39 protein-coding genes and 3 pseudogenes (1 of these 42 cut by a window edge) are annotated in these 57,671 nt (G+C 71.8%); 16 read left to right on the top strand and 26 right to left on the bottom strand.

Annotation, left to right across the window (positions count from 1 at the left end; translation table 11 throughout):
• Positions 1 to 1,150, top strand: the 3' portion of a protein-coding gene (locus ACF09C_RS02665; protein WP_392087830.1) for a hypothetical protein. Its footprint begins 662 nt before the window's first position; 1,150 of the gene's 1,812 nt are visible here — the last part of the coding sequence; the start codon falls outside the window, past its left edge; it ends in the stop codon at positions 1,148 to 1,150.
• A 49-nt stretch (positions 1,151 to 1,199) separates the two neighbouring features.
• Here the strand turns inward: ACF09C_RS02665 and ACF09C_RS02660 are convergent, their stop codons facing one another.
• From ACF09C_RS02660 to ACF09C_RS02650, 3 genes are all read right to left on the bottom strand, one after another.
• Positions 1,200 to 2,108 (bottom strand): sulfite exporter TauE/SafE family protein, encoded by a 909-nt coding sequence (locus tag ACF09C_RS02660; RefSeq protein WP_392087828.1) that lies wholly within the window; start codon positions 2,106 to 2,108, stop codon positions 1,200 to 1,202.
• Positions 2,108 to 2,692 (bottom strand): rhodanese-like domain-containing protein, encoded by a 585-nt coding sequence (locus ACF09C_RS02655; protein ID WP_392087826.1) that lies wholly within the window; start codon positions 2,690 to 2,692, stop codon positions 2,108 to 2,110. The genes ACF09C_RS02660 and ACF09C_RS02655 overlap by 1 nt, the downstream gene beginning before the upstream one ends.
• A gap of 119 nt (positions 2,693 to 2,811) precedes the next feature.
• A complete protein-coding gene (locus ACF09C_RS02650; protein WP_392087824.1) occupies positions 2,812 to 4,194 on the bottom strand; it encodes a rhodanese-like domain-containing protein in 1,383 nt (460 codons plus the stop codon).
• A gap of 363 nt (positions 4,195 to 4,557) precedes the next feature.
• Here ACF09C_RS02650 and ACF09C_RS02645 point away from each other — a divergent pair, with 363 nt between their 5' ends.
• The 5 genes from ACF09C_RS02645 (at position 4,558) to ACF09C_RS02625 (ending at position 7,197) form a co-directional block, all read left to right on the top strand.
• Positions 4,558 to 4,824 carry a metal-sensitive transcriptional regulator gene (locus ACF09C_RS02645; protein ID WP_392087822.1) on the top strand — a complete coding sequence of 89 codons (267 nt, stop codon included), beginning with the start codon at positions 4,558 to 4,560 and terminating at the stop codon, positions 4,822 to 4,824.
• Positions 4,825 to 5,103: 279 nt separating this feature from the next.
• Positions 5,104 to 5,427: a hypothetical protein gene (locus ACF09C_RS02640; protein WP_392087820.1), complete on the top strand. Its 324-nt coding sequence runs from the start codon at positions 5,104 to 5,106 to the stop codon at positions 5,425 to 5,427.
• The gene (locus ACF09C_RS02635; RefSeq protein ID WP_392087818.1) at positions 5,424 to 5,708 is read left to right on the top strand and encodes a hypothetical protein; all 285 of its coding nucleotides are present in this window, start codon (positions 5,424 to 5,426) and stop codon (positions 5,706 to 5,708) included. Before ACF09C_RS02640 ends, ACF09C_RS02635 begins: the two co-directional genes overlap by 4 nt.
• 247 nt (positions 5,709 to 5,955) lie before the next feature.
• Positions 5,956 to 6,603: an NAD(P)/FAD-dependent oxidoreductase gene (locus ACF09C_RS02630; protein WP_392087815.1), complete on the top strand. Its 648-nt coding sequence runs from the start codon at positions 5,956 to 5,958 to the stop codon at positions 6,601 to 6,603.
• Between the two features lie 57 nt (positions 6,604 to 6,660).
• Positions 6,661 to 7,197, top strand: a complete 537-nt coding sequence (locus ACF09C_RS02625) for an NAD(P)/FAD-dependent oxidoreductase (RefSeq protein ID WP_392087813.1) — start codon at positions 6,661 to 6,663, stop codon at positions 7,195 to 7,197.
• A 17-nt stretch (positions 7,198 to 7,214) separates the two neighbouring features.
• Here ACF09C_RS02625 and ACF09C_RS02620 read toward each other — a convergent pair.
• A pseudogene (locus ACF09C_RS02620) lies at positions 7,215 to 12,071 on the bottom strand (DNA repair ATPase).
• Between the two features lie 90 nt (positions 12,072 to 12,161).
• Positions 12,162 to 14,168: an SPFH domain-containing protein gene (locus ACF09C_RS02615; protein WP_392087810.1), complete on the bottom strand. Its 2,007-nt coding sequence runs from the start codon at positions 14,166 to 14,168 to the stop codon at positions 12,162 to 12,164.
• A gap of 530 nt (positions 14,169 to 14,698) precedes the next feature.
• Between ACF09C_RS02615 and ACF09C_RS02610 the strand changes: the two genes are divergently transcribed.
• Entirely contained in the window at positions 14,699 to 15,760 is a 1,062-nt protein-coding gene (locus ACF09C_RS02610) for a PucR family transcriptional regulator (protein ID WP_392087808.1), read from the top strand.
• Positions 15,761 to 15,957: 197 nt separating this feature from the next.
• On the opposite strand, the pseudogene ACF09C_RS02605 reads toward ACF09C_RS02610, so the two are convergent.
• From ACF09C_RS02605 to ACF09C_RS02570, 8 genes and pseudogenes are all read right to left on the bottom strand, one after another.
• Positions 15,958 to 16,119, bottom strand: a pseudogene (locus tag ACF09C_RS02605) (IS5/IS1182 family transposase); the annotation flags it as partial.
• Between the two features lie 346 nt (positions 16,120 to 16,465).
• The gene (locus ACF09C_RS02600; RefSeq protein WP_392087805.1) at positions 16,466 to 17,758 is read right to left on the bottom strand and encodes a cytochrome P450; all 1,293 of its coding nucleotides are present in this window, start codon (positions 17,756 to 17,758) and stop codon (positions 16,466 to 16,468) included.
• A gap of 125 nt (positions 17,759 to 17,883) precedes the next feature.
• Positions 17,884 to 18,768 carry a geranyl diphosphate 2-C-methyltransferase gene (locus ACF09C_RS02595; RefSeq protein ID WP_392087803.1) on the bottom strand — a complete coding sequence of 295 codons (885 nt, stop codon included), beginning with the start codon at positions 18,766 to 18,768 and terminating at the stop codon, positions 17,884 to 17,886.
• 14 nt (positions 18,769 to 18,782) lie between these two features.
• Positions 18,783 to 19,898: pseudogene (locus ACF09C_RS02590) on the bottom strand (family 2 encapsulin nanocompartment cargo protein terpene cyclase); the annotation flags it as partial.
• A gap of 90 nt (positions 19,899 to 19,988) precedes the next feature.
• On the bottom strand, positions 19,989 to 21,398 hold the full coding sequence (locus tag ACF09C_RS02585) for a family 2B encapsulin nanocompartment shell protein (RefSeq protein WP_392087801.1): 1,410 nt from the start codon (positions 21,396 to 21,398) through the stop codon (positions 19,989 to 19,991).
• Between the two features lie 221 nt (positions 21,399 to 21,619).
• Positions 21,620 to 23,458 (bottom strand): metallophosphoesterase family protein, encoded by a 1,839-nt coding sequence (locus ACF09C_RS02580; RefSeq protein WP_392087798.1) that lies wholly within the window; start codon positions 23,456 to 23,458, stop codon positions 21,620 to 21,622.
• A gap of 16 nt (positions 23,459 to 23,474) precedes the next feature.
• Positions 23,475 to 24,986: a patatin-like phospholipase family protein gene (locus ACF09C_RS02575; protein ID WP_392087796.1), complete on the bottom strand. Its 1,512-nt coding sequence runs from the start codon at positions 24,984 to 24,986 to the stop codon at positions 23,475 to 23,477.
• Positions 24,987 to 25,002: 16 nt separating this feature from the next.
• Complete coding sequence (locus ACF09C_RS02570; RefSeq protein ID WP_392087794.1) at positions 25,003 to 26,664, bottom strand: GMC oxidoreductase; 1,662 nt, start codon at positions 26,662 to 26,664, stop codon at positions 25,003 to 25,005.
• Between the two features lie 343 nt (positions 26,665 to 27,007).
• Between ACF09C_RS02570 and ACF09C_RS02565 the strand changes: the two genes are divergently transcribed.
• Together ACF09C_RS02565 and ACF09C_RS02560 are read left to right on the top strand one after the other, a co-directional pair.
• Positions 27,008 to 27,811 (top strand): YhjD/YihY/BrkB family envelope integrity protein, encoded by an 804-nt coding sequence (locus tag ACF09C_RS02565; RefSeq protein ID WP_392087792.1) that lies wholly within the window; start codon positions 27,008 to 27,010, stop codon positions 27,809 to 27,811.
• Between the two features lie 120 nt (positions 27,812 to 27,931).
• Positions 27,932 to 29,833, top strand: a complete 1,902-nt coding sequence (locus tag ACF09C_RS02560; protein WP_392087789.1) for an alkyl/aryl-sulfatase — start codon at positions 27,932 to 27,934, stop codon at positions 29,831 to 29,833.
• A gap of 18 nt (positions 29,834 to 29,851) precedes the next feature.
• Here ACF09C_RS02560 and ACF09C_RS02555 read toward each other — a convergent pair whose 3' ends face one another.
• Genes ACF09C_RS02555 through ACF09C_RS02545 form a run of 3 tightly spaced genes read right to left on the bottom strand, consistent with a single transcriptional unit; the run spans position 29,852 to position 32,900 of the window.
• Positions 29,852 to 30,721 carry a hypothetical protein gene (locus ACF09C_RS02555; RefSeq protein ID WP_392087787.1) on the bottom strand — a complete coding sequence of 290 codons (870 nt, stop codon included), beginning with the start codon at positions 30,719 to 30,721 and terminating at the stop codon, positions 29,852 to 29,854.
• Positions 30,718 to 32,505, bottom strand: a complete 1,788-nt coding sequence (locus tag ACF09C_RS02550) for a GMC oxidoreductase (RefSeq protein ID WP_392087785.1) — start codon at positions 32,503 to 32,505, stop codon at positions 30,718 to 30,720. Before ACF09C_RS02550 ends, ACF09C_RS02555 begins: the two co-directional genes overlap by 4 nt.
• Entirely contained in the window at positions 32,502 to 32,900 is a 399-nt protein-coding gene (locus ACF09C_RS02545) for a hypothetical protein (protein ID WP_392087782.1), read from the bottom strand. The genes ACF09C_RS02550 and ACF09C_RS02545 overlap by 4 nt, the downstream gene beginning before the upstream one ends.
• A 239-nt stretch (positions 32,901 to 33,139) precedes the next feature.
• Between ACF09C_RS02545 and ACF09C_RS02540 the strand changes: the two genes are divergently transcribed.
• The gene (locus ACF09C_RS02540; RefSeq protein ID WP_392087780.1) at positions 33,140 to 34,537 is read left to right on the top strand and encodes a lamin tail domain-containing protein; all 1,398 of its coding nucleotides are present in this window, start codon (positions 33,140 to 33,142) and stop codon (positions 34,535 to 34,537) included.
• Between the two features lie 127 nt (positions 34,538 to 34,664).
• Here the strand turns inward: ACF09C_RS02540 and ACF09C_RS02535 are convergent, their stop codons facing one another.
• From ACF09C_RS02535 to ACF09C_RS02510, 6 genes are all read right to left on the bottom strand, one after another.
• Positions 34,665 to 34,859: a DUF4236 domain-containing protein gene (locus tag ACF09C_RS02535; protein WP_392087779.1), complete on the bottom strand. Its 195-nt coding sequence runs from the start codon at positions 34,857 to 34,859 to the stop codon at positions 34,665 to 34,667.
• 75 nt (positions 34,860 to 34,934) lie between these two features.
• Positions 34,935 to 36,347: a serine/threonine-protein kinase gene (locus ACF09C_RS02530; protein ID WP_392087776.1), complete on the bottom strand. Its 1,413-nt coding sequence runs from the start codon at positions 36,345 to 36,347 to the stop codon at positions 34,935 to 34,937.
• Positions 36,344 to 37,150 carry an FHA domain-containing protein gene (locus ACF09C_RS02525; protein WP_392087774.1) on the bottom strand — a complete coding sequence of 269 codons (807 nt, stop codon included), beginning with the start codon at positions 37,148 to 37,150 and terminating at the stop codon, positions 36,344 to 36,346. The genes ACF09C_RS02530 and ACF09C_RS02525 overlap by 4 nt, the downstream gene beginning before the upstream one ends.
• A 275-nt stretch (positions 37,151 to 37,425) precedes the next feature.
• Complete coding sequence (locus tag ACF09C_RS02520) at positions 37,426 to 39,462, bottom strand: family 43 glycosylhydrolase (protein ID WP_392087771.1); 2,037 nt, start codon at positions 39,460 to 39,462, stop codon at positions 37,426 to 37,428.
• Positions 39,463 to 39,575: 113 nt separating this feature from the next.
• Positions 39,576 to 41,105, bottom strand: coding sequence for a peptidoglycan DD-metalloendopeptidase family protein (locus tag ACF09C_RS02515; RefSeq protein ID WP_392087769.1), 1,530 nt, complete (start codon positions 41,103 to 41,105; stop codon positions 39,576 to 39,578).
• A 64-nt stretch (positions 41,106 to 41,169) separates the two neighbouring features.
• Complete coding sequence (locus ACF09C_RS02510; RefSeq protein WP_392087767.1) at positions 41,170 to 42,159, bottom strand: alpha/beta hydrolase; 990 nt, start codon at positions 42,157 to 42,159, stop codon at positions 41,170 to 41,172.
• A gap of 351 nt (positions 42,160 to 42,510) precedes the next feature.
• On the opposite strand from ACF09C_RS02510, the gene ACF09C_RS02505 reads away from it, so the two are divergent.
• The 4 genes from ACF09C_RS02505 (at position 42,511) to ACF09C_RS02490 (ending at position 47,261) form a co-directional block, all read left to right on the top strand.
• Entirely contained in the window at positions 42,511 to 45,018 is a 2,508-nt protein-coding gene (locus ACF09C_RS02505; protein WP_392087765.1) for a penicillin acylase family protein, read from the top strand.
• A gap of 67 nt (positions 45,019 to 45,085) precedes the next feature.
• A complete protein-coding gene (locus tag ACF09C_RS02500) occupies positions 45,086 to 46,132 on the top strand; it encodes an alpha/beta hydrolase (RefSeq protein WP_392087763.1) in 1,047 nt (348 codons plus the stop codon).
• A gap of 99 nt (positions 46,133 to 46,231) precedes the next feature.
• Entirely contained in the window at positions 46,232 to 46,612 is a 381-nt protein-coding gene (locus ACF09C_RS02495; protein ID WP_392087762.1) for a hypothetical protein, read from the top strand.
• A 31-nt stretch (positions 46,613 to 46,643) separates the two neighbouring features.
• Positions 46,644 to 47,261, top strand: a complete 618-nt coding sequence (locus ACF09C_RS02490) for a hypothetical protein (protein WP_392087760.1) — start codon at positions 46,644 to 46,646, stop codon at positions 47,259 to 47,261.
• A gap of 96 nt (positions 47,262 to 47,357) precedes the next feature.
• Here the strand turns inward: ACF09C_RS02490 and ACF09C_RS02485 are convergent, their stop codons facing one another.
• The 4 genes from ACF09C_RS02485 to ACF09C_RS02470 all read right to left on the bottom strand — a co-directional run bounded on the left by ACF09C_RS02485 (position 47,358) and on the right by ACF09C_RS02470 (position 52,570).
• On the bottom strand, positions 47,358 to 49,031 hold the full coding sequence (locus ACF09C_RS02485; RefSeq protein ID WP_392087757.1) for a peptidase M23: 1,674 nt from the start codon (positions 49,029 to 49,031) through the stop codon (positions 47,358 to 47,360).
• A gap of 97 nt (positions 49,032 to 49,128) precedes the next feature.
• Entirely contained in the window at positions 49,129 to 50,208 is a 1,080-nt protein-coding gene (locus ACF09C_RS02480; protein ID WP_392087754.1) for a BTAD domain-containing putative transcriptional regulator, read from the bottom strand.
• 119 nt (positions 50,209 to 50,327) lie between these two features.
• A complete protein-coding gene (locus ACF09C_RS02475; protein ID WP_392088672.1) occupies positions 50,328 to 51,257 on the bottom strand; it encodes an ADP-ribosylglycohydrolase family protein in 930 nt (309 codons plus the stop codon).
• A 122-nt stretch (positions 51,258 to 51,379) separates the two neighbouring features.
• The gene (locus tag ACF09C_RS02470) at positions 51,380 to 52,570 is read right to left on the bottom strand and encodes a cytochrome P450 (RefSeq protein WP_392087752.1); all 1,191 of its coding nucleotides are present in this window, start codon (positions 52,568 to 52,570) and stop codon (positions 51,380 to 51,382) included.
• A gap of 311 nt (positions 52,571 to 52,881) precedes the next feature.
• On the opposite strand from ACF09C_RS02470, the gene ACF09C_RS02465 reads away from it, so the two are divergent.
• Entirely contained in the window at positions 52,882 to 53,892 is a 1,011-nt protein-coding gene (locus tag ACF09C_RS02465) for a LacI family DNA-binding transcriptional regulator (protein WP_392087750.1), read from the top strand.
• Positions 53,893 to 54,151: 259 nt separating this feature from the next.
• Positions 54,152 to 57,526: a CARDB domain-containing protein gene (locus tag ACF09C_RS02460; protein WP_392087747.1), complete on the top strand. Its 3,375-nt coding sequence runs from the start codon at positions 54,152 to 54,154 to the stop codon at positions 57,524 to 57,526.
• The last annotated feature ends 145 nt before the right edge of the window (positions 57,527 to 57,671 follow it).

Below are 57,671 nucleotides of genomic sequence, written 5' to 3'. Positions count from 1 at the left end.
GATGGATCAGATCGCGGACGTGCTGCGCGAGGCTGCGGAGCAGCTGGCGGAACAGGACCAGGACCTGGACGAGCTGCGTGAGGTCATGGGCCTGGACCGGCTCGGCCCGTCGGCCGACGAGGTCGTCGTTGTCCGTGGACAAGTCGTGGACCGCGGTGATGTCCCCGTTGAGCGTGAGGCTGTCCACGAACAACGGGCAGACAACGCGGACAACTCTGTGACCAGGGACGACGCGAGCGCCAGATCGAGCCGCGGTAGAGCCGAGTCCTCCATCGCCCGGGAGGTCGAGATGGCCGCCAACCCTGTGGAACTGGGTGCACAACTTCAGGCGCTGCGCGCGTTAGCGGGAGCCGAAAAGTGGTCACACGTCGTGGACATGGCGAAAACGAGGCTGGGCTTCCTCGGGCAGGGGCCGACGGAAGTGGCCCGCGTCGAGGAATGGCTGGCCGGCCGTCGTCTCCCCGAACGGTGGAAAGACCTGGCCTGGCTTCTCGTCGGGCTCGACGCCACCCCACAGGAAGTCACGGCCTTCCGTAGGGCATTCCACCGCCTGAGAACCATCCACGTAAGCACGTCAGCCGACATCAGCTCCGCAGTTCTCGCCCGCCGTGCCGCTGCTGCTGCCCGTCCCCAGCCTGCAGCCCAGCGGGCAATCCGGCCGGACCCCGAACGGGGCTCGGACGCAACCGACAGCGTCGGCGCACGCGACAGGGCCCTCGGGCAGCCGCGCTCGGAGCGGATGGAGCTGCCCGGAGCGCTTCCGCTGAAGGCCCCCACGAGGCCGTCCATTCCATCGGCGCCGACGCGGAAGCCGATCGTGCGATGGCGCGACGAAGCCCTCGCCATCACCTCGCTCACCCTGATCGTCACCATCGGAGTTGGCTACACGGCCGCGTTGGGTGCGGATCCAGGGCCGGCGATGTGGAAGATGGCCGTCTTCGCGGTGCTTGCGCTGGCCGCTGCAGCGCTGATCGGCATGGCAGCCATCGTCCTCACCTTTCCTCCCTTGAAATCGGGGATCTCGGACCGGCCAGCCGTGCACGTACTGATCGGAGGAGCCCCTGCCCTGCTCGTGGGGCTAGCACTTCCGCCGCTCCTCGGCCGCGACCTTGGCGGCCGGTGGCTCGCCGACGTCGTAGGACTCCTTTAGGCCCTGTTCTGGGCCACCCGGCGCACGGCGGTCGGTCGGCGGGGGGGCTCTACGTGTGTTCGGCACCGCGGGTGGCGGCCGGCTCGCGGGAGTTCTGGGGTGTCGCGCGGACGCCGGGTGGGCTGCGGCGTGCCTGCCTCGCGGCCCGCGCGATGGCGATGGCCCCGAGGATGCCGAGGGCTGCCCAGGTCGGGGGGCCGGCCCAGAGGGTGTGCGGGAGTTGCCGGCCGAGGACGAAGACCCCCATGACGACCACGAACCAGCCGAACGTCTTGCGCAGGGTGTCCTGGGGGATGCGGCCGGCGAAGTGGCCCCCGATCAGGCTGCCGACGACCGCGGCCGCGGTCACCACCAGTGCGAGGCCCCAGTCGATCTGGACGCCGGACAGGTGGCCGGCGAGTCCGGAGAAGGACTTCATGGTGATGACCAGCAGGGAGGTGCCGACGGCGACGCTCATGGGGAGACCGCCGAGCAGGGCGAGCGCGGGGACGACGAGGAATCCGCCGCCGGAGCCGACCAGGCCGGTGACCGCGCCGACGACGAGTCCCTCGGCGATCACGCGCGTGACGGGCCGCTCGGCGCGGGCGGGCCTGGCCGCCTTCGGTTTGCCGGGCTTGCGGAGCATGGCGGCGGCGGTGGCCAGCATCATCAGCGCGAACGCCACGAGCAGGACGGTGCCGGGTACGTACTCGGCCAGGCGGCCGCCGCCGTAGGCGCCGACCATGCTGACCGCGCCGAAGAGCAGTCCGGTGCGCCAGCGGACCCGGCCCGCGCGGGCGTGCGGGACGAGCCCGACAGCGCTGGTGACGCCGACGACGAACAGCGAGGTGGCGATGGCCTCCTTGGGGTCCATTCCGGCGAGGTAGACCAGGATCGGCACGGTCATGATGGACCCGCCGCCGCCGAGGACGCCCAGGCTGATGCCGATCAGGACCGAGGCCGTCAGGACGAGGGGCATCACGCGTGTTCCCGCAGGGAGGCGAGGACGGTGCGGATGTCGGTGCGCGGGCCGCGGTTGTAGGGCAGCTTGGACAGCAGCATGCCCATCGCACACGTGTTGCTGAGCGCGGCGAAGGTCAGCCCGGCGCCGATGGCGGTGCCGATCAGGTGCGCCCCTGGCACGAACACCCCGACGACGCCGGTGACCAGCACGATGGAACCGGCGGTCAGGCGGACCTGGCGCTCCAGGTCCCAGCGGGCGTCACTGCGGTCGACCGGGGCTCCGGCGGCCTCCCAGGCCATCATGCCGCCGTCCAGGACCGGCAGGTTGGGCAGGCCGGCCTCGGCGAGGGCCTGCTCGGCCTGCGCGGCGCGGGCGCCTGAGCGGCAGACGAGCACCACGTCCTCGTCGAGGTGGGTCAGCAACTCGGCGCGGTGCTCGCGCAGCGTGTCGAGGGGCACGTTGTGGGAGCCGGGGATGCGGGAGGTACGGAACTCGCCCGGGGTACGCACGTCCACTATGCGTGGTCCGGTGCCCTGTGCCAGCAGGCCCGCGAGGGCGGCGGGGGTGAGGGCGGTGCGGGTGGGGTCGTCATGGGCCATGAGAGGGGTGCTCCATCAGCGGGAAGGGCGGGCGGGCGCCCGCGCGTTCGGGGTGTGGCCGGCGGCGCCGGCGCCCGGTCAGGGCCCCGGGACGGCCGGGAGTTCGGGGGGCTCGGACGTCAGCCGGGCGTGTTCAGCAGCTTCCAGGCCGCGTATCCGCCGAGGAGGTCGGACACGTCGGTGAAGCCGCGGTGGCGCAGGAGGCTGGCGGCGATGGAGGAGCGGTGGCCGCCCGCGCAGTGCAGGACCAGCGGCCGGTCGGCCGGGATCTCGTCCAAGCGGCGAGGCAGTTCGCCCAGGGAGATGTGCAGCGCACCGTCGATGAAGCCGTTCTCGCCGCGTTCACCGCAGTTGCGGACGTCGATGACCAGGGGCGGCCGGTCGCCCGCGAGTGCGGTGAGCAGCTGGGCAGCGGTCAGCCGGCCGGCCGGGGTGACCTCCTCGGCCATCGAGGTCAGGGCGTCGTCGGGGCCGCGCAGGTAGCCGGCGACGTGGTCGAAACCGATGCGCGCCAGACGGGTGACGACCTCCTCCTCGCGGTTCTGCGGGGCGAGGACCAGCAGTTCCGTCGCGGGGTCCAGCACGGTGCCCGCCTGCTCGGCGAACCGGCCGTCGGCGGGCACGTTCACCGAGCCACGGAGATGCCCGGCCGCGAACTCCTGCGAGTCGCGGGCGTCGACGACGACCGCGCCGGCCTCACGGCGCTCGGCGAACTCGGCCGCGGTCAGCGGGCGGGGCGCCGCCGCCGGGTCGTAGAGGACGTGTTCGCGCCGGTTGAGGGCGGCGTCGTAGGCGAAGTAGCCGGGAGCTGTGGACTGCCCGGCGGTGACCAGGGCGACGAACTCGGCCTCGTTCATCGGCGCACAGGCGTAGTTCGTGGCCCGCTGTTCGCCGATCGTGGACTGCCTCTTGCTGGAGAGGTTCTTGCCGCAGGCCGACCCCGCACCGTGCGCGGGGAAGACCCGTACCTCGTCCGGCAGGCCCATCAGCTTGCGCTGCACGCTGTCGTGGAGCATCGCGCCGAGTTCGTCGGCCGTCACACCGACCGAGGCGAGCAGGTCGGGCCGGCCCACGTCGCCGATGAACAGCGCGTCCCCGGTCAGCACCCCGTACGGAACCTGGTCCCCGCCGTTCTCGTACACCAGCACGCTGATCGACTCCGGAGTGTGCCCCGGCGTCTCCATGATCTCCAGGGTCGTGCCGCCCAGGCTGATCGTCTCGCCATCGGCGAGCTTGCGGATCGCGTACTCCGTCTCGGCCCGCCGGCCGTAGCCGATCCACGCACCGGTACGTGCAGCCATCTCCAGGTGACCCGCGACGAAGTCGGCGTGGAAGTGGGTGTTGATGACGCCGACCACCCGCAGCCCGCGGGCCTCGGCATCAGTGAGGTACTCCGAGATGTCCCGGCGTGGGTCCACGACCACGGCCTGGCCCGTCGACTCGTCCGCGATCATGTAGGACGCCTGGGAAAGACAGTCGAGGTAGTACTGGGCGAAGAACACGAGAGACCTCCAGCAGGAGCGGGAACATACCCACCCGGGTATGCAGGACGACGCGCGGCGGCACGTGCCACCACCGGACAGGCGGAGAAGTCCGGGACCCCGGAGGGTGGAGGGGTGAGCGGGAGAGGGTGACCCCGGAGGGCAGCCGACACCTCGGACGGAAATACCCCCCGGGGTATTACCTTCTCGACGGTAGGGACGCACTCGCGCCCTGTCAAATACCCCCGTGGGTATTTTCCCGACGAGGTGTGGCGGGGGCGCGGTCGCCGACGCGCCCGTCGTCCAGGGCCACAGCCCACCATCGGCCAGATACCCCCTGGGGTACCATCGAGAAGCGGCACACACGTACTCAGGGAGGTACCGGTGAAGGTCGACGACGACGCGGTCAGTGCAGTCCTCAACCGTCTGCGTCGCGCCCAGGGCCAGCTCGCGGGCGTCATCGCCATGATCGAGGCCGGACGCGACTGCAAGGACGTCGTCACCCAGCTCGCAGCCGTCTCCAGGGCTCTGGACCGCGCGGGCTTCAAGATCGTGGCCAGCGGCATGCGCCAGTGCATGGCCAACGCCGACGAGGATCAGCCCGCCATGACCGAGGAAGAACTCGAGAAGCTGTTCCTCGCCCTCGCCTGACGACCCCCAGGCGGCCCCTTTCGGGGCCGGGCCGCAGTCGTAAGCTCCATTGAGGGGGCGATATGCGTGCCGTGGGGCACCACGGGCACCGCCGCCACGCTCGCGCCGGCCGTGGAGCCGCCGGCGATCGGGGAGCCGTCGCCATGGGCCTCAGCGGACAGCGACGGCGCGCCCCTAACGCCTCATCCGCGTGGGGGAGCACCGTCCCACGGAGTCCCCGTACGCCCCTCCCCGTACAGGGAGGGAGCCCGTACCGTAGAAGCGGAACAAGGAGGCTTCATGGGAGCGTTGCCACACGAGACACCCACCCCGGCGTACGCGAGCCCGTACCGGATCGAGGCACACGAAGGCCCGCAGACCCTGGCCGAACTCCGCGCTGCCCTCGCGGTGATCAACCCCGCCGAACTCGTCGCGTTCAACGCCAGACTCGACGCGGCCACCTTCGGGTTCGAGCAGGCCACCGTCATCACCGAGGCGCGCCATCTGGTCGCCCTGCGGACCCGGCCCGAAGTGCAGGACGCCATCCGGGCCTCGCTCGCCGGAGAGACCGACCTCATGAGCGCCGACGACCTGTGGGCCGAGCTCGACAAGGGCGCCGCGTGACGCGCTGGATCGTCCAGGTGCCCCGACGGCTCTACCCCGAGTTCGCTCACCTGTCTCCCGGCGGCCGCCGGGCCGTCCACGACGCACTGGCCCTCCTCGCAGCAGACCCGCAGTCACCCGCCTCGACGACGGAACCCCTCCAGGCCCTCGAGCTGCGCCGGATCACCACGCAGCCCACCACGGACACCGGCGTCACGATCACGATCCTGTACCGCGTCCACGAGCCCCAGGGCCAGAGCCCCGGACGTGTGGAGATCATCTTCATCCTCGTCGGCCCGTAGACCGTTCAGCACCCCGGCGCCCGCGGCCTCGCACTCCGAGGGCGCCGCCGTGCGTTCGCCGCCTCGCTGACGCTGTGCCTGGTCGGCGCCCCGACGAGGGGTGGTCGCAGGCGGTCGTCCACGGCCCGGCGGGAACAGTCCGCGAGCCTGGTCTAGCGTGGAAGTGAGGCACCGCCCTGCGACAGACACTCCGTCTGGCCGCAGACGGATCCGTCGGGTGGTGTGCCCGATCGGCAGGTGTAGGGCCATGACCAGCACAGTCGGCGTGTCCGGTGCCGGGACCCAGGATTACGACGTGATCGTCGTCGGCGCCCGGTGTGCGGGTGCCCCGGCCGCCCTGCTTCTGGCCCGCCTCGGTCACCGGGTCCTCCTGGTCGACCGGGCGACGTTCCCCAGCGACACCATCTCCACCCACCTGATCCATCCGCCCGGCCTGGCCGCGCTCGAACGCTGGGGACTGCTGGACCGTGTGGTCGGTACGGGCTGCCCCGCCATCGACATCTACGCGTTCGACCTGGGCCCCTTCGTCCTTGCCGGGTCCCCTGCCGGGGAGGGCTTCGACGTCTCCTACGCCCCGCGCCGTACGGTCCTGGACAAGATCCTCGTCGACGCGGCAGCAGAATCGGGCGCCGAGGTCCGTGAGGGATTCACCGTCGAGGAGATCCTCGTCGACGGCGGGACCGTCACCGGCATCCGGGGCCACGACAAGGACGGCGGGACCACCATCGACCGGGCCCGGATCGTCGTGGGTGCCGACGGACTCCACTCGACCGTCGCGAAGGCCACGGCCGCCACCAGCTACGCGGAGAAGCCGAAGATCAACGCGTACTACTACACCTACTGGGCCGGCCTGCCGATGTACGGGCAGTTCGAGGCGTTCGACCGCGAGGACTGAGCCTTCGCCGCATGGCCCACCAACGACGACCTCACGATGGTCATCTCCGCTTGGCCCATGCGCGACTTCGAGGCCAACCGCGGCGACATCGAAGGCAATTACCACGCCACACTGGCCCGCGCTCCTGCCTTCGCCGAGCGCGTCTCGAAGGCCACGCGGGCCGAGCGGTTCGTCGGCATGGCCATCCCGAACTACTTCCGCAAGCCGTTCGGGCCCGGCTGGATCCTCGTCGGAGACGCCGGCTACCTGAAGGACCCCATCACCGCCCAGGGCATCCAGGACGCCTTCCGGGACGCGGAGCGGTGCACCGCAGCGCTCGACGACGTACTCGCCGGCCGCCGCCCCTTCGACGAAGCCATGCGGTCCTGCCAGGAGGCGAGGGACGCCGAAGTCAGGAGCATCTACGAGTTCACGGCGGATTTCGCGACGATGGAACCTCCGCCCCCCGAGATGCAGGAAATGCTCCTCGCGGCGTCCCGCAGCCGCTCGGCACAGGACGAGTTCGCCCGAGTGACAGCCGGCGTGACGCGGCCGGAGGAGTTCTTCGGACATATGCAGGAACGCATGGAGCACCAGGCACCTCACGCTGTCTGACGGGAGGCTTCCGCCGGTCATACCGCGTGTCTTCCTCCGGGGTGGGCGGGCGCGTGTCGCAGGTCCGCCGTCGCACGGCTGATCGCCGTTTCGACGGCTGTGATGCGGTCGGCGAGCAGGCCGAGGGCGGCGACCGCCCGGCCGAGCGCAGCGAGATGGGGGTCCCCCTGGCCGAAGGTTGGGGGAGGGTCCTCTCCGGCGCCGCCGAGTGCTCGCGTGCGCACGTGGGCGGAGGTGACCTCCGCCCAGCGAGCGGCCTGCGAGGGGGTGAGGGTTCCCCGCAGCGCGGCGAGCTTGAGAAGGTTCGCTTCGGCCTCGGTCGTGAGGGTCTGTGCCTCTGCGGTGTAGTGGTCGTCGATGACGGCGGCGAGTTCGGCGTCGTTCATGGCCGGTGAGATACGGGCGACGATCTTGTTCATGTTGCGGTACGAGCCCTGGAGACGGAAGGGCGGTTCGGTTCGGGCGTCGTCGGACTGGGCCGCGGACGCCATGTAGGCCGCGTTGACCGCGAGGACCGTCGCGCGGGCGGTCAGCAGGTGGCGCAGGACGGCGAGGACGCGGTCGAGTTCGGCGGGGGCGTAGGGGTGGGTGAGCCGGTCGCGCCGCGCGGTCGGGTCGCCCGCGGCCAGCCGGGTCAGGAGCTCCAGGTCGGTGCGGTCCCGCCCGGCGAGCGGGGCGAGGTCCGGGTGGGAGGTGAGGGCGTTCTCGACGAAGCTCAGCGCGAAGGCGTCCCCCCTGCCGGTCAGCACGTCGCCGAGGTTCCACACGTCGGCACGGTTGGCGAGCATGTCGGGCAGGCGGAAGCGCTGCCCGGTCTCGGTGTAGGGGTTGCCGGCCATGCAGACGGCGAATCGCTTGCCGCGCAGGTCGTGGCCGCCCAGGGTCCGGGTGGCGTCGCAGAGCGGGATGAACTTCTGCAGGAACTCCGGCGCGGTGTGCTGGATGTCGTCCAGGTACAGCAGGACGTTGTTGCCGCCGCGAGCGCGAAGGCGATCTTCTCCAGCTCCCGGCGGGCGGCGGCGTCGGGCGCTTCGGCGGGGTCCAGGGAGTGCGTGTTCTGGCCGAGGGCGGGACCGTCGACCTTGACGAGCAGCAGGCCGAGGCGGTCGGCGACGTACTCGATCAGTGTGGTCTTGCCGTAGCCGGGCGGGGAGAGGAGCAGCAGCAGGCCGTGGGTGTCGGTCCGCGTCGCGTCGCCGGCCGCACCGAGCTGCTTGGCGAGGTTGTCGCCGATGAGGGGGAGGTAGACCTCGTCGACGAGGCGATTGCGGACGAAGGACGACACGACCCGAGGACGGTACTCGTCCACGCGCAGCCGCGCGCTCGGCCGCGACGAGCTTCGCCCGCTGCCGCTGGTAGTCGCGGAACGCGGGCAGGTCCGCATCGGCGAAGGCCCGCGTCCTGGCCAGGTACTCGTCGAGGCGCAGCTGCATCACGCCTCCTGCTACGCGGGGATGGGCGCCGAGGAGTCCGGTGGCCGTGGCTGTGGTCGGGGCACCCACCTCGTACCGGTCGAGATCCGGGCTGAGTTCGACGGCGACGGCCTCGGTCAGGACGTCCTCGTCGATCTGCTCGGCGGAGGCCGACGCGTACGAGGTGATCCATGCCTCGACGAGCTGGCGTCGCGCGTCCCGCGTAGTGAGACCGGCGAGGGTCTCGTCGTACGCGGAGTCGACGACGGCGCCGCGGAACTCGTGCAGCAGTGCGCGCGCCTGGGCGGAGACGGCGAAGCCCGGCGGACCGGAGGCCAGCTCCGCGACGAGATACTCGGCTGCGGTCGCGTCGCCGAGTATCCCGGCCAGCTCCCGCTCGAGTCCGTCCAGCGCTGAGGCCGAACCGAAGAGGTCACGGGCCTGCGCGAGTGAGACCGCGCGTCGGGTCCACTCCTCCCGTGCTTCGGCGGTGGCCGAGCGGTCCCAGAAGGTCTGGGCGGCCGCGCGGGCCTTCGCCGGGTACCTGAGGAGTCCGGCCCCCTCGCGCAGCTTGAGCACCGTCTCCAGGATCGCCGCCGCGTCGTGGTCGTGGACGCCGCGCTCGTAGCCCTCGTCGTAGGCGGCCTCGGCCGCCCGTCGCGCGAGCTCGACGAGGTCCGCGCCGGCCAGGCCGTCCGGGCCGTGTGCGGCGAGCAGGCGGGCGGCCAGGTGCTCCGCACGGTAGACCTCGTGCGACTCGGAGGGCAGCGCCCGGTTCCAGTACGGCCGGGTCGCGGCGAACTCCGGGTCGATGACCGGGGCACGGTAGTCCGTTCCCGTCAGGGCGAAGGCGAGGGTGTCCTCGTACGGTACGAGCGTGAGTTCAGAGGCCTGCCTGTTGACGGCGAAGCGGTGCCTGCCGAGCCGGATGGTGTCACCGTCGTCGGAGAACAGATCGGTACGGTCCCGCAGCGCACGGTCGGCTTCCTGGCGGGCGGCTCCGAGCCTGCCGTCCAGCTCCTCCGCCCGTACGTGGTCCCCGAGTTCGCGGAGTCGCGCCGCGAGGTGCCGGACCTTGGCGACCATGGGGTCGGAGGCGAAGTAGGTGTGGACCGCGTCGCGGTCGCCCAGGGTGGACGCGCGTCGGGCGATCACCGCCAGGACCCGGCCCGCGGAGTCGGAGAGCCGCTCCGCGCGGCGGGCGCGCGCGTCCTGCAGGGACTGTTTGCGCGCCGTGAAGGCGTCGTGGATCTCGGTCCGCCTGTCGCCGATGTCGGCGACGAATCCGTCGTGTTCGGCGAAGCGGGAATCCAGGTTCTCCAACTGCAGCAGCAGGTGGCCGAGCTGGTCCTCGCAGCGGTCCGGGGTGTCCGCGGCCGCGAGAGCACCGGTGACGGCCTGACTCAGCAGGGCCAGCTCCGCGGCGAACTCCGCCCTGCCCTCCTGGTCGAGGAGTTCGGCGCGCCGGGACGTCAGGACGGCGCGGGCGCGGTTGAGGGAGCCGAGGACTTCACCGATCCGCTGCAGGATGGAGGTGCGTACGGTCGCGTCACCGATGTCGAGGCCTGCGATGATCTCGCTGAGTGTCCGGAGCCCGAGGGTGTGCTCGTCGAGCCGGTTGCCGACGGGGCCCGCCCCGGCGACGGTGGTCAGCTCCCCGGCCTCCGCGGCGAGTGTCTCCGCCTCCCGGTGGTGGACGGTGAAGGCGTCCTCGCGCCGGAGGAACGCGACGGCCCGCTGCGCGGCCGAGGCGATGTCGCCCTCGACGTCGGCGGCGAGCGCGTCGATGCTCTCCGTGTCGGCGTACCGCATCTCGCTCAGCGTCACCAGGCGCCCTTGCGCCTGACGCAGTTCGGTGATCCGGCCTATCCACTCCTCGGCCGAGGCGGGCGCCTCGCCCCGGATGCGCCGGACAAGCCGGGTCACCTGCTGGGCGGACTCGGCCAGCGCGTCGCTCGCCTGCCGGGTGAGTGCGGTCACGGCCTCGAACTCGACGAGGACCTGCGCGGCGGTGCCCCGCAACTCGGCGAGCGCACCCCGCAGGTCGCCCGTATCCGGGTCGCCCAGCCAGTGGTGAACGTCATGGGCACGCTCGCACGCGGCGACCAGCGACTCGTACACCGCGCCGGCGGGCGTCAGCTCGACGGCCTGCCGGGCGATGGCGAGGCAGTCGGAGATACCCCGGACGAGGTCCGCGTTGCCGACCCGGGCCAGCGGCCCCTCGCCACGCGGCGCCACATGGGTGTCCGCCACGTACGGCGTCCGCCAGATCTGCGCCGGGTGCGCGCGGCTGGGCTGCCCGTCCTCGGCGCGCAGCACGACCATCGTCCCGTCGTCGAGGAGTGCGTACCCGTGGCAGGAAAGGGGGGTGGCGACCTCTTGGCGGATTCGGTTGTACGGCAGGAGCAGGCTTCGGCCGGACTCCTGGGCGTGGAAGACGAAGAGGATGTCCTCGCCGTTGGGGGAGCGGATCGCCCGCTCGAACGTCAGCTCCGCCGCGTCCACGTCGAAGGTCCTCACCGCTCCGGAGGCGAGACAGTAGCCGCCGGGGAACAGGACCCCCTGGTCGTCCGGCAGCCGCAGACATGCCTGTCCGATGCCGTCGAGTCTGACCACGGTTTCGGTCAGGGTGTTGAAGACGAGGTGGCGTCGGGTCTCTTCCTTGTACGGGCGGACGCGTACGACGATCAGCGCGCCCACCGTCGCGTACGCGACCTCCGCGTCGGCCAGGGACTGCAGCGGCTCGTCGACCGGCTCGCTGTGGACGCCTTCGCCGGTTTCGGTGTCGTTCTCCGTCTTCATCGTCAACGCCCCACCGGCCGTGGAGACGAAGAGCCGGCCGTCGAGCGAGACATGCGGGTGCCGGCCCAGCACGTGGTCGTCGCGGGTCGTCTCGACCCACTCGACGTCCTGGGAGGGCGGGGAGATGTGATCGCGCTCGCCCTGGGCGTCGAGGAAACGTGTCTCGCCCGTTCGCCCGACGGACCAGCGGAGGACGCGGAGGTCGTCGGCCTGCACTCCCGTCTGGAAAACCGCGAGGAGACGGCCTTCCAGGCGGCGTAGCCGCAGCAGGCGTGTCCCGCGGAAGTACCGGTGCAGGCCGGTGAACTCCCGTACGAAGTCCGGGTCGTCCAGAAGGCCGGGCACCGCGCCCTCGGGCAGTGGGTTCAGCTCGCGGTCGTACAGGCCGAAGACATCGGAGACGGAGGTCTCGGCCCGGTCCGACGATGTCGTCCGGCGGCCGAAGAGCAGGACGTCGTCCCCGACGGCGACGATGTCCCGGGCCAGGCCGTTGCTCTCGGTGCGGATGCGGTCGGTGGCCGCGAGGGTCAGCTCGCCCGAACCGAACTCCGTGATCCGCGCCTGGTTGAGGGCCTCGGCGCGCCGGGCCAGCTCACCGGACTGCGCGACGAGGCGGTCGCACAACACCGCGTACGTGTCCTGGTCGATTCCGGCGCTCATGTCGTTCGCTCCCCTGTTCCGTGATGGTTGCGGAGCCGGTGCCGCCAACCCCCGTGTGCCGGCACCGGCCCTGCCGTGACCGCTGGGCGGTCAGCTCCTGGCGGCGCCGTTCAGCGGCGTCTCGGCACCCGCGGGGGCGCCTGCGTCCAGGACCCCGGACTTCATGACCTTCGCCAGGAGCGCGGACACACTGAGGTTCTGCACGTCGGCGGTGGACAGCGAGCCCAGCACCTTGGTCAGGTCCTCCGTGAAGGACCCGTCCCCGCTCAGCCACGGACCGGCGAGCGTCCGCGCGGTCTGCGAGTGCTCGACGAAGCCGTCGACGGACTTGCCGAGCGCGATCGACTGGACAAGACGGTCGAGGAAGACGGACTCGCCGCCGACGATGTTGATGTCGGCGTTCTCCAGGCCGGTCGCGAGAACGGTGGCCTGTGCCTCGGCGACCTGCCGCTGGACGTCGAGCCCGGCGAGCCGGATGTCCTTCTCGGCCTCCAGGCGGAGCCGGTACTCCTCGTGTGTACGGGAGGCCTCGTCGAGCGCGGCCATGGCGGCCGCCTTCTCGGTCAGACCGGCTGCCTCGGCCTTGAGCTTCTCCCCGATGGCGGTCGCTTCGGCCAGCGCCTTCTCCCGGGTGCCGGCGGCCTCCGCGCGCAGCCGTGCCTCGGTGGCCCCGGCCTCGGCCCGCCCGGCCTTCTCGATGGCGTCCGCCTCCTTCTCCCGAACCTGCACGGCCGCGAGCCCTTCGGCGGCGGCCTCCGCCTGGATGCCCTCGGCAAGTCGGATCTTCGCGCGGGCGTCCATGTCCGCTGCCTTGTGCCGGGCCTCCGCGAGCGTGAGTTCCTCGGCGGCGCGGTGGACCGCGGCCTGCTCGGCGGCCTCCGCGGCCTTGATGTCCTTGACCAACTTCTCCTGTGCCTCGGCCTCCGCCGCGATGATCACGGCCTGCCGCTCGCGCTCGGCCTCCTCGACGGCCCGCAGCCGCTTGATCGACTCCTCCTGCTCGGCGACCGTACGGTCCACGGCGATCCGCTCCCGGACCACTTCGGCGATCTCCCGGCGCTCGGCCTCGACCTCCTTGTCGGCGGAGATACGGGTCAGTTCGGTCTCCCGGTCCCGGGCGATGACTTCGAGCAGCCGGTCCTTCTCGATCCGCTCGTTCTCGATCGCGATGACCCGCTCGCGGTTCTTCTGCGCGACCGCGACCTCGCGGGCCTGGTTCTCACGCTGGATGCCCAGCTGCTCCTCGGTCCTGAGAAAGGCGCTCTGCGCGCGCAGCCGCTCCTCCTCCACGACCCGCGCGGTCTCGGCCTCCTCCCGGGCGCGTACGGTGTCGATCTCGCGCTTCTGCTTGATCTCGGCATCGGCCTGGCGCCGCTCCAGCTCCAGAATGGCCTCGCGGGCGTCGACGTTCTGACGGGTGATCTCCTTCTGCTCGTGCTGACGGAACTCGTTGGTGCGGACGTTCTCGACGGCCGTCAGCTCCGTGATCTTGCGGATGCCCTGGGCGTCGAGGATGTTGCCGGGGTCGAGATGGGTGAGCGGGGTCTGCTCCAGGTGGTCGATGGCCGCGTCCTCCAGGCTGTACCCGTTGAGGTCGATGCCGATCAGCTCGATGATCTTGAAGCGCAGCTCCTCGCGCTTGGTGTACAGGTCGGTGAAGTCCATCTGCTTGCCGACGGTCTTCAACGCCTCGGAGAACTTGGCGTTGAACAGCTCCTGCAGCGTCTCCTTGTCACTGGCGCGAGCGGTTCCGATGGCCTGGGCGACCTTGATGACGTCCTCGACCGTCTTGTTCACGCGCACGAAGAACGAGATGCGGATGTCGGCGCGGATGTTGTCCCGGCAGATGAGCCCGTCGCGGCCGGTCCGGCTGATCTCGATCGTCTTCACCGAGATGTCCATGAGCTCGGCCTTGTGCAGGACCGGCAGGACGACCTGTCCGGTGAAGGTGACATCGACCTTTCGCATCTTGGAGACGATCAGGGCCTTGCCCTGCTCCACCTTCCGGAAGAGCCGGGTGACGGCGAAGAGCAGAGCGACGCAGATGAGCAGGACAACGGCGATCAGCACGCCGATGCCCGGGGTGATGGCATTCATGGAAAACCCCGTTGTGGATGGGAGAAAGGGGGAGTCGCGCGCGGGAGCGCGTTGTTCTGGGTCCTCGGCGCCCCTCGGGTGGCGCGTGCCCGGTCGGCCTATCGGCCTCGTCGTTCGGGAACGGCCGAGGGGCACGGCGCGGCGCCGGCCGGGCAGTCCCGTTCGGGCGGACCCGTCACCACCGCGAAGTCCTGTGAGAGCGGCCCTGGTTCCGGTTCGTCGGGGACCAGTGCCGCCGGAGGCGGGACCGGTCGCGACGTCACCGGCCGGGAAGGACGCGGGAACCGCAGGGACTGCCCCATTCGGTCCTCCCACGAAGTCTCGATGTCTTCGGGGTCCAGGCAGCTTCGCGCCGCGCGTGGCCCCTAGCGGGACCATCCTGACGGAGTGAGGGCCTGTTCGGCATTGCCGGAAACCGGCAGTCCTTGACGTGTTCTTGATGCCTGGTTGCGGACCTTGGTGTGCGACATGCAAGTCTTGAACGGCGCGTCAGGAACTCATCAGGGACGCGTCAGGATGCGGGGAGGGTCATGGCGGAGCGAGAGATCGACGAGCAGTATCTGGACGGGTATGCCGAGATCCTGTCCAGCGTCTGCACGACGCATCGCGGGCTCACGCGCGACGAGAGGGAGACGCTGCGGTCCCGGGGGGAGCGAGCCGCGGAGGACGGTATCGGACTACGGCGCCTCATCCGGGCCCATCTGACCGCCGCGCAGAGTGTCCACCTCGCTCTGCCGCCGGCAGCCGCCGTCCATCTGCTGAGCGCGGTCGAGCAGGCGGTGGACTCCTTCGCCGAAGGCCACGAGCGGGCACAGCGCTTGGCGATGCGTCAGGAAGAGGCAGCCAGAAGGGAGTTCATCGATGATCTCCTGTACGGGCGCAGCGACCTCGGAAGGCTGGCCGAACGAGCCGAGCGCTTCGGGCTGCTCCTTTCCCACGCCCACGCCGTGGCCGTGGCGCAGGGCCCGGAGCCGTACGGCGACGGCTACGCGGTCACCCGCACCGTCGAGTCCGCCCTCGTCGCGCGCTTCGGCAACCGCCGCATCCTGCTCACCACCAAGGACGGCCGGCTGATATGCGTCGCGCCGGCCGACGAACCCGAGGTGCTGACCTACTTCGCGAAGCAGGCGTACGCCGCCACCGACGGCGGCCAGGTCGCCATCGGACGATCGCATCCCGGCGCCGGCGGCGTCGTCCACTCCTACGAAGAAGCACTCAACGCCCTCGCCCTCGCCACCCGCATGGACCTCAACGAGCCGGTCCTGCACGCCGCCGACCTGCTCGTCTATCCCGTCCTCACCCGGGATCGGCAGGCCATGGCGGACCTCGTACGCAGCGTCCTGGGCCCGCTCCGGCAGGCCCGCGGCGGCGCGCAGCCGCTCCTGGACACCCTCTCCGCGTACTTCGACACCGGCTGCGTCACCGCCCAGGCAGCCCGCCGCCTCAACCTGAGCGTGCGGGCGATGACCTACCGCCTCGACCGCATCCACCGCCTGACGGGCGCCGACCCCGGCGACCCTGTCCAGCGCTACACCCTCCAGACCGCCGTCGTCGGCGCCCGCCTCCTGGGCTGGCCGGGTCAGGAACTGTAGGGGGCGGAGACATCCACCGTGTCAGGTCAGGACCGTGCTGACTACGCTGCTGGAGATGCGGCAGCTGTGACAGATCGGATGGGTCCACGCGCCCGTCAGCCTCGGGCTCGGGGTCAGTTGCCGGCACTTCCAGCGATGCTCCAGCCGACGAACAGCACGATCGGCATACCGATGAGGGCGGCTGCCCACCACCAGCTGGCTCCGGACAGTTCCCATGCCTTGCATTCATTGCGGTTGCCGGGCACGTGCCGGCCGCCGGAGACGGCAAGGCGTGAGTCGGCGTCGATGACGACCTGGTGGTTGGTCGAGTAGCGGTAGTTCTTGGACCGTGTCGGCACCAGGGCGCCGTCCAGGATCAGACAGCACCTGCGGGACGACACCGGCTCGGCGAATCCGGCGGGGGAGCCCCGCGACGCCTGGCGGTTCGCGGCGGCCAGAGGCTTTCCGGGGTCCACGAACTCCTCGCCGCGTACCTGGTGGTGGTCAGGGGAGTCGACCACGGGCCCCGCCAGGCCCTGGCCACGTTTCAGACCGCACGGAGCCGTGAGCCGATCGGGGAACAGGCCGAAGGGGACGGGGATCAGGTCCCGGCGGAGGCCCCCGAGCGGGTCGGCTGCCCCGCCGCCCGGGTCCGTCGGGCGCTCCGCCCGCCTCGCCCAAGGCGTAGACGCTCTCGTCGCGTCGTCCGCTGGTCCGCCCCCGTGCCTACCCCAGCGTCGCGAGGGCCGGGCCGTCGGGTCGCACGGTGATGCCGTACGTGGCCTCGGTCGGCGCCGAGATGAAGCGCGGTACGGGGGCGGACAGGAGGTGATCGAGGAGGACGGTCGATTCACGCAGCGCGAACTGAAGACCCAGGCACGCCCGCGGCCCGATGCCGAACGGGAGGTAGCTCCCGGGGTGGCCGGGGCGGCGTCCAGGGGTGGTGAAGCGCCCCGGGTCGAACCGTTCCGGGTCCTCCCAGAGGCCGGGGTCCCGGTGGGTGAGATAGGGGCAGACCAGGACGTCGGTTCCGGCCTCGATCCGGTGGCCGGCGAGGACGTCGTCCTCCGCGGCGGAGCGCGGCAGCATCCAGGCGGGCGGGTAGAGCCGCAGCGTCTCGTGGACGAGCGCCTGGACGGCCTGGCGCCGTTCGGGAGAGCCCTCGGCTCCCGCGGCGAGAGCCCGCTCCCGCGCCCCCGGGTCCTGGTCCAGGAGGAGGTGAAGCCACGTCAGGGTGGTGGCGGTCGTCTCGTGGCCGGCCACGAGGAGGGTGACCAACTCGTCACGGATCAGCCGGTCGCTGTACGCGGGGAGCGTTCCGGCCGCCTCGACCAGGACGTGCAGCAGGCCCGGGCCGTCGGGCGGCACCGTGTCCTCGTCCCGGACGGCGGCGATGGCCCGGCTTGCCACGGCGTCGATCCGCGCCAGGTCGTCGGCGACGACCCCTCGGGCGGCGGCGCCGTCGGAGGGGAGGCTTGGCAGCGCGGCCACCACGGTGGGCACGGCGTCGAGTTCACGCTCCGTCAGGGGGTCGAGTGGGTGTCCCGTCAGGGCGCGCCAGATGGTGTCCAGGGCGAAACGGCGCATCTCCTCGCCGACGTCGAACACCTCTCCCGTACGGGCGTACGCGACCCAGCGCGCCGCGGCGGTCCGGGCGGCCTCGTCGATCCGCTGCTCGTAGCGCCGCATTCCCCTGCCGGTGAACTGCGCCTGCAGCACCTTCCGTTGCCGCTGCCAGTCCTCGCCCGTCGCGGCCAGCACGCCGTCGCCGATCAGCAGTCGCGCGCGGTGCGAGCGCTTCACGTACCGATCGGGACGGAGCGCGAGCACGTGCTGAACGGCCTCCGGGGCGGTCACCAGGACGGTCGGTCGCGGACCGAGCCGGAACAGGGCGATGCCGCCGAGCCGTTCGCGTGCCATGGCGAGCAGGTCGACGAGTTCCCCTCCGTCGTCCTGCCACCTCCGGACCAGGGTGGGGTCCAGTTCGGGGACGGTGCCAAGGCGGGCGGTCTTGTCCACGGGATGCTCCTGTTCGACGGCTGTACGTCGGCACGGGTACGAACGGCGCAGCACGCACTGTAGGAGAGCGGGTGCGGTGGACGACAGACCGCCACGCCCGCTCTCCGTCAGACGGACACGTCGGGTCAGACGCGGTCCGCCGCGATCAGCACGTACTGGAACGAACCGTCCTTGTACGAGTTGATGAACGCCTCCTCGATCCCGGTGACCAGGGACGACGTGGCCCGCAGCTCCCAGTAGGGGAGGGTCGCCGGCGTCAGGTCGACGATGGCCTGCGGTACGAGCCGGTTGTCGGCCATGGCGCGCAGGTACTCCCGGCGGGAGTGGATGTTGCACTCGAAGTGCGCGTTGATCTGGGAGACCCACTTCGAGGGCTGGCCGTAACGCGGGTTCCAGCAGCCGGTGATGGTCACGTAGCGGCCGCCGACCTCCAGGACGCGGGAGTGCTCCGCGAAGAGGTCGTGCAGGTCGACGTACATGCTCGACTCGTTGTTCCACGAGGCCGCCGCCTGCCCCGTCTCGAAGGGCGTGTCGAGCATGTTGCACACCCGGGCGTGGACGGAGTCCTCGATGCCGAGTTCACGGGCCCGCTGGTTGGCGAAATCGGCCTGCGTGGCCGAGAGGGTGACGCCCTCGACCTTGCAGCCGAACCGCTGGTGGGCCATGACCATCGAACCGCCCCGGCCGCAGCCGGCGTCCACGAGCGTGTCGTCGGGACCGACGGAGCCGAGGTGGTCCAGGAGGACGTCCGTCTGCGCCGACTCCAGGCGGTGCAGTTCGGCGATCAGCTTCTTCTCGTAGGCGCTGTCCTCGACGTCTCCGAGGGCGGCGTGGTCCACGTCGCCGATGCCGTAGTGGTGGTGGTAGAGCCCGTCGACGTCGCCGAGCCGCAGGTTCACGGGCCTGGCCTCGTTGTTCCAGTAACGGGCGATGTCTCCCTGATAGGGCGTCGCCGGGGCCGGGATGAAGGCCGTGGTGCCGCTGACGGTCGGGAGCTGGGTGTTCGTCATGTATCGATCCGTTCTTACCAGAAATCGGGCAGGCTGTATCGGAAGGTGTTGGTCTGGTGCCAGTAGTGGTTGCCGTCCACCCACGCGGCCATGCCGTGCAGGAAGCGCAGGACGTTCGGGACGGGACAGGCGGCGGCCAGATCGGCGGCCGCGTCCTCGAAGGCGTGCATGAGGTCGTTGTGGACCTCGACCGCCTTCAGATAGGCGTCGCGCTCCGAGAGCTGCTCGCGCTCGGCGATCACCACGGGCAGATTCAGGTGCCGGCCGGGGCTGTTGAGCTCCTTGGTGTAGGAGTACAGGTCGTTGACGATGGTGGTCGCATTGCCGGCCAACGCGATGACCCGCTGCATGGCGGGCTGCGCGTGCAGGTCGGTCGGCAGCTCGTAGCCGCCGACGGTGTCGGTGATCGTGGGGCAGGGGCGGAAGTTGTTGAACTGCCGCATCGCCAGGTACTCCCACACCTCGGGGACGTGGTCCGTCTCGGACCAGGCGGCCTCGGCGAGGTACCCCAGGTGCAGCCGGGCCATGTCGTGCCGGAACCGGTCGGCCTGGGAGGGCGTGGACTGCTGGACGAAGTACTCCATGGCGGAGCGGTACGCGCGGCGCGGGGCGTCCGCGTGCAGCGACTCGGCCCACCCCGGCTGGTAGTCCGCCGTCGTGTGGAGCGGGTCGAGGGCGGTGTGGGCGAGCAGGAGGCGGCCGCCGAGGCCGATGGGGGAGCCTCCGTGGTCCTCGCAGTAGCAGTCGTCGACCGCGTTCTCGGCGACCATCAGCCGGGTGGCGATCATCAGGTGGTCGACGGTCGGCGCGTCCGGATGGCAGGCGACCATGTAGCGCCCGACGGAGAAGCCGTCGAACTGGCCCTCCCACTCCTCGGGGAACAGCTCGACCTCCTCCACCGCCCAGTCCTTGATCCGGCGGCTGACCTCCTCCACACGCACCGGGTCGGGCTCCTCGACCGGGTGGTGGTAGAGACCGGGGATCGGGCGACCCGCGGTCGCCGCGGCCGCTTCCGCCGGCTCCTCGGGGGCCGACGGTGCCGGGGGCGCCGCGGGCTCCTCGCGTCGGACCGGAAAGAGGCTCGACGTGCCCAGACCGGTGGGGCCGCGCAGGATCCGTTCCAGCGGGGACAGGGCAGGGGAGAGCCCGGGATCGGGCATCCGTAACTCCTTGGTGGGGTGGTGGCTGTCGTGGCCGACCGAGGAAGGTCCTGGGGGTGTCTAGTGGCGCCAGCGGGCGATCTGCACGTTCTCCAGCACGCCGAGCGCGTTGGGCACGAGGATCGCGGCGGAGTAGTAGGTGGTGACGAGGTACGACATGATCGCCTGCTCGCTGATGCCCATGAAGCGCACCGAGAGGCCCGGCTCGTGCTCCTCCGGCAGACCCGTCTGGCGGAGCCCGATGACACCCTGGTTGTCCTCCCCGAGGCGCATGGCGAGGATCGAGCTGGTGTTCTCCGCGCTGATGGGGATCTTGTCGCAGGGCAGGATCGGCACCCCGCGCCAGGCGAGCACCTGACGCCCGTCGAGTTCGGCCGTCTCCGGGTAGAGCCCGCAGGCGTTCCACTCGCGGCCGATCGCGGCGATCGTCCGCGGGTGGGCGAGGAAGAGCCTGGTGCCGCGACGGCGGCAGAGCAGCTCGTCGAGGTCGTCCGGGGTGGGCGGGCCGGAGTGCGGCTGGATCCGCTGCTTGTAGTCGGCGTTGTGCAGCAGACCGAACTCGCGGTTGTTGATCAGCTCGTACTCCTGGCGCTCCCGCAGCGCCTCGACCGTGAGCCTGAGCTGCTCCTCGGTCTGGTTCATCGGCCCGTTGTAGAGGTCGGCGACCCTGGTGTGGACCTTCAACACGGTCTGGGCGATGGAGAGTTCGTACTCGCGTGGCTTGAGTTCGTAGTCGACGAACGCGCCGGGCAGCCGGGGTTCCCCGCTGTGTCCTGCGGACATCGCGATCTCGGCCTCACCGTGATGGTTCTGCCGTCGGCGCGGCAGTGAGGCGAACTGCCGTACGTGGTGTCCGAGGTGAGGGGCGGAGGTGAGTACGGCGGCGAAGTCGGCGTGGGACAGGGTGAGCAGCGTGCCCGCGGTCTCGGCGGTGGCCGTGTAGCCCCACGTGCCCTCGCCGTCCAGGAGGACCTGCTCGCCGAAGCGGTCGCCGTCCGCGAGGACCGCGACGCCGACCTCGTCACCGTACTTGCCGACGGAGGTCTGGTTGATCCGGCCGCGGGCGATCAGGTGGATGTGCCGGGCGGGCGCGCCGCGTTCGACCAGCACCTCCCCGGCGCGGAAGTCGCGCTGGACGCACCGGTCCGCGATCGCGGTCAGCACCTCCACGTCCTCGAAGCCGCGCAGCAGCGGCAGTTCGCCGAGCTCCTGCGGGATCACCCGTACGTGCGTGCCGTCCTGGACGAACTCGATGCGCCCGTCGCCGACGGTGTAGCTGAGCCGCCGGTTCACCCGGTAGGCGCCGCCCTTGGTGTCGACCCAGGGGAGCATCCGCAGCAGCCAGCGATCGGTGATCTCCCGCATCTGCGGGGCGGACTTGGTCGTGGTGGCGAGGTTGCGGGCGGCCGCGGTGCTCAGCGACTGCCGGGACGCTGCCGCCTCGGCTTCCGGGCCGGTCTCAACGGTCATCGGACGAGAACTCCTTACGCGGGGCGAGAGGGGGAGGGGTGAGGGCGGAAAGGGGGGGGCGAATTATCGGGAACCGTCCGGATCCCGGTGAACAGTAGCCGCGGAATTCGCCTGGTCACCGCGTGATCCAGGGGGAATTACCTCGATGAAGTGACCTTGATTCGTACGGGGTTTATTCGGATCACCGACGGAGTTCCGGCCACCTGACCGAGAGCTGTCGGTCATACCTCCCGGTGCGGCGCGACCACCACGGGCTCCTCGATCAGGTGGACGGTCGGCGGTGTCGCGGGCACCGGCCGTGTCCACGGCGCCGGGTTGGCCGGGACCTCGTCGAGCCGCCAGTCGCGGCACGTGCTGTCCAGCGCCAGCGGGTAGAGGGTGAGCGAGCCGTTCCGCGCGATGCGCATGCGGAGGAAGCCCTTGTGGTCGTCGATGGACTGCCCGGACATCTGCCACTCGGTCGGCATCCCCTTGTTCGACCACCGCACCCACAGGGCGAAGAGCAGGGAGCCGAAGGCCGCGCCGAACAGCGCGGCGACGAACACCAGGATCATCAGCACGAAGATGCCGTTCCAGGAGGACGCGAACGTCCGTGCCATCGCGGTGACGGCCGCCAGAGCGGCGGCGGCCACCGCCAGCTGCAGCAGTGCGGCCAGGACCGGCCCGGACGGCGCCCTGGGCCGCCCCTCGCCCAGCAGCCCTCTCCACCAGCCGATCAGGAACGGCAGAGCGAAGAGGGCGGCACTCGCGCAGAGCAGGCCGAGCAGGTCGTCGAGGCCGGCACCCTGCAGGGCGCCGACGGGGTTGTGCCGGCCCTCGCCCAGCGCGAACGCGGCGCACATGACCAGGGCGAGCACCACGTGCACCACCGCGGCCAACACCGCGAACCCGCGGTTGTGCCGCAGGAGATAGCGAGGCGAGAAGGGGTTGGCGAGGGCGCGGGCGAGCGTGCGGGACTCGGCCGCGTCCGGGTACGTGTCGGGGGCGAGGCTGAACGCCAGGGGCCGCTCGTCCTTCTTCCGCAGGCGTGAGCCGGCCGGTGGCAGCGACAGCTCCTCCGGGAGGTGGTGGGTGGCCGCCAGGTACGCGCCGCCCAGGCCGCAGGTCACCATCTGGCGCCGTCGGGGGTTCGCGGGCAGCGGCTTGTCCGATCCCGGCTCCTCGCCCGACAGCCGTTCCACGTAGCGCGCGTAGTGGTGCTTGTCGCCGGTCAGCCACAGCCTGATCGACGCGCCGGTGGGCCAGTACGTCCGGGTCTCCCGGTCGAACCGGTTCCGTACGACGTTGAGGTCGAACCAGTGCAGGGAGTTGAAGGCGTCCGGCTCCTCGGCGCTCTCCATCCACGTGGGCGCGGCACAGCAGACGATCACGCTGTCGCCCGGCTCCAGATGCCGGGACAGCTCGGTCTCGAAGTAGCGCCGCTGCGGGTCGTCGATGTACGAGCCGAGCTGGCTGTCGAGGCCGACCAGCCACCAGCGTCCGGGCAGCTTCACGGCGAAGTAGCTCCGGGTCTGGCGCGTCTGCCAGCCGCCGATGGCGCGGTTCTGGGCGAAGATCCGCAGGAACGCGGTGAGCCCGTCGTACCAGTCGTGATTGCCCGGCAGCGCGAGCATGAGCGGCTTGTCCGGTGCGGAGGGGAGCGCCGCGCGATACGGGCCCTTCATCCGGTCCTCGTACGCGCCCGTCGACGCCACCGGGTACACCTGGTCCCCGCCGAGGACGAGCAGCGAGCCACGGGGGAGCGGCGCGTCCCCGGGGAGGGCGAGGGTGTCCGCGCCCAGGGCGGCCGCCACCGAGGCCGTCGCCTCGAAGCCGTCGCCGAGGTCCGCGACGAAGTCGATCCAGATCTCCTGCGCCTCGGGGTCCGCCAGCGGTGCCGACAGGGGCTCGACCTCCAGGGCGCCCTGGATCTCGCGCTTGTCCGAATAGCCGGCGAACATCGCGGCCATCGCGACCTTGACGGCCGTTCTCGTCAGCTCCTTCGGCGCCAGCCAGCGCACCGGTTCCCGGGGGGTGAACCTGAGTGCCTCCGCGTGCCTGCGCAGCTCCTTGAAGTCCACGACGGCTCCTCCTCGGTCACAGGGGGGACCAGGGCAGGACGTTCTGTGCGTACACGTCCCACAGCCTGCCGGTGAAGAACTGGCCGAAGCGCCCGAGGGTCGTCACCCTGCCGGGCAGCGTCGGCGCCTCGACCCGGAAGGTGGTGAGCTGCTTGAGGAAGTCGGCAGGGCGGATGCGCACCGTGCCCGACGCCACCGTCTCGGCCCGGGACTCCTCGTCCGCGTCGACATGACCGCGTAGGACGCGGGTGTGGAGGACGGAGGTGTCCTTCCAGACCCCTCGGCGGGAGTCCTCGCTGACGTCCTTGTACCCGCTGAGGGTGAGCGGGTGACCGGCCCGGTCGGCGAAGTACGCCCGGTAGAGCATCCGCAGGTGCTGGGGACCGGCATGCTCCACGAACAGCTGGAAGGTGCCGCGCTCGATCGGAAGCCGCCCGCCGAGCTCCTGGCAGACGATCTCCCCGCGCAGGGCGGCCTCGTGCGCGGGATCGAGGAGGAAGCGGTCCACTCCCTGTATGTCGACGGTCACGTGGAGGGCGATGTCGGCCGTCGCGCCGCGCTCCGGGTCGGCCTCGGTCGCGGCGGCGGGTTCGCCGAACACGACCTGTCCCACCATGCGTTCGGTGAAGCGCAGCCGGGTCGCATCGTCGGGGCGGCCGGGAGGGGCACCCGGCTTCCACGGAATCCCCTGGTCCGTGCACCAGGAGCGGGCGTCCCGCACGCCGAGTTCGACGGCCTGGGCGAAGCGGTCCCTGGAGAAGTTGATGAGGTAGTTGAGGGGTACCTCGCCGGCCAGCATCCGGACGTCGATCGGGCGCCCGAACTCTCCGTTCTCCCCCCGGCCAAGGGCCGCGTTGCTGGCCTCGATCCGGCGGAGCCAGTGCCGCAGCTGGCCGTTGGCCGTCGTCTCGATGATGTGGAAGTAGTTGGCGATGAAGCCGTCCCGCCAGCGGTGCCGACGGCTGACCGTCCAGATGATCCACAGCTCGTCGCAGCCCCGACGGATCGCCTCCTCGACGTTCCCGTCGGTGAGATAGACCGGGTCGATGTAGGTCTGCCCGTCGATGACGACCGGCGGGAACCACATGGGCAGGGACACCCCGGCGCAGAAGCGCTCCTCGTCCATCCGGTCGGCGGTCACCGCCTCCAGCTCGTTGGCGCTGAAGTTGTAGAGGTTGAAGGTGGCCTCGCGGTCGGTGGCCCGGATGCGGTCCCAGTCGAGCCCCCAGCCCGGGAAGACGCGGCGCCGGTAACCGTCCAGCGTGAAGAGGGAACGGGCGTACGGTCCCTTCGCCCACTCGCGCCAGTTCGGGGTGACACCCTTCAGCGGCGAGAGCCCGCGCCAGTTGTCCGCGATCTCGCGCCCGGACATCCCCTGGCAGTACATCGCGAGGTTGAACACGCCGCCACTGGCGCCGTCCGCGTGGTCGAACGTCAACTCCGCTTCGTCAAGCAGGACTTGAAGGACACCCGCCTGGTAGGCGACCTTCAGGCCGCCGCCGGCGAGGAGGAGTGATCTGCGCGTCATGAAGGCCTCGCCGGGGTCACTGATCCTCGATGATGCGGTCGGCCGACCGGTCGGCCAGCGCCGCGATGGTGAGCGAGGGGTTCGGGCCCACGGGACCGGGCAGCACCGAGCCGTCGGCGATCGAGAGGCCCGGGTAGCCGAACACCTGCCCGAAGGGGTCCACCACGCCCTCGCGCGGGGTGCGCCCCATCGGCGCGCCGCCCACGGGATGTACGGTGATGAGTCGGTTGAGCAACCACAGGGGGTTCGCGGCGTACCGTCCGCCCAGGCTGTGGGACACGGCGCGCATGGTCTCGTTCATCTGTGTGAAGTACGCGTCGGACGCGGCCAGTTTCCAGTCGAGGTCCAGATGCCCGTCCCGCAGGAACATCCGCCCGTTGGGGACGTCCCGTCCCATACCGAGCAGCGGCAGGGACGTCGCGGTGAACAGCCCTTTGCCCATCGCGTCGTTGAGCTGTCGTCCCACCCGGCTCTTCGCGGTCCTCGTCAGCCGCGACCACCCCCGCCGCAGCAGGAACCGCGCGACCCGGTCGGAGAGGGTGAGGACGTTCTGCTCGACGAGCCAGTCGAGGAACTCCGGGTATCCGGCGTCCTCGATGTAGAAGCCCCGGTCCCGCGCGCCGCTGCCCTTGCGATCCACCCGCAGGGCACTGGTGATGACCGGGCCGAAACTCGGCTCCAGGAGGCGGGGCACGGTCTCCCCGGGCAGGTCCGGACGGGGCCTGCGCGCCTTGAACACCAGGCCGAGAAAGTCCCCGTTACCGGAGAAGCGCGTGCCGAGTGCCGGGCTGAGCGCGGGGAACGCGCTGCGGTTGCGCATCAGCAGGTACGTGGTGCCGAAGGTGCCGGCGGAGAGGATCAGCCGCCGCGCTCCGACGGTGTGCCGCACGGGAGGCGGCCGGTCTCCGTCTCCGGCGGCGTCGTGCTTCAGGTACGAGACCAGGAACCCCTCCGGGACCCGTTCGAACGAGCGGACCTCGCACAGGGTCCGGATGTCCGCCCCGAGCCGGTCGGCGACGCTGAGGTAGGTGAAATCCAGACTGTTCTTGCTGCCGAAGTTGCAGCCGAGGTCGCACTCGCCGACGAGCCTGCACGCGTAGCGCGGGGCGTGGTGCAGATTGTCCGCACCGCCTTCGAGCGGAGCGCCGGGCACCGGTGGGTCCCCGAAGGAGACGGCCAGCTTCGGCAGCTCCCAGGGAAGCCCGAGGCGCTCGGCGGCCTCACGCATCGCGAGGGTCTTGGGCGTGCTCCGGTAGGGCTCGACATCGACGGGGTACCGCTCGGCGCCCATCACCGTCTCGACGGCTTCGTAGTGCGGTTCGAGTTCCTCGCGCGTGACGGGCCAGTCCTCGCGCCCGCCGTCGAACGACTCGTGCACGAACCAGCTCTCCGGCTTGCGGATCAGCACGTTCGCGTAGATCAGCGAGCCGCCGCCGAGACCGCTGGACACCAGCGCGTCCATCGTCGAGAAGCTCCACATGTCGTACATCCCGTACAGGCGGGAATCCGGGTCCCAGAAGTTCTTGGCCGTCTCGTGGGGACTGCGCGGGAAGGACCCGGGAGGGAACCGCTTCCCGCGTTCGAGAACGCAGACGCCGAGACCGGCGTCTGCCAGGCGGAACGCGGTCACCGCCCCGCCGAATCCCGACCCGACGACGACAGCGTCGAAGACGTCCACGCTCGCCACCTCTCGGAGACGAAGCCGCAATCCCTGCCCTGACTGCCCCCGCCGGCGGCTGCTCGCACGCACGACCTCTCTCCATGGTTCACCCACCGGCCGTGACGCGCACGTCGAGAGGGACCGGCCGCCGGGCGCACCCCCGGACCGGTTGACCGGGCGTCAGCGGGTCGGGCGCGTTCCCCCGGACGGGTCGGCGGGCTCGCCCGGGCGGATGCGGAGCCGTCCAATGGACGGGCGGGCGGGATCGGGAGGCCGGATGAGGTGGGCGAGCCGGGTGCGGAGCATCCGGAGGGGTGCCGAGAGCCGCTTTCCCGTACTCACCGAGCTCACGAGCAGGCTGATGAGCGGGAACCTCCTGGACGCCGGCACCCGGCTGGCGGCCCAGGCGTTCCTGGCCGCGGTGCCGCTCCTGTTCGCCCTGGCGGCCTTCGCCCCGATCGCCGTGCGCGACCAGATGCGCGACTCCCTGCGGGAGGTGTTCGGCCTGACGGGCGCCTCGGACGAGGAACTGAAGAAGGTCCTCGACGGCTCCGACGCCGAAGGGCTGCGGGACACCACGGGCGCCGTGGGCGCGCTCGTGGCGCTGGTGTCGGCCACGAGCTTCAGCCGCGCCATGGCCCGGGTGTGCGAGCGGGCCTGGGGACTGCCCAGAGCGAGCACCAGGATCGCCGCCTGGCGGTGGGCGGTGTGGCTGCTGGCCCTCGTCCTCGTCGTGCTGCTCCAAGAGCCGATCCGCAGCGGCTTCGGGGCGGGCGGATGGCTGGGCCTGCCGCTGTACTTCCTGCTCAGCACCGGGGTGTGGCTGTGGACCCAGCACCTTCTGCTGGTCAACCGGATCCGCTGGCTTCCGCTCCTGCCCGGCGCCCTGCTCGCCGCGACGGCCACCACCGTCCTCGGCCTCACGGCACGCCTCTACATGCCGGGCGCCCTCAACCGGGCCCTGGGCGAGTACGGCTCGCTGGGCCTCGTCCTGACGATGCTGTCGTGGCTGATCGTGGTGTGCGCCGCGCTCACCTTCGCGTTCACCATCGGCGCCGTACTCGCCCAGGAACCCCCGCTCAACCGCCACCTCGGAACGGACGGTGGAATGGATGGCGGGACCGACGACGGACCCGACCTTCCCGCCGACCGGCCCGACGGCTGACGCGCGCTCACCCGGACGGCGCAAGCCCGATCGTGCCCCTCCCGGACGGGGACCGAGGGTGGGAGGGACGCGTCGGCCATTGCCCGGCAGGTGCGCGAGGAGAGAGGGAGAGCCCGATCGATGACCGGGAACGAGCACTCCAAGCCGGCCGAGCAGGGAATCGTGCGGGGCAACGAGGAGGTCCTGCGGCGGCTTCCCTTCGACGACACGCGCGACTTCGACGACGCCCGACGCGGCTACATGGGGACGGCGGAGGAGACGGTCGTCCGCGACGCCGAGGGGCGCGCGGTCTGGGACCTGGAGGCGTACGACTTCCTCCAGGGGGACTGCCCCGACACGGCCAACCCGAGTCTGTGGCGGCAGAGCAGACTCGCCGCCGAGCACGGCCTCTTCGAAGTCGTCGAAGGCATCTACCAGGTCCGCGGTTTCGACCTCTCCAACATGACGGTCGTCGAGGGCCACGAGGGCATCCTCGTGATCGACCCCCTCATCTCCGCCGAGACGGCGGCGGCGGCCCTCGCGCTCTACCGCGCCCACCGGGGTGCCCGCCCGGTGACCGGTGTGCTCTACACCCACAGCCACGTCGACCACTTCGGCGGGGTACGCGGCGTGGTGACGGACGCCGACATCGCACGGGGCGTCCCGGTCGTCGCGCCGGCCGGCTTCCTGAAGCACGCGGTCAGCGAGAACGTGTACGCGGGCACGGCGATGGCCCGCCGCGCGGCCTACATGTACGGTGCCGTGCTGCCGACGGGGGAGAGGGGACAGATCGGCGCGGGCCTGGGGCAGGCCACCTCGACGGGTTCCGTCGGGCTGATCGCGCCGACCGTCGACGTCACCGGCACCGGCCAGACGGAGATCGTGGACGGCATCCGCATGGTCTTCCAGCTGACGCCCGGGACCGAGGCGCCGGCCGAGCTGAACATCCACTTCCCCGACCACGGCGCGCTGTGCATGGCCGAGAACGCCACCCACAACCTGCACAATCTGCTCACCCTGCGCGGAGCGGAGGTGCGCGATCCACGGGAGTGGGCGCGGTACCTGACCGAGGCCGTCACGCTCTTCGGCGCCGTCACCGATGTCGCGTTCGCCTCGCACCACTGGCCGGTCTGGGGGCGCGAGCGGGTCGTCCAGTACCTCTCCGAGCAGCGCGATCTCTACGCGTACCTGCACGACCAGACCCTGCGCATGCTCAACCTGGGGTACACAGCGCGGGAGATCGCCGAGGATATGCGGATGCCGCCGGCCCTGGAGCGAGCCTGGCACACCCATGGCTACTACGGTTCGGTGAGCCACAACACCAAGGCCGTCTACCAGCGGTACATGGGTTGGTTCGACGGCAACCCGGCCCACCTCTGGGAGCATCCGCCCGTCGAGAGCGCCACGCGGTACGTGGAGTTCATGGGCGGCGCCGACGAGGTGCTGCGCCGCGCCCGCGAGTCGTACGCGCGGGGCGACTACCGCTGGGTGGTCCAGGTGGTCGACCACGTCGTGTTCGCCGACCCCGGCAACGCCGCCGCCCGCGAACTCCAGGCCGACGCGCTCGAACAGCTGGGGTACGGCAGCGAGAACGGCACCTGGCGCAACTTCTTCCTCACGGGAGCGATGGAGCTGCGGCACGGCTCCGCCGGAACGCCGACGGTCGTCGCCTCGCCCGACGTGCTGCGCGCGCTCACCCTCGACCAGCTCTTCGACTCCCTCGCGATCAGGGTCGACGGGCCCCGCTGCTGGGACGCGGACATCTGTGTGCGCTGGAACATCACGGCGGGCGACCCCGTCACGCTCCGGCTGCGCAACGGCGTCCTCACCCACATCACCGGCACCGGCCCGGCCACGTCCGAGCCGGACGTCCAGCTGACCCTGGACGAGGAGTCCCTGCGCGCGGTCCTGCTGGGCGTCACCCCGCTGCCCGACCTGATCGAGCAGGGCAGGGCGACGGCGGAGGGCGACCTGACGAAGGTGTCCGAACTGTTCGGACACCTCGCCGATCCGGACCCCGACTTCGCCATCGTCACGCCGTGACCTCGGGCACCCCGGACGTCAGACGCGCGGTGCCCTCGGCAGGTAGTACGGGCGGTGGTGGGCGGCCACCGGGGGTGACTGGTAGGTCCAGGCGCCGGTGGCCGGGGTCGTCGGGGGGAGGACGGTGCGGAGGTCGTCGCCGAGGGTGGCGGCCGGGGTGTGGAGCGTCAGTCGGGTGCGGTCGGCGTGTTCGGGGGCCGTCAGGTCGTACCAGCGGTACGGCTGGGCGAGGTTCATGGGTCCTGCGAGCAGACGGCCCTCCGGGTCGGTTCCGTAGCCGGTGATCGGGGCGGAGTTGGCGGCGACCGAGGAGAGCCCGTCCAGGGCGGCCGTGAGGTCGAGCAGCGGGCCCAGGCCCTTCTCCAGCGCGTCCCCTGGACCGATCGCCGCCGCGTTGCACCGCACCGTCCAGGTGTCGCCCGCCGGTCCGTTGAGGGACGGAAGCCCCACCTCGAACCAGCCCGGGTGCTTGGGCTCGGCGTACAGCTCGCGACCGGCCCTGATCGCGAACGGGTTGTCGCACACGACGTGCAGCCGGGCGATGCCGAGCAGCTTGGTCTGGTCCCAGCCCTTGGCGTACTGGGCGTAGGTCAGCCGCGGCAGTCGGTGGCGCTCGGCCGTCGGGAAGGCGATGACGTTGAACTCGATCTCCTGCGTCACCCCGCCGCCGAACGCGTACTGCGCGAAGTACAGCTGGTAGTTGAGCGAGACCAGCGCCCGCCCGTCCTCGAACGTCGCCGCGGTCAAATCCGGGTGCTGCTTGGCGAGCAGCTCACGGACGGGTTCCGGTGCGACCAGCCAGTCCACACCCAGCTGGTGCAACGCCCCGTAGTGGAAGGGGAGCTGGAACGGTTCGGACACCGGCGGGAGAGGGAGAGGGGAGGTCATGTCTGGGCTCCTCGGCTCGGAAGGGGGGTGTGCGGGGGCCGGGCGACGGACACCGGGTCGTCGCGGGTCGCCAGGTCCCGCTCGATCCGTTCGGCGCTGCGCAGGGCCAGCGCCGCCATCGTCAGCGTCGGGTTCGAGGTGGCCACCGACGGCATGCTGCCGCAGCCGACCGCGTACAGGCCGGGGTGCTCCCAGCAGCGCTGCCAGGAGTCCACCACCGAGGTCGCGGGGGAGTCGCCCATGACGTGCGTGCCGGCGGCATGGCCGGCCCCGCGGTAGCCGTACGTACGGCCGCCGTGCCGGTGGCGGCCCGGCCAGGCCGCCACCGGTGCGTACTCCGTGTGGTCCTCCGCGCCGAGGAGGGCGAAGATCTGCTCGGAGACCGCCCGCGCCGCGGCCATGCCCTCCCGCACGTGCTCGTCGAGGTCGTAGGTGACCAGCGGCAGCGGCAGGCCCGACGCATCCCGCTCGGACGGGTGGAGCGTGACCCGGTTCGACGGATCGGCGGCCTGCTCCATCTCGAACTGCAGGGTGAACTGGCGGCGCAGACGGCTCCCCACCGCACGCCGCAGATCCGCTCCCAGCAGGCCCCGTTCGGTGAGGAAGTGGTCGACGTCCGTCTCCACCGGGCCTTTCGCCCAGGACCAGCCCCACGTCCCGAACTCCACGCGGAACGGCGCCCGCAGCCGGCGCGCCGGGCCTGCCCGGAAGCCCTCGAAGCCCGACACCGAGCCGGGCCCCCGGTACGGCCCGGTGTCTTCAGGCATGAGACCCCAGGTCAGCAGGACCGGATGGTCCATCAGATTGCGGCCCACCTGGTCGCTGCCCGCGGCCAGTCCGGAGAGGAGCAGCAACCGCGCGTTCTCCACCGCGTGCGCGGCCAGCACGACCACGTCCGCGCGGGCGACGGACACCTCCCCGTCGTACCCGGCGTACTCCACCCCCGTCGCGCGCCCCCGCCCGTCCACGAGGACCCGGCGGACCACCGACCGGTCCTGGAGGGTGACGGTCGCGCTCCAGCGGCCCTGGGTCTTGAGCGGCGTGTACTTCGCGTACGACGGGCAGTGCGGGATGCAGCTCGCGTTGCCCACGCAGCGGCTGTCCGGGTCGGGCCGCCCGTCCCGCCCGCGCGGCACAAAGCCGCGGCCGCCGTCGTACCGCGGGTCGGGAACCCCGTTGCGGGCGTGCGGAGTGCCGACCACCCGCAGCTCGACCTCCCGCAGCGCGACCGGGTCCTTGACCCGCCGCCCGTCCAGGCGGGCGGCCAGCAGGCGGTCGAGACGGGCGGTCGGCAGCGGCCGCATGGGGAAGACGTAGTCGTCGGGGAGGGGCAGACCGAGCCGCTCGCGCTGCTCGTCCGCGTCGCCGGACACCCCCAACTCCTCCTCCGCGGCCCGGTAGTGCGGTTCGAGGTCCTCGTACGCGAGGGGCCACCGCCGCCCGTACCCGAAGGCCTCCGTGTCGAAGTCCTCCGGGAGCATGCGCGGCGCGAGGCCCGTCCAGACGTTGCCCGTACCGCCGTTGGCGCGGACGTAACCGCTGGCGTAGGGGAGCGGCCCGTTCTGTCGCAGATGGCCGGAGGCCCGGAAACCGGGGGCTTCGGCGGTGCCGACGAGGTCCGTCACCTGGGGGGAGGGGGCAGCCGGATGGGGAAGGGGAGGGGCGGGCCCGCCGGCCGGGCCCGCCTCGAGGGCCAGGACCCGGCGGCCACGGGCGCCGAGCCGCCGCCCCACGAGCGAGCCGGCGATCCCACCGCCGACGACGATCACGTCGTACCGGCTCACCCGACGCCCCCCTCGACGGCCTCGCCCGTGTCGGCCCAACTCCCGTACCCACGCGGATCGGTGGCCGGGGCGCGCAGTCCGGCCGCCTTCCAGACCAGGCCCTCGGCCCGCGCGCGCGGGGACACCGCGAGCGGCGGCGAGGCCGGCCAACCGCCGGTGTACCAGAGGTACGTCACCGCCCTGGCCGACTCCCGCAGCTCGCTGTCCAGTTCCTCTTCGCCGAGGTTCCCCGGATCGCGCAGCAGCAGCCGTTCGTACCGGTCCGGCCCGAGCCGCTCGGCGGCGACCGACCGGTACACGTCGGTCAACGCGGTGGCTTCCAGGGCCGCCTCGTCGAAGCCGGTCAGCACCGCGGACAGGGCGGTGAAGCGCTGTGTCTCGTCTCTGTCGGGCACGTGATCATCGGTGCCCCGCCGCCCGCCGGCCCATGCGGTGCGCCCCCGGAACGGCTCGATCGCGACACGGGGCCCTCCCTCGTACGGATGGCGGCCGTACGGCCTGTCGTTCGACGTGCGTTCATGTGACAAGCCGCCGGGCGCCGAGCGGAGTTCGGCGACGGGCGTGAGTCTCGTGACGCCCAGGGCCCTGGGCGTCAGCACCCACGCCTCGACTCCCCACCCTGAGGACGGCCACCGTGCCCCATGCCCCGCTCCGCCTCGCCGTCGCCTGCGCCACGCTGGCCGCCGCCGCGACACTCGCCGCGCCCGTGGCCCACGCCGCACCGGCCGACGACATCCGGATCAACGAGGTGGTGACCACCGGCAGCGTCGACGACTCGGTCGAACTGTTCAACAAGGGCGCGGCCCCGGTCGACATCTCCGGCTGGATCCTCAAGGACGACAACAAGAGCTCGAAGTTCACGGTTCCGGCCGGGACGACGCTCGCCCCGGGCGCGGCGCGCGCGTTCGACGTGCACGCGGCCTTCGGCCTCGGCTCCAGCGACAAGGCCCGGCTCTACCTGCCCGACGGCGGCACGCTGGTCGACGAGTACGGCTGGAGCGCGCACTCGGCCCCCTCCTGGTCGCGCTGCCCCGACGGCACCGGCGCCTTCGCCAAGGCGCCTCTGACGCTCGGCGCGCTCAACAGCTGCGGTTCCGGCGGCGGTACGAGCCCGGTGGCCTGGCCGGGCGGCAGCGCGGTGGCGACCGCCGACGGCTCGAACGTCTTCGGCGAGGATCTGAGCGGCCTGTACCAGGAGGGGGCCGTGCTGTGGGGCGCCCAGAACTCGGGCAAGCTGTGGCGGCTGGTCCGGGACGGCTCCGGTGGCTGGCGCCCGGACACCGCGAACGGCTGGTCCTCGGGCAAGAGCCTGCGCTACCCCGGTGGCGCCGGAAGCCCCGACAGCGAGGCCGTCACCCTGACCGGCGCGGGAGCCGCGGGCGGCGCGTACGTCGCGACCGAGCGCAACGGAGACGCGTCCGGCACCAGCCGCCTGTCCGTCCTCCGCTACGACGTCGCGGGCGGCACCGGCGGCAGCCTGACCGCCGCCAAGGAGTGGAATCTGACCGCCTCCCTGCCGGCCGTGGGCTCCAACCTCGGCTTCGAGGCGATCACCTGGATCCCCGACGCCACCCTCGTCGGAGCCGGCCTGAAGGACGAGACGACCGGCGCGGCGTACGACCCGAGCCGGTACGGCCCGCACACCGGCGGTGTCTTCCTGCTCGGCGTGGAGGGCACCGGCGCGGTCCACGGCTACGTCCTCCAGGACAGCGGCACCGCCACCCGCGTCACCACGTTCGCCAGTGGGATGCCCGGCGTGATGGAGCTCCAGTGGGAGCCCCAGGCCGCGCGCCTGTGGCTGGTCTGCGACGACACGTGCGGCGGTGAGCACCGCACCATGAAGATCGGCTCCACCGGCACCTTCGCCCCGACCGCCGTCCACGCGCGGCCGAGCGGCATGCCCGACCTCAACAACGAGGGCTTCGCTGTCGCGGGGGCCGAGGAGTGCGTCGGCGGGACCAAGCCCGTGTACTGGGCGGACGACAGCAACACCGGCGGCCACGCGCTCCGCAGGGGCACCCTCTCCTGCTGAGGCCCGTCGGCCCAGGGCACGTCCGCGAGACTGCCGGGGCGGGCATGCCCGCAGGGGCTGCCGGGGGCGGCACGTCCGCAGGGCCTGCCGGTGCCTGCCGGGGGCAGCCTCAGCGGGCGCCGGGCCCTCAGCGGCGCCTGCGGACGCGCCGGCGCCAGGTGATCCCGCCCGGCAGCCGCACGGACGCGCTGTGCCCGCCTCCGCCGTGCCGGGTGATGTGCGCCCGGCGCGGGCCGAAGCTCAGGGACCAGCCGTGCGAGCCGATGTTCAGGCGGAGCAGCTTCGGGACGAGGGTGATCTGCTTGTGGTAATGAATCGACATGTCGGCCTCCTGGACACCATGCTGCGGCACGGTCGCGGCGGGGCCGTCACGGCCACGCCACGACCGTGTCACCGCTCAGCGGCCGGCCGCGGGGCGCGGGCAGTCCGGCAACGACGGCCGGTCCCTGGTGCGTACGGCGGGGAGCCAGGCCGCCGGAGGCAGCGAGCCGGACGGGAGACGGACGCGGTACCAGTCGGTGGAACGCAGGTCCTCCTCGTCGATGATGGGCTCACCGCCGGTGAACCGGCAGTCGGCGACCAAGGCGTCGCCGTGCCACACCCGGGTCCGCACCACGTTGTCCGCCGTGTACGGCCGCGCCGGATCGATCGCCAGGCCCAGGCTGCAACCCCGGTCCCGGTCGGCCCGCTCCCGGCAGCCGCGCTCCGCGTTGAACACCCGTACCGTGCCCGCCGTCGCGGCCGCGCGGTCCGGCGGCGCGGACGGGCCGACCCGTACCGCGTCCGCGCACAGGGTCGCGCCCGCGATCCCGCACAGCGTCGTGGCGAGCACGGCGGCGCGGGCCCGGTGGCGCAGCCGCCCGGCCCCCGCCCTCGCCACGGGCCGTGCCTGGTGGGCGGCGATGCGGGCGAGCAGGCGCTCCGCGGTGTGCGGGGCGCGGGCCTCGTGGTTTGGGGCGAGGCAGTCGGCGGCGAGGGACCGCCAGAACGCCGGGACCTCGGCGTCCATGCGCAGCGGGGCGCGCCCCTGGCCGTACGCCTGCACCGAGGCGCCGCGCGCCATGGGGGTGGCACCGGGGAACGGCGAACCGCCCGAGGCGAACACCTCGTGGACGACGATGCCGAGCGCCCAGATGTCGGCGGTCGGCCTGACCCGCACGCCCCGTTCGCCGAGCGGCGCCCGCCAGCGCTCGGGCGGGAGGTAGTCGAGGGTGCCCATGGGCGGCGCGTACCCGTGTGTTCCCGTCAGTTCGGTGGCGAGGCCGAAGTCCGAGAGCTTCACCGAGCCGTCCCTGGCAAGCAGGACGTTCTCCGGCTTGAGATCGGCGTGGACCCAGCCCGAACGGTGCAGATGGGCGAGACCCTCGCAGATGCCCGCGATCAGCCGGCCACGATCGGACTCGGGCACCCCCGTGTCCAGAAGTTCCCGCAGACTGCCGGTGGCCCGCTCCATGACCAGGACGAGCGCACCCTCAAGGCAGGGACGGTCGGGCGCGGCGAGCACGAACGACTCCACGAGACCGATCAACCGGGGATGCCCGGCCCGCCGGCCGAGCTCGACCTCGCGTTGGGCGGACTCCACGATCCTGCGGGTCTGCAGGGGCGCGAGCCCGGCCGTCGGCATGATCTTGAGCGCGACGTCGGCGGGCCGGCCGGACGCCGGGTCCGCGGGCCGCGCCGCGTACACCGTGGACCAGCCACCGGCGCCGATCAGCTCGGTCACCACCCAGTCGCCCACCGGGAAGCCGGGCGGGAGCAGCTCCGTCCGGTCGCACTCGGTGGTGTCTCCCGGGCCGTGCGGCCGGGTCATCGCGCGGCCTGCCGCTCCCGCCCGCCGGCCGCCGACAGGGGCGGCAGCAGCGCGAGGTGCTCCTCCCGTACGAGTCCGAAGCGCAGCGCGAGCCCGACGATCTCCTCCCGCTTGCCGTTGCGGCGGTCGCTCCTACCCGGGTCGTGGGCGTCCTGGCCGCCGATGCGCAGCTTCTCCTCGGCGAGGTAGTCGATGTGCGAGCTGACCGCCCGCGGAGTCGGCGTGGTGCCGCCGTGCCCCCTGAGCCGCTCGGCGATCTGGGGCGTCGTCGGGACCGCCACCCGTGACTGGTCCCGCAGCCGCGGCTCGCAGAGCGCGACGAGGACCAGGAAGTAGGTGGCCGTCTCGTCCAGGGAGTACGCGGTGACCGTGCTGTTCCCCCAGGGCAGTCCCGTGGCCTCCGGGTCGAGATAGAGGTGGTCGGGGGCGAACACCTGGAAGGAGACCGTGACCTCACCGCGGGTGGGCAGCACCACGCGGGAGAACTCGAAGGGGATGGGCGCCCCGACCCGGCGGGGCGGCACCCTCAGGTACTCGCCCGCTCCCTCCGGGTTCTCCACGAGATAGCTGTGGGTCGAGCTGTGGTTCGTCAGCTGCCAGTGGTCGTCGGTCACGCGGATCTCCCCGGCGAGCCGGGAGATCGCCGGATCGTCGAGGCACAGCTCGACGGGGACCCTGGCTGAGCCCCGCCCGAAGCGGGCGACCTCGCCGGGCCCGAGCCGTAAGGTCACCGCTTCACCGTGTGGTGCGGCGCCGTCGGCGCCGCCGCTCCCCGGCGGCAGATGGACGACTACGCCACTCACCGCTCCCCCGTTCCCCCGCGTCACGTGTCGGACGAGCCGAACGATACTCATCCCTCGGAGGAGTTCACCGGCGCACATCGGCCACATCGCCGAAACCGACCCCCACCGCCGACCGGTCCTCCGGGGCGGAGCCGGCCGGTCATGCTGGTGAACTCACCGCGAGGCGTGGGAAGACGGGCCGCCGCCGCGCTCGAGGAGAGGCGCGGGCGCCTCTGTCCCCGCCGCGCGATCACGACAGCGAAGACTCTGTCCGGTTGGCGCGATCCGCACCCTCCTCAGAGCGCCGGGCTGCCCGACACCAGCGGCGCGACCGCACGCTCGCCGAACGCCGACCAGGGGCGCCAGCCGCCGCTCGGCCGCTCCTGGACGCGGGTCCGGACCAGACCCGCGACGGTGACCCCGAAGACGTGCTGCCGCCCGGTGGCGTCGAGGACCGACGTCGGCGTGGCCGCGAGCCGCAGGCCCGGCTCGCCGAACTCCCCACCGGCAGCCCACTCCCCGCCCGGGGCGACCTGCCAGCGATGGCTGAGCCGGGCGCCAGCGGGCGACAGCGAGAACGCCTCGAGCCGGCCGTCGGCGTTGGCCGCGAACGCCGGGGCGGCCGCGGACCAGCCGAACAGCGGCAGCCACTCGGCCCAGCCGCCGCTCGCCACGGACTGCCGCCGGGCGAACGTGCCCACGCCCGAAGGGCCGATCGCGGCGACGGTGAGCCGGCCACTGCCGTCCCTCGCGACCCGGGGCGCGGCCCCCGCCGCGGTCCCGTACGCGTGCCACGCCGCCGTCCACCGGCCGCCGGGGGTCTCCTGCCAGCGGTGGCGGATCCCCGCGCCGCCGGGGGAGAGGACGAACACCTCAAGCCGCCCGTCGGCGTTGGCCGCGACCACCGGCGGCGCGCCCGCCGCGCCGCCGAATCCGACCTCCCAGCCGTCCCAGTCGGGCGACCCCGCCGACCGCTGCCGCCGCCGCGCGACGGAGCCGCCGCCCGGGCTCAGCGCGAAGACCTCGAGCCGGCCCTCGGCGTCGCGGGCCACGGCCGGTGCCGCGCCGGCCGGGCCGCCGAACTCCTCCCACGCGTACCAGCCGCCGTCCGGCCGTTGCACCCGGTGGTGCAGGTTGACGCCGCCCGGGGCGAGCGAGAACACCTCGAGCCTGCCGTCGGGGGTGCGGCCGAGCGTGGGTACCGCCCCGGCCGGCCCGCCGAACGCCTCCCACTCCGACCAGCTGTCGGTGTGCGGGTCGGTCTGGACGCGCCGCAGCATCGAGCGGTCGGCGGCGTCGAGCGCGAACACCGTGAGCCGGCCGTGGACGTCGAGAGCGGCCACCGGGTTGTCGGGGCTCTGCCACGGCGGCGGAGCGTCCCGCCAGTGCAGCGGCGCCACGGAGAGCCCGTGCCGGAACCAGCCCGCGGCGGTGGCGTACCAGGCGTCCCCGTCGTGGACCACCTCGACGGCGTGACCGGCCACATGGCCCGCGTGGCCGGCGAGCTCGAAATGGAACGGGTCCCGGGAGGCCAGCACGTCGGTGCCTTCGTAACCGTTCCTGGGGCCGATGAACAGGTAGTACCAGCCGTCCCGTTCGACGACGTACGGCGACTCGGTGACCGAGACGGTCGCGTCCGTGCTCGCGTCGGTGAACGCCACGCCCGGCTCGCTCCAGTGCAGCAGGTCGGCGGAGCGCCGGTGGGCCACGACGTGGTGGCCGCCGGGGCCCGACAGCTCGGTGTAGTACATGACCCACTCGCCGCCGATCCGCAGCACCATCGGGTCACGCGCCGCGAGTCCCCGGAAGAGCGGGCCCGAGGGCTCGCGGGTCCAGGTGAACAGGTCGGTCGACGTGGCGAGGTTGACGGCCGCGCCGCTCGCCCCGCCCGCGGCGTAGAACATCCACCACCGGCCGTCCGCCTCGACGACGTGCGGCGCCCACAGGTGTTCCTCGCCGAAGTACGACGTTTCGACGGTGAGCGCGTCGGCATGGCCGGTCCACGGACCGTACGGGCTCGGCGCGGAGGCGTGGGCGAAGGCGATCTCCTGGGCGCTGTCGGGGGATTCGCCGCGCGGGGCGCTCTCCCCGACGATGCCGAACAGATGCCAGCGGCCGTGGGCCTTCACCAGGGTGTGATCGTTGAGATAGCGCGGGCCGGTCGCGGTGGAGGGGTCGTGGACGTACGTGAAGGGTCCCGCGCCCACCCAGCGGGCGGGCGGGGCCTCCCCGGCGGACGCGGCGAGGGCCGGGCCGGCGGCCGCGCCCAGGAGCGGCAGCGCGCCGGCGCCGGCCGCGCCGCGCAACAGGCTCCGGCGGCTGATCGGAAGCATGGGTCCTCCGGACGTACCGTGCGGCAGGCCGTGTCGCGGGGACACGGCCTGCCACGGGTGGAGTGGGCGTGGGGATGGCGCCGGGCGGGACGGGTGGGTCGGTCGACGGCGGCTCAGTCGAGGCCGGGTCCCGCGGTGTCGTTCACCCAGATCCAGTCGGCCCAGGTGCTGAAGCCGGTCTGCCAGGTGTGGAAGGTGCCGACGGGGTTGGTGCCGAAGACCTCGATGCGGCCGTCGGCGTTGGCGGCGGCGGTGACCTCGGTGCCGCCCGTGCCGAAGGAGGCCCACGGGCTGTAGGGGGCGTTGAGGCCGGTCTGCCAGCTGTGCACGGCGGTCGTGCCGTTCATGGCGAAGACCTCGACCCGGCCGTCCGGGGTGCGTTCGCTGGTGAGCTGCGCGTTGGCGGGGCCGCCTCCGGTGCCCTCCCACTCGGACCAACCGGCAGGACCCGTCTGGTACTTGTGGAACACCCCGACCGGACCCGAGGCGAAGACCTCCAGACGTCCGTCGGCGTTGTGGTCGACGGTCAGGTCGTGGCCGCCCTCACCGAAGCCGGCCCAGGCGGACCAGCCGCCGTTGGGGGCGGTCTGGTACTTGTGCTCGAAGGTGGCGCCGTTGAGGGCGAAGACCTCCAGGCGGCCGTCGGGCGCCTTCCCCATCTCCACCCGGCTGTCGGCGGGGCCGCCGCCGGTGGACTCCCACTCCGACCAGCCGCCGTTCGGGGCGAGTTGGTAGCGGTGGAAGAGCCCGACGGGGCCTGACGCGTAGACCTCGATCCGGCCGTCGGCGTTGACGCCGGCCGCGGTGTCGCGGCCACCGCCGCCGAACTCCGCCCAGTTCGACCAGCCCCCGGACGGGTTCAGCTGCCAGCGGTGCTGGAAGGTGTTCCCGTTGAGGGCGAGCAGCTCCAGACGGCCGTCGGCGTTGGGCGCGATGGCGAGCTGGGCGTCGGCCGGCCCGCCGAGCGACTCCCAGGACGACCAGTCGCCGTTGACCCGCTGCTGCCAGGCGTGGTGGATGCCGTCGGCCGCGGCCGCGAACACCTCGAGGCGCCCGTCCGCCGAACGCGCCGACACGACCCGGCCCGACTCCGCCGGATAGACCGGGGGCCTGGGCTGCGGGCCGGGCCCGGGCGTGCAGGGCAGCACGATGCCGCGCTCCGCGAGATGGACCTCGGGGTCGACGCCCCACGAGGCGGACCGGTCGCCCCAGATCCGCAGATGGAGGTGGGGTCCTGTGGAGTTCCCCTCGGAGCCCATCAGGGCGATCTGCTGGCCGGCCACGACACGGTCGCCCTCGAAGACGTCACGCCGGGACATGTGCCCGTACTCGGAGATCCTCCCGTCCGCGTGCTGGACCCGGATCCACTGGCCGTAGCCCGACTCGTACCCGGAGATGGTCACCTCGCCGTCCCCGACGGCGTAGATCGGCGTCCCGACGGCGTTGGCGATGTCCACGCCGTTGTGGCCGCTGTGGTAGTGCTGGGTCACCGTGCCGGCGGCCGGGCAGGCCGCCCCGGCGACCGCCGCGCGGCCGGCCGAGGCCGTCGCCGTCGCGGCCGTGGCCGGTGTCGACGGGAGCAGCAGGGCGGCGGTCGCCGCGAGAACACAGGTCAGTGCGCGTCGGGAGAGTCCACGGAACACGGGACGCTCCTCCCCTCGGCGGTCTCGGGGTGGCTGGGACGGGGGTGCGGGGCGAGGCGCGCGGTCACGCCTTGCGCAGCCGGGCGATGACACCGTCGATGTCACGCACCAGCATGTCGTGGCGGACGAAGTGGCCGCCGGGCAGCTCGTGCCACTCGTGCGGGATGCCCACGTGGCCGAGCGCGGCGCGGAACTCCCGCTGCCCCGCGAGCACTTGGGTCTCGTTGGCGGTGTCGAACCAGCTGACCGGATCCGGGCTCGTCCCGGCGACCATGAAGACACGCTTGTTGCGGTAGCTCTCGATCCGCTGCATCGGGTTGTCGGCGTTCACCCGGGCCTCGTCCCAGAACGGCGCGCCGTAGACCGTGCCGCCCGCCAGGTCCAGGCCGGCGGAGGTGGCGTTGGCCCAGTGGACCACGAGACCGTTGTCCCGGCGCAGGCTGGCGGGTCCCGAGTGGGAGCTCACCGAGGCGAAGTGCCCCCAGTACTTGGCGGCGTACTTCAGCGCGCCGAAGCCGCCCATCGAGAAGCCCGACACGGCGCGGCCGTCGTACTCCGCGAAGGTGCGGAAGTTCGCGTCGATCCACGGGATCAGCTGCTCGATGTGGAACGTCTCCCAGTTGCGCGGGCCGACGTTCGAGCTCACGGGGTTGGAGTACCAGCCCGCGCTGCCGCCGTCGGGCATGACGACGATGAGCCGCTTGCCCGCGGTCCAGTCGCGGATACGCTCGCGGTCGAAGGTGATGAAGTCCTGGCCGTGGCCGCCTCCGTGGAAGAGGTACAGCACGGGATAGGTGCGTCCGCTCCAGTGGTAGTCGTCCGGCAGGAGCACGTTCACGGCGGGGTTCCAGCCGATCGCGTTCGTCTGGAAGCGGTAGTACCACATGCGGGGGTCGGCCTCGCCGCGCTCCACGATGCGCAGACCGAAGCCGTCACCGACGGCGGCGGCGGAGGACGCGCTCGCGAGGACGCCTCCGGCGCCGAGGGCCAGCGCGGCCGAGAGGCCTCCGGCGGACTTCAGGATGCTCCTGCGGGTGGGCTGCTGCGCGGTCAACGTGTCCTCCTGGTCGGGCGTTTGGCGTGGGGTCCGAAGCGGCGGGAAACGGCCGTGGGGAGCGGGCGTCTGGAAGGTAGCAACGCCGCGGCGCCGGGGGACCCCGGAAGGTTACGGACTGACAGGCGGGAGCCCCGTCGGCTACGGCGCGGCCGCCAAGACCGGTTGCGCCGCGGCCCGTTGTGCCTCGACCGTTGCGCCTCGATCGGTTGCGCCGCGACCCGTTGCGCCACGACTGTTCCGCCGCGGCGCGCGGTCCGGCCGGTCGGCCGTGTCATCGGTATTTCATCGCCGCTCCCTAGCGTGTCCGCGTTCGGACCAAGGCCCGTACCCCAGGGGAAGGACGGCTCGATGGCACGGAGAAGACGTGGAGCGAGGCTGCCGATGGCGGTCCTGGCCGTCGTCGCGGTGATGAGCACGCTCGCGGCCACCGGATCGGAGGCCGCGGAGCCGGCCGGCGTCGAGCCGGGACCGCTGAAGCCGACGATCCGCTACACCGAGTACGGCATCCCGCACATCGTCGCCTCGGACTGGGAGGGACTCGGCACGGGCTACGGATACGCGGCGGCCAAGGACAACGTCTGCACCCTGGCCGACACCTATCTGATGGTCGACGCCCAGCGGTCCCGCCACCTGGGGCCCGACGGCAGAGCGAGCCCCGGCCAGAACCAGAACACCACCAGCAACCTCAACAGCGACCTGTACTTCCAGCGGATCAAGGACAACCGGGTGGTGGAACGGCTCCTCGCCAAGCCCGCGCCGGACGGCCCCGCCCCGGAGGTGGTGGAGGCCATCCGCGGCTACGTCCAGGGATACAACAGGTACCTGGCCGAGACGGGCGTGGACAACCTCTCGGACCCGGCCTGCCGCGGCGCGGCCTGGGTCCGCCCGATCACGGAGCTGGACGTCTACCGGCACGCCCATGCGGAGATCATCATGGGCAGCGCCGACGCGCTGCTCGACGGCCTCGTGAACGCCGCACCCCCGGGCGCGTCGGCCACGGCGAAGCCGGCGTCCTCGCCCGCCGGGAAACAGGCGTCGTCGCGCGCCGCGAAGCCGACATCCTCGCCCGCCGCGACCGCGGCGAAGATCCGTGACGCGATGGCCGCCGGCCGCGAACAGAGCATGGGCAGCAACGCGCTCGCGGTCGGATCGCAGGGCGTGTCCGGCGGCACCAGCATGCTGCTGGCCAACCCGCACTTCCCCTGGCAGGGCAAGAACCGGATGTGGCAGAGCCAGCTGACGATCCCGGGCAAGGTCAACGTCTCCGGGGCCAGCCTGCTGGGACTCCCCGCGATCAACATCGGCTACAACGAGAACGTCGCCTGGAGCCACACGGTCGCCACCGTCGCCCCGTTCGGTCTCTTCGACGTCCAGGTGGATCCGCTGAACCCCACCATGTACCTGGTCGACGGCGCCTGGGAGCGGATGACCTCGCAGAAGGTCGCGGTCGACGTGCGGAACGCCGACGGCACCCTCTCGCAGGTCACCAGGACCCTGTGGTCCACCCGCTACGGCCCGATCACCACCTCCCTGCAGGGCGTACCTCTGCCGTGGGTGGTCAGCGCCCACGCGGTGCGCGATGTGAACATGGACAACCTGCGCGCACTGAACACCTGGTTCCGGCTCGACCAGGCCAAGGACGTCCACGAGGTCGTCGACACGCTGGAGAGCACGCAGGGCGTGCCCTTCTTCAACACGCTCGCCTCCGACCGCAAGGGCAACGCCCTGTACGCCGACATCCAGGCGACCCCCAACATCACCGACGAGCACGCCCGGTCGTGTCTCACCGAGACCGGCAAGCTGCTGTTCCACCAGTCGCCGCGGCTGCCGAACGTCCCGCCGATCTCCATACTCGACGGCAAGCGCAGCGCCTGCGACTGGCCCGACGACCCGAACGCGGTCGCACCGGGGCTCCTCGACCCGAAGAAGCAACCGCGCCTGATCCGCGCCGACTTCGTGGGCAACGCCAACGACAGCCCCTGGCTGGCCAACCCGGAGCAACCGCTGGCATTCCCCCGGGTGATGGGCGACACCGCGGCGCCCCGCTCGCTGCGTACCCAGGAGCTCCTCCTGACCGCTCAGCGCCGGATCGACGGCACCGACGGGCTGCCGGGGCGGGGCTTCACCCCGCAGACCATGGGGCAGTTGCTCTTCGCCGACAACAGCAGGGCGGCCGACCTGGCCCTCGGTGCCACCGTGAAGGCGTGCCAGAACGTCCCCTTCGGGCTCGTCCTGGTGGACGGCAACCTGGTGAACGTGAGCGAGGCGTGCCCGATCCTGGCCGCCTGGAAGAGCCACGACTTCACCTCGGACAGCAGGGGGTCCTGGCTGTTCGCCCACTACTGGTCCTTCCTGCTCGGCGGACAGGGGATCGAGAAGCTGCCGTGGCGGGTCCCCTTCGACCCCAAGGACCCGGTGCACACACCGAATTCGCTGGACGCCGGGAGTTCCGCCGTCCGGGACGCGCTGGCCCGGGCCGTCCACGCGCTGCGCACGGCGGGCATCGCGTTGAACGCCCCGCTGTCGGACGTCCAGAAGGTCACCCGTGGTGGTGAACAGATCCCCATCCACGGCTCGATCGGTCAGCTCGGCGTGCTGAACGTGATCACTCCGGGCCAGGTCGACGGCAGGTTCGACATCGTGTACGGGTCGAGCTTCGTCCAGCAGGTCCGGTTCACGGCCGACGGCCCGCCCGAGGCGCTGTCCGTCCTGGCCTACTCCCAGTCGGCCGACCCGAATTCACCGCACCACGCCGACCAGACGAAGCTCTTCTCGGCCGGGAAGTGGGTGACGGAGCGATTCACCGAGGAACAGATCGCGGCCTCACCGGAACTGCAGATCAAGATCCTGAACTGACAGGAGGGGGAACACAGTGAAGAGAGCGACAGGACGAACGAACTGGTGGCGCGTCGGGGCGGCGTGGATGCTCGCCACCGTGGCGGCGCTGGTCGCGCCCACGGGTTCGGTACAGGCCGCCGACGGCGGCACCGTACCGCCGCCGATGGCGAACGGCTTCGGCCTGACCCAGATCGACACGGCGAAGGGCAGCGCGACCGACTTCTACCTCACGGTCACCACGCCCGAGGTCGCCGGCGAGCAGCACATCAAGATCATTCTGCCGCGCGGCTACTACGACGATCCGGCTCGGCGCTATCCGGTGATGTACTTCCTGCACGGCTCGCCCGACGACCCCGTGCGGCAGAACTACCCGGCCCTGTCCATGTCGGACTCCATGATCACCGTCATTCCGGACGGCGGAGCGCGCGGCTGGTACGCGAACTGGCTGAACCAGAAGACCCCGGCGGGCGCCCAGAACTGGCAGAACTTCCACCTGGGGCAGGTGATCCCGTTCATCGACGCCAACCTGCGGACCATCCCGACGAAGAAGGCGCGGGCCGTCACCGGCGTCTCCATGGGCGGTTTCGGGGCCTTCCACTACGCCCAGGCCCGCCCCGACCTGTTCAGCCAGACCGCGTCCCTGTCCGGCGACATCGACCTGTCGGTCAGGTCGATGGACCTACGGCTGGCCGTCGTCGCCTCGCTCATCGACGCGCAGGGCGCCATCTGCGGCTCGGCGTCCGGTGTCTGCGACCCCAACGACTCCCCGTACAAGCCCGCCGTCGACAGTGACGCCGCGTTCGGCTCGCCGTACCCGGTGTTCAACGCCGACCGGCGGTGGAACGAGGTCGACCCGTCGCAGCACATGGACCGGCTCAAGGCCGGCGGAGTCGGCGTCTCCCTGTACGTCGGCAACGGCGGCGGCTCGCCCACCGACATCGAGTTCTGGCTCGAAGGAGCGGCCAAGCACGTCAAGAACGCGATGGACGCCCTGGGCATGTCGTACCACTACGTCAACTACGGCGACGGCTCCGGCTGGGGCACCCAGTGCAACGGCGGTCACAACGGCGGCTGTTGGGAAGAGTCCCTGCGAGACCTGATTCCCCGGCTGGAGCGGGCCTTCGCCTCCTGACAAGACACCGCCCCCGACCGGACGCGGCCCGTACCGTGCCCGACGCACTCCACGCGTCGGGTACGGACCGGGCCGCGCCTCGCAGGTCACCGCGCACTGATGCCGCTCGGCCCGGAGCGCGAGCTCGCCCCGCTCCCGCCGGGCCGCGTCCGCCTCGTCGCGCACCTTGTCGAGGCGTTCCTCCAGCTGGGCGACCCGCTCGCGGTGGCGCTCCAGCTCGGCGCGGACGAACTCGGCGTCGGCCACCTGCTGCGCGGTCTCTTTGCGGATCTTCTCCGTCTCGGTCCCGAACCGCTGCGTCGCCGCGTCCAGTTCGGCGACGGCCATCTCCGCGGCCTTGGCCACGGCCTCGATGCGCGCCTCGGCGCCCTCGGCCTGGGCAGCTCGACGGCCCGCCAGGGCGCGCAGGGCCATGTGTCCGTCCCGACGGACACGTTCTACATGACGGGCGGCAGCAGGTTCGCCGCAGGCGCGCGCTGAGGTCCGCTTCAACTCCGGTGTCGCAGGCCCCATGATCGCGTCTGGCTACGGCGTGCAGCGCTCGGGCGACCGGATCACCGCCTACCTGCCGATGGTCGCCGAGGGGGAAGGGCACTACGGTTGGACCGACTGCAGCGCGATGCGCACCGCGCTCTACCGCGACGGCGAGCTGCTCGGCGAGCCGGCCGAGGATCCCGCTCCCGCCACCTTCGCTGTCTCGGCCGAGTACCCTGCGTACACCCTGACCGCCTCGGTGACGCGGGCCCCGGGCGTGGCGCGGGCGTCGTCCCGGGTGGACGTGCGCTGGGACTTCCGCTCCGAGCGGCCGGCGAAGGGCGTGAAGCTGCCGCTGTCCATGGCCCGGTTCACGCCGAGCCTCGGCCTGGACTCCACGGTGGACGCCGGAAAGCCGGTCGGGGTGCCCGTCGTCGTCCAAGGCACGGCTGCCACGCCGGGCATGCTGCAGAGCCGCCGGGTCTACGCGTCGGTGGACGGCGGGAAGACCTGGGTGGAGCGGACTGTCACGAGCGGCGCTGTCGAGGTGAAGACTCCGGCCGCGGGCGGGACGGTCTCGCTCCGCGGGGACATCGTCGACACGGCGGGCACCGCCTCGCAGGTCACGGTGTACGACGCCTGGCTGGCGCGGTAGCCCCTGGGTGCAGCGGCGGCGGCCTCGCAGTCGCGGGGCCGCCGCCGCAGGGCCTCTCCTTTTGATCGACCCCCACGGCTCAGTCGTTCACCCGCCCTAGTTCATCGCCGGGCCCGAGTCGTTCAGCCAGCCCCATTCCGACCAGGTGGAGAAGCCGGTCTGCCAGCGGTGGTAGACGCCGGCGTGGCTGGTGCCGAACACCTCGATGCGGCCGTCGGCGTTGTTGCTCGCGCCGATCGTCGTGCCGCCGCCACCGAACGTCTCCCACTGCGCGTACGCCGCGTTAGGTCCGGTCTGCCAGGCGTGGCTCGCGGTGGTGGCGTTGATCGCGAACACCTCGACCCGGCCGTCCACCGACCGCGAGGTGGCCAGCTCGGCGTCGGGGATACCGCCCGTGCCCGTCCATGCGGACCACGAGGTCGGGCTGGTCTGCCAACGGTGGTAGACGCCGGTGGAGTTGGACGCGAACACCTCGAGCCTGCCGTCCTGGTTGTGGCTGACCGCGACCGCCTTTCCGCCGGTGCCGAAGTCCTCCCACGTGGACCAGCCGCCGTTGACGCCGGTCTGGTACAGGTGCCCGAACGTCGCGTCAGAGAGCGCGAACACCTCCAGGCGACCGTCCGGCGCGGTCTCCATGGCGAGGCGCGCGTTCGCCGGCCCGCCGCCGGTGCCCTCCCACGCGGCCCAACCGCCGCTGGGCGCGTTCTGCCAGCGGTGGAACACACCGCTCGCGTTGGAGGCGAACACTTCGATGCGGCCGTCGGCGTTGGTGCCCGCCGCCACTCGATGCCCACCGGTGCCGAAGTTCGCCCAGCCGGACCACCCGGCGCTGGGCCCGGTCTGCCACATGTGGTCGAACGTGCTGTCCGACAGCGCGAACAGCTCCAGCCGGCCGTCCGCGTTGGAGGCCACCGCCAGCTGGGCGTTGCGCGGACCGCCGGCGAAACGCCACGGCGACCAGGCGCCGTTCACGGCCGTCTGCCACGCGTGGTACACGCCGTCGGCGCCGGCGGCGAAGGCTTCGAGGCGGCCGTCCGCCGACCGCCCGGAGACCACCCGGCCCGAGGCGTACGGGTGCTTCGGCCCACCACCCGTACCGGCCCACAGCGCGTTGGCGATGAGTGCCGCGTCGCCGGCTTCGATGCCGTACAGGTGGCGCAGGTCCTCACGGGGCCGCTGGACGTTCCAGGCGACGTAGCCGATCTCGTGGTCGTTCCAGGAGCCGCCGGGGAACTGCTGCTCCATCGCGTCGAGGAAGGCGTTGGTGGCGTAGGCCGGGTTCAGCCGCTGCTCGCGGGTGCCCCACCAGTCCTGCTGCTGGAACAGGCCGAGGCTGGTGTGGTCGACCGCCTGGGAGTAGTTGTTCATGCTCGCCTCGACGATGATCGTGGCGATGGAGATCGTCGCGGCCCTCGGGTTGAGCCCGCGGTCCTTCACCGCCTGCGTCACCATGCGGGCGCAGGACATCTTGTACGCGTCCAGATAGCCGGCCATCTTCGCGCCGAGCTGCGGATTGAGCTGGTCGGCCAGGACGCCGTCGGTGGCCGACGGGCCGGCCGGATCACACGGGACGGTGGGGATGGCCATGCCACCGACGGTTCCCTCCGGGCCCATGAAGTACCGGGAGACGCCGTACCGGTCGTCCCCCGGTCCGGGGACGGGGATCGGCCGGGCGGTGGCGGACTGGGCCGTCATGGTGATGACCAGGGCCCATAAGCCGGTGATGACGGCGAGTCTGGAGAGCAGGCGGGACAAGCCGGTTCGTGCCATGGGGTGCCTCTCTGTCGTGAGGTGACGTGCAGTGTGGTGAGGTGAGGGGCGTGTCGGCGCGGGGGTGCGTGCGCGTGCCTCGGGGCGCGGTCGGGTACTACGGCTGACGGCGTCGCGTCGTCGAAGCGGGGTCGTACGGCCCCGGGCCGACGGGGTCGTCGCCGCGCAGGATCAACCGCCGCGTCCGGCGCAGCAGCCGGCTCGGTGGTACGCCCAGCTCTTCGGCGAGGCGGCGGCGGGCGAGGTCGAAGACGGCCAGGGCGTCGGCCTGCCGGCCGTTGAGGTACAGCGCGCGCATCAGCGTCGCGGCCAGCGGCTCGTCCAGGGGGTGGGCCGCCGTCAGGGCGAACAGCTCGGCGATCGCGTCCGCGTCCCGGCCGAGCCGCAGTTGCCCCTCGGCCTTGTGCCGGGCGAGGGCGATCCGGCGCGCGGTCAGCCGCAGCCGCTCCAGTTCGGCGAGTGGGCCGGGCAGGCCGGCCAGGGGTTCGCCGCGGAAGAGTTCCAGCGCCTGGGCGCACAGGCGGACCGCCTCGGCCGGCTCGCCCGCGCGCTCGGCCGCCCCGGCGCCGGAGACCAGCTCCTCCATCCGCGCCACGTCGACGTCGACGGCGTCGGCGACCAGGCGATAGCCGCACCGGGCGTGCTCGATGACGGAGTCCGGGGTGTCCCCGAGGCGCAGGGCCTTGCGCAGCCGGTAGACGTAGACCGGGATCACATTGGCGGCCGGCGACTCCATTCCCCAGACGTCGTCGAGGAGTTCGCGTCGGCTCAGCGTGCGGCCCGCGCTCAGCGCGAGCGCCGCGAGCACGGCCTGCTGCCGGAGGTGCCCGAGGTTCAGGGGGCGCCCGTCCCGCGTGGCCCGCACCGGCCCGAGCAGCGAGATCCGCACGGCTGGGCCGGACGGCGAGGACGGGCCCGCCGACCCCGTGCGGGGCCCCCGCCCGGGAACGCTCAGCCCGCAGTCGAAGGCGTACACGATGGCGGCGGCCCGGTCCCGCAGTCCGAGCCTCCCGAGGATCCGCGCGAGGTCCTCGGCGACCACGCTCTCCGGAAGCGCGAGGGCGGTGGCGACCTCGTCGTCCCGCAGACCGCACCCGACCGCGGCGAGCACCGCACGCTCCCGCCGCCCGAGCACGGCGGCGGTCGGGCGGTCGGTCGTGGCGGCGGTCGTCGGCATCACTGCTCCCCGGCTCCCTACTGGGCGGTCTGGCGGGCGCCGCCGACAAGGTAAGGGGGGTGGCGCGGGGGAAGGCATCCGGAACGCTCCGGAGTGACACGCACCGAAGAGGCCCCGGCTCAGCCTTCGAGCCGCCGCGCGAGCCGGACCAACTCCGCGAGGCGCAGGACCCGTCCGTCGAATCCGGGGAGGGGGACGTGGAGCGGCCGGGTCCACCGCTCGGGAATCGCGTCGAGCCCGTAGGCCGCCCCCGCGAGGCCGCCGGTCACTGCCGCGACGGTGTCGGTGTCCCCACCGAGATCGAGCGCCGCGCGCAGCGCGTCCTCGAATCCCGTGGTCGTACGCAGGGCCCACACGGCGGACCCCAGACAGGGCCAGACGGCACCGTTGAACTCGGTCGCCCGCTCGGGGTGCCAGTCGGGCGCGAGGACGACCGCGTAGCGCTCGCGGTGGCCCGGATGGACCAGGTCCAGGACGCCCGGGAGCGCGGCGAGCGGGTCGGCGCCGTCGAGCGTGACGCGGACGAGTTCGTGGAAGATCGCGGTGCCCTCCCAGGCCGCCCGGTCCCCGTGGGTGAGCGCGGCGATGCGACGGGCCGCGTCCATGGTGGCCGCCTGTCCGGCGGCGGCGAAGTGCACCGCCGAGGTCGACGCACGCATCAAGGAGCCGTTGCCCGCGGCCTTCTGATTGACCTGGAAGTGGACCGCGGCCGCGAGGTCCCAGGACGCGCCGTTGGTCAGGACGTCCTCGGTCTGCAGGCCGATGTCCTTGGGCTCCGCCGCCGCCCAGCGCTGGAAACGGGCGAAGACGTCGGGCAGATCGAGCCCGCCCCGCTCCAGCAGGGACTCGGCGACCAGGACGGCCATCTGCGTGTCGTCCGTGGCCTCGCCCGGGTCCCAGCCCCCGCCCCCGCACATCTCGCCGCCGGCACCGGGTGCGGGAAACCGAGCGGAGAACGCTCCCGGTGGACCGAACTCGAAGGGCGCGCCCAGCGCGTCGCCGACCGCCGCGCCGACGATCGCTCCGGCCGTCCGCTGTGTTCGCTTCATCCGCTTCATCCGCTTCATCCGCTCCATCCGCTCCATCGACGCAGGCTATCGATGCCTTGGACGGGGCGCGGTGGTGGTGGTGGGTGAAGGAGCCGGTGCTGCCTCACCCACCAGCGGGAGTGTCAGGCGTCCCAGGTGACCGGGAGGCTCTTGACGCCGTAGATGTCCGCGGTCTCCGGGCGCAGGGCGACCTCCTCGGCCGGGACGGCGAGGCGGAGGGTGGGGAAGCGCTTGAACAGGGCGGAGAACGCGACCCGCATCTCGACCCGGGCCAGCTGCTGCCCCAGGCACAGGTGGATGCCGTGGCCGAAGGCCAGGTGGCCGCCGGCCTCGCGGCGGATGTCGAGCGCGTGGGGGTCGGGGTAGCGCTCGGGGTCGCGGTTGGCGGCGTTGTACGAGAGGAGGACCGTCGTACCGGCCTCGATGGTCACGCCGCCCACCTCGACGTCCTCCAGTGCCGTCCGCATGAACGTCTTGGCGACGCTCAGGTACCGCAGCAGCTCCTCCACGGCCTTGTCCGTGAGCTCGGGGTCGGCGCGCAGTGCCGCCAGCTGCTCCGGGTTCTGCAGCAGGGCGAAGGCGCCGAGCGAGAGCATGTTGGCGGTGGTGTCGAACCCGGCCGCCAGGAGGATCAGACTGATGCCCTTCAGCTCCTCGTCGGTGAGGTCGCTGTCGGTGAGTTCGCTGAGCACGTCGTCGGTCGGTTCGGCGCGCTTGGCCACCACCAGCTGTGCGAGGTACTCCTGGGTCGCGGTGTAGGCCGCGATCAGCTCCTCGTCGCTGGTCTCCCCGTTCATGAACTTGTCGATCTGCTCCTGGAACGAGTCCCGGTCCTCGTACGGCACACCGAGCAGTTCGCAGATGATGATCGTGGGGATGGGCTTGGCGAACGCGGCCACGAGGTCCGCCGTCGGACCGCTCTTCTCCATCGCGTCCAGGCAGGCCGCGGTGATCTGCTCGACGCGCTCGGTGAGAAGGCGCATCCGCCGCGCGGTGAACTTGCCCACCAGCGGCTTCCGGTAGCGCCCGTGGTCCGGCTCGTCCATGAGCAGGAACTCGCCGGGCGGCGCCGGAGGGAGCTGGAAGTCGACGACGTTCATGAGGTCCTTGCGCGAGCTGAACCGCGGGTCGGCCAGGACCGACCTGACCAGGTCGTACCCGGTGATCACATAGCCGGGTTTGCCGCCGGGGTGGGTGTAGCGGCTGATGGGGCCGTGTCCCTGGGCATCGATCAGCTCGGCCGGCGGGTCGAAGGGGCAGCCGGACGGGCGCTCGGCCGGCAGCGACGTGACGTGGTGCAGGGTCTCACTCATGACTGGTCCTCATCTCGCGACATAGCGTGTTTGACGTATGCCGAAAGCTACGTTGCGTTCATGGTGTCGTCAATCAGCTGGACCGGGCAAGTGCAGGTCAATGAGGGTAAATTGATGCAATGACGTGTGGAGTGAACGCAATGGGTCGTTGCAATCGAAGGAGGGTGAAGGCGATGCGTGTCCTCGGGCGGGGTTGCGGGAGGTGGGGGGTCTCGCCTCGGGGGCGTCCTGGGGCGCCGCTGCCCCGCCATGAGTGATTCGCCGACCTGGCTGCGCAACATTCTTGCGGAATTTGCGATACTCTTGCGTTCATGACGCGACGACTTGCTCAGGTGGCCAAGAAGGTGGGAGTCAGCGAGGCGACGGTCAGCCGTGTGCTCAACGGCAAGCCCGGTGTCTCCGAGGCGACGCGGCAGTCCGTCCTCACGGCCCTCGACGTGCTCGGGTACGAGCGGCCGACGCAGCTGCGCGGCGAGCGCGCCCGGCTCGTCGGGCTCGTCCTGCCGGAGCTGCAGAACCCCATCTTCCCCGCGTTCGCGGAGGTGATCGGCGGCGCGCTCGCGCAGCAGGGTCTGACTCCCGTGCTCTGCACGCAGACCAAGGGCGGTGTCTCCGAGGCCGACTACGTGGAACTCCTCCTCCAGCAGCAGGTGTCCGGCGTGGTCTTCGCCGGCGGCCTGTTCGCGCAGGCGGACGCCCCGCACGAGCACTACCACCAGCTGGCCGAGCGCAACATCCCGGTGGTCCTCATCAACGCCTCGATCGAGGGGCTCACCTTCCCCTGTGTCTCCTGTGACGACGCCGTCGCCGTGGAACAGGCGTGGCGCCACCTCGCCTCGCTCGGGCACGAGCGGATCGGGCTCGTCCTCGGCCCCAGCGACCACGTCCCGTCGCGGCGCAAGCTCGAAGCGGCCCGCGCGGTGGCCGAAGCGGCGGGCGCGAAGCTGCCCGACGAGCACGTCGTCCGCTCGATCTTCTCCCTCGAAGGCGGGCAGGCCGCCGCCAACCGCCTCCTGGAGCGGGGCGTCACCGGCATCGTGTGTGCCAGCGACCCGCTCGCCCTGGGTGCCATAAGGGCCGCGCGCAGGCGCGGGCTCTCCGTTCCCGAGCAGGTGTCGGTGGTCGGATTCGACGACTCCGCCTTCATGAACTGCACGGAACCGCCGCTCTCCACCGTCCGCCAGCCCATCGAGGCGATGGGGCGCGCGGCCGTCGAACTGCTCAGCGCCCAGATCCAGGGCACGCAGACGGACCCCAGTGAGCTGCTCTTCGAGCCCGAACTCGTCGTACGGGGCTCGACGGCGCCGCCGCCGCTCGGCTGACCCCGGCACCCCTCACCTCTTCTCCCGGCTCCGGCGCCGGGGAGGCACCCGCCTCCCCGGCGCCGGAGCCTTTTCGTGCCACGGCTGTTGACAAAGCGGTGACCTGATAGAAACCTGACACCCCGACGGCTGCAAAAGATTAACGAAAATGCTCAATAAGTCTGTAGGTAGCCGTCATTCATTGTCAGAGTTCCGCTCGGTTCCTGGCGTGAGGATGTTTCGGGGCGGCGCCGGGGCCCAGCACGGTGGAGAGGCCCATATGAGAGGCAAGATCCTGAGCTGGCGGTGGACGATCGGCATGCTCATAGCCGCACTGGTCGCCGTCGGACTCCTCCCGGTCACCGCACAGGCCGCGGCGGAAGCCGCACCCAACCTGGCACTCGGCAGACCCGCCGCCGCCGGCGGCGCCCACGGCGCGTACCCGGCCGGCAACGTCACCGACGGCAGCCAGCAGTCGTACTGGGAGGGCCCGGCCGGGTCCTTCCCCCAGTGGGTGCAGGTCGATCTCGGCGCGGGCACCCGGGTCGACAGCGTCGTCCTGAAGCTCCCCACCACGTGGGAGGCCCGCTCGCAGACCCTCGGTGTGCTCGGCAGCACCGACGGCTCCACGTTCACCACCCTCGCGACCGCCCAGGCGCGCGCGTTCGACCCCTCCCAGGCGAACACCGTGACCATCGGGCTCACTTCGGTCACCACCCGGTACGTTCGGATCCAGGTGACGGCGAACTCCGGCTGGAACGCCGCCCAGCTCTCCGAGCTGGAGGTATACGGCGACGGCGGAGGAGGCCCCGTCGACCCGCCCCCGGGGACCAACCTGGCGCGCAACAAGCCGATCGAGGCGACCTCGACCACCCAGACGTACGTCGCCGCCAACGCCAACGACGACAGCGCGACCACCTACTGGGAGTCCGCCGGCCTCCCGGCGAGCCTGACCGTGAAGCTCGGCGCGAACGCCGACGTCACGGCCGTGGTCGTCAAGCTCAACCCCGACCCGATATGGGGCCCCAGGACCCAGTCGATCGAGGTCCTCGGCCGGGAACAGGCGGCCGGCGGCTTCACCTCGCTCAAGGCGAGGGCCGACTACGCCTTCAGCCCCTCCTCCGGACAGAACACCGTCACCATCCCGGTCACCGGCCGCTACGCCGACCTTCGCCTCACGTTCTTCTCCAACACCGGCGCCCCCGGCGCTCAGGTCGCGGAGTTCCAGGTGGTGGGCACGGCCGCGCCCAACCCCGACCTCACCCTCACCGATCTGACGTGGACCCCGTCCGCCCCCTCCGAGACGGACTCCGTGACGGTCGACGCGACCGTACGCAACGCGGGTTCGGCCGCCGCCACCGCCACCACCGTCCAGGTCAGCCTGGAAGGCGCCGTCGCCGGTTCCGCCCCCGTCCCGGCCCTGGCCGCCGGAGCCTCCGCGACCGTCCCGGTCGCCGTCGGCAAGCGCCCCATGGGCTCGTACACCGTCTCGGCCGTGGTCGACCCGAACGACACCGTCGCCGAGCAGGACAACAGCAACAACAGCCGGACGGCTGCGGCGAAGCTCGTCGTCGGCCAGAGCCCCGGCCCCGACCTGCGGGTCACCGGCATCACGACCAGCCCTGCCAGCCCCGCCGTCGGCTCCGCCGTCACGTTCACCGTCGCGGTGAACAACCGCGGCACGACCGGCGCCCCGGCCGGCACGGTCACCCGGCTCACGGCCGGCACCACCACCCTGAACGGCACCGCGGGCGCGATCGCCGCGGGCCAGACCGCCACCGTCGCCATCTCGGGCACCTGGACCGCCACCAGCGGCGGCGCCACGCTCACCGCGACCGCCGACGCCACCGGCACCCTCGCCGAGACCGACGAGAACAACAACGTCTTCACCCGCTCCCTCGTCGTCGGACGCGGCGCGGCCGTCCCGTACACCGAGTACGAGGCGGAGGACGCCCGCTACGACGGCACCCTGCTCACCGCCGACCAGAAGCGGACCTTCGGACACACCAACTTCGCCACCGAGTCCTCGGGCCGTCAGTCGGTGCGGCTCACCTCCCAGGGCCAGTACGTCGAGTTCACCTCGACGAACCCCGCCAACTCGATCGTCGTGCGCAACTCCGTCCCCGACTCCGCCGCGGGCGGCGGCGCCGACGCCACGATCAGCCTCTACGCCGACGGCGTCTTCGTCCGCAAGCTGACCCTGTCGTCCAAGCACAGCTGGCTCTACGGCACCACCGACGACCCCGAGGGCCTCACCAACCGGCCCGGCGGCGACGCCCGCCGGCTCTTCGACGAGTCCCACGCGCTGCTCACCCAGACCTACCCGGTGGGCACGAAGTTCCGGCTCCAGCGCGACGCGGGCGACTCGGCGGCCTTCCACATCATCGACCTCATCGACCTGGAGCAGGTGGCGCCACCGGCCGCCAAGCCCGCCAACTGCACGTCCATCACCGAGTACGGCGCCGTCCCGAACGACGGCATCGACGACACCGACGCCCTCCAGCGCGCCGTGGCCGCCGACCAGAACGGCCAGATCGCCTGCGTGTGGATCCCCGCCGGACAGTGGCGCCAGGAGCAGAAGATCCTGACCGACGACCCGCTCAACCGCGGTCAGTTCAACCAGGTCGGCATCCGGGACGTCACCATCCGCGGCGCGGGCATGTGGCACTCCCAGCTGTCCACGCTGACCCCGCCGCACCAGGCCGGCGGCATCAACCACCCGCACGAGGGCAACTTCGGCTTCGACATCGACCACAACACGCAGATCTCCGACATCGCCATCTTCGGCTCGGGCCAGATCCGCGGCGGCGACGGCAACGCCGAGGGCGGAGTCGGCCTCAACGGGCGCTTCGGCAAGGGCACCAAGATCAGCAACGTCTGGATCGAGCACGCCAACGTCGGCGTCTGGGCCGGCCGCGACTACTCCAACATCCCCGAGCTCTGGGGCCCTGGCGACGGCCTGGAGTTCACCGGCATGCGGATCCGCAACACCTACGCCGACGGCATCAACTTCGCCAACGGCACCCGTAACTCCACCGTCTTCGACTCGTCCTTCCGCAACACCGGTGACGACGCGCTGGCCGTCTGGGCCAGCAAGTACGTCAAGGACACCTCGGTGGACATCGGATCCGACAACCACTTCCGCAACAACACCATCCAGCTGCCCTGGCGGGCCAACGGCATCGCGGTCTACGGCGGCTTCGGGAACACCATCGAGAACAACATCATCGCGGACACCATGAACTACCCGGGCATCATGTTGGCGACCGACCACGACCCGCTGCCCTTCACCGGGCAGACGCTGATCGCCAACAACGCCCTGCACCGCACCGGCGGCGCGTTCTGGAACGAGGACCAGGAGTTCGGCGCGATCACGCTCTTCGCGCAGGGACAGCCCATCCCGGGCGTCACCATCCGGGACACCGACATCCTCGACTCCACGTACGACGGCATCCAGTTCAAGACCGGCGGCGGCGAGATGCCGGACGTCAAGGTCACCAACGTCCGGATCGACAAGTCGAACAACGGCTCCGGCGTCCTCGCGATGAGCGGCGCGCGCGGCAGCGCCACGCTCACCGGCGTCACCATCACCAATTCGGCCGAGGGCGACGTCCTGATCGAGCCCGGCTCGCAGTTCGTCGTCAACCGGAACTGACCCTCCCGCACCCCCCCCGAGGGGGGGGCCCCCCCCCCCCCGGGGCCCCCCCCCCCCCCCCCCCCCCCCCCCGCGCCCCCCGCGGGGGGCGCCCCCCGGGAGAGGGGGGAACGAGAGGAAAATAGAACCGGGACACCCCAAAACA

Source organism: Streptomyces sp. NPDC014870 (assembly GCF_043081505.1).
Classification (GTDB): Bacteria; Actinomycetota; Actinomycetes; order Streptomycetales; family Streptomycetaceae; genus Streptomyces.
This window is presented reverse-complemented; position numbering and strand designations above follow the sequence as displayed.

Excerpts from the sequence above, each read along its gene's own strand:
- ACF09C_RS02660 (WP_392087828.1), bottom strand. The coding sequence starts at position 2,108 with ATGCCCCTCGTCCTGACGGCCTCGGTCCTGATCGGCATCAGCCTGGGC.
- ACF09C_RS02655 (WP_392087826.1), bottom strand. The coding sequence starts at position 2,692 with ATGGCCCATGACGACCCCACCCGCACCGCCCTCACCCCCGCCGCCCTC.
- ACF09C_RS02640 (WP_392087820.1), top strand. The coding sequence starts at position 5,104 with ATGGGAGCGTTGCCACACGAGACACCCACCCCGGCGTACGCGAGCCCG.
- ACF09C_RS02630 (WP_392087815.1), top strand. The coding sequence starts at position 5,956 with ATGACCAGCACAGTCGGCGTGTCCGGTGCCGGGACCCAGGATTACGAC.
- ACF09C_RS02625 (WP_392087813.1), top strand. The coding sequence starts at position 6,661 with ATGCGCGACTTCGAGGCCAACCGCGGCGACATCGAAGGCAATTACCAC.
- ACF09C_RS02615 (WP_392087810.1), bottom strand. The coding sequence starts at position 14,168 with ATGAATGCCATCACCCCGGGCATCGGCGTGCTGATCGCCGTTGTCCTG.
- ACF09C_RS02610 (WP_392087808.1), top strand. The coding sequence starts at position 14,699 with ATGGCGGAGCGAGAGATCGACGAGCAGTATCTGGACGGGTATGCCGAG.
- ACF09C_RS02595 (WP_392087803.1), bottom strand. The coding sequence starts at position 18,768 with ATGACGAACACCCAGCTCCCGACCGTCAGCGGCACCACGGCCTTCATC.
- ACF09C_RS02585 (WP_392087801.1), bottom strand. The coding sequence starts at position 21,398 with ATGACCGTTGAGACCGGCCCGGAAGCCGAGGCGGCAGCGTCCCGGCAG.
- ACF09C_RS02575 (WP_392087796.1), bottom strand. The coding sequence starts at position 24,986 with ATGACGCGCAGATCACTCCTCCTCGCCGGCGGCGGCCTGAAGGTCGCC.
- ACF09C_RS02565 (WP_392087792.1), top strand. The coding sequence starts at position 27,008 with ATGAGCGGGAACCTCCTGGACGCCGGCACCCGGCTGGCGGCCCAGGCG.
- ACF09C_RS02560 (WP_392087789.1), top strand. The coding sequence starts at position 27,932 with ATGACCGGGAACGAGCACTCCAAGCCGGCCGAGCAGGGAATCGTGCGG.
- ACF09C_RS02555 (WP_392087787.1), bottom strand. The coding sequence starts at position 30,721 with ATGACCTCCCCTCTCCCTCTCCCGCCGGTGTCCGAACCGTTCCAGCTC.
- ACF09C_RS02535 (WP_392087779.1), bottom strand. The coding sequence starts at position 34,859 with ATGTCGATTCATTACCACAAGCAGATCACCCTCGTCCCGAAGCTGCTC.
- ACF09C_RS02530 (WP_392087776.1), bottom strand. The coding sequence starts at position 36,347 with ATGACCCGGCCGCACGGCCCGGGAGACACCACCGAGTGCGACCGGACG.
- ACF09C_RS02520 (WP_392087771.1), bottom strand. The coding sequence starts at position 39,462 with ATGCTTCCGATCAGCCGCCGGAGCCTGTTGCGCGGCGCGGCCGGCGCC.
- ACF09C_RS02505 (WP_392087765.1), top strand. The coding sequence starts at position 42,511 with ATGGCACGGAGAAGACGTGGAGCGAGGCTGCCGATGGCGGTCCTGGCC.
- ACF09C_RS02500 (WP_392087763.1), top strand. The coding sequence starts at position 45,086 with ATGCTCGCCACCGTGGCGGCGCTGGTCGCGCCCACGGGTTCGGTACAG.
- ACF09C_RS02495 (WP_392087762.1), top strand. The coding sequence starts at position 46,232 with ATGCCGCTCGGCCCGGAGCGCGAGCTCGCCCCGCTCCCGCCGGGCCGC.
- ACF09C_RS02490 (WP_392087760.1), top strand. The coding sequence starts at position 46,644 with ATGATCGCGTCTGGCTACGGCGTGCAGCGCTCGGGCGACCGGATCACC.
- ACF09C_RS02485 (WP_392087757.1), bottom strand. The coding sequence starts at position 49,031 with ATGGCACGAACCGGCTTGTCCCGCCTGCTCTCCAGACTCGCCGTCATC.
- ACF09C_RS02480 (WP_392087754.1), bottom strand. The coding sequence starts at position 50,208 with ATGCCGACGACCGCCGCCACGACCGACCGCCCGACCGCCGCCGTGCTC.
- ACF09C_RS02475 (WP_392088672.1), bottom strand. The coding sequence starts at position 51,257 with ATGAAGCGAACACAGCGGACGGCCGGAGCGATCGTCGGCGCGGCGGTC.
- ACF09C_RS02470 (WP_392087752.1), bottom strand. The coding sequence starts at position 52,570 with ATGAGTGAGACCCTGCACCACGTCACGTCGCTGCCGGCCGAGCGCCCG.
- ACF09C_RS02465 (WP_392087750.1), top strand. The coding sequence starts at position 52,882 with ATGACGCGACGACTTGCTCAGGTGGCCAAGAAGGTGGGAGTCAGCGAG.
- ACF09C_RS02460 (WP_392087747.1), top strand. The coding sequence starts at position 54,152 with ATGAGAGGCAAGATCCTGAGCTGGCGGTGGACGATCGGCATGCTCATA.